The organism is Amycolatopsis sp. M39 (genome assembly GCF_001651785.1).
Lineage (GTDB): Bacteria > Actinomycetota > Actinomycetes > Mycobacteriales > Pseudonocardiaceae > Amycolatopsis > Amycolatopsis rubida.
On sequence record NZ_LWSF01000006.1, the window covers coordinates 413,777 to 471,447 of the forward strand.

Annotated in this window: 52 protein-coding genes and 2 pseudogenes (2 of these 54 running past the window's edge); 26 read left to right on the forward strand and 28 right to left on the reverse strand. The window is 70.4% G+C overall.

Going from position 1 to position 57,671, the window contains the following annotated elements; genetic code table 11:
• Positions 1-758 carry the 3' end of a S9 family peptidase gene (locus A4R44_RS19055; RefSeq protein WP_067582084.1) on the forward strand. The gene continues 1,171 nt to the left of window position 1, outside the view, so the window shows 758 of its 1,929 coding nt (coding positions 1,172-1,929); the start codon falls outside the window, past its left edge; it ends in the stop codon at positions 756-758.
• Here the strand turns inward: A4R44_RS19055 and A4R44_RS19060 are convergent.
• The 3 genes from A4R44_RS19060 to A4R44_RS19070 all read right to left on the reverse strand — a co-directional run bounded on the left by A4R44_RS19060 (position 751) and on the right by A4R44_RS19070 (position 3,428).
• Positions 751-1,407: an RES family NAD+ phosphorylase gene (locus tag A4R44_RS19060; protein WP_067582087.1), complete on the reverse strand. Its 657-nt coding sequence runs from the start codon at positions 1,405-1,407 to the stop codon at positions 751-753. The genes A4R44_RS19055 and A4R44_RS19060 overlap by 8 nt on opposite strands.
• Positions 1,408-1,496: 89 nt before the next feature.
• A complete protein-coding gene (locus A4R44_RS19065; RefSeq protein ID WP_067582091.1) occupies positions 1,497-2,078 on the reverse strand; it encodes a hypothetical protein in 582 nt (193 codons plus the stop codon).
• A 372-nt stretch (positions 2,079-2,450) separates the two neighbouring features.
• Positions 2,451-3,428 (reverse strand): LacI family DNA-binding transcriptional regulator, encoded by a 978-nt coding sequence (locus A4R44_RS19070; protein ID WP_067582095.1) that lies wholly within the window; start codon positions 3,426-3,428, stop codon positions 2,451-2,453.
• Positions 3,429-3,520: 92 nt separating this feature from the next.
• On the opposite strand from A4R44_RS19070, the gene A4R44_RS19075 reads away from it, so the two are divergent.
• Complete coding sequence (locus tag A4R44_RS19075; protein ID WP_067582099.1) at positions 3,521-4,999, forward strand: FGGY-family carbohydrate kinase; 1,479 nt, start codon at positions 3,521-3,523, stop codon at positions 4,997-4,999.
• Position 5,000: 1 nt separating this feature from the next.
• Here A4R44_RS19075 and A4R44_RS19080 read toward each other — a convergent pair whose 3' ends face one another.
• A complete protein-coding gene (locus A4R44_RS19080; RefSeq protein ID WP_067582103.1) occupies positions 5,001-5,867 on the reverse strand; it encodes a helix-turn-helix domain-containing protein in 867 nt (288 codons plus the stop codon).
• 39 nt (positions 5,868-5,906) lie between these two features.
• Between A4R44_RS19080 and A4R44_RS19085 the strand changes: the two genes are divergently transcribed.
• The 3 genes from A4R44_RS19085 to A4R44_RS19095 all read left to right on the forward strand — a co-directional run bounded on the left by A4R44_RS19085 (position 5,907) and on the right by A4R44_RS19095 (position 7,996).
• Positions 5,907-6,305, forward strand: coding sequence for an NUDIX domain-containing protein (locus A4R44_RS19085; protein WP_067582106.1), 399 nt, complete (start codon positions 5,907-5,909; stop codon positions 6,303-6,305).
• 198 nt (positions 6,306-6,503) lie between these two features.
• The gene (locus A4R44_RS19090; RefSeq protein ID WP_067582109.1) at positions 6,504-6,983 is read left to right on the forward strand and encodes an MmpS family transport accessory protein; all 480 of its coding nucleotides are present in this window, start codon (positions 6,504-6,506) and stop codon (positions 6,981-6,983) included.
• 242 nt (positions 6,984-7,225) lie between these two features.
• Positions 7,226-7,996 (forward strand): ABC transporter permease, encoded by a 771-nt coding sequence (locus A4R44_RS19095; protein ID WP_067582112.1) that lies wholly within the window; start codon positions 7,226-7,228, stop codon positions 7,994-7,996.
• On the opposite strand, the gene A4R44_RS19100 is transcribed toward A4R44_RS19095, so the two are convergent.
• Together A4R44_RS19100 and A4R44_RS19105 are read right to left on the reverse strand one after the other, a co-directional pair.
• On the reverse strand, positions 7,972-8,658 hold the full coding sequence (locus tag A4R44_RS19100; RefSeq protein WP_067582115.1) for a histidine phosphatase family protein: 687 nt from the start codon (positions 8,656-8,658) through the stop codon (positions 7,972-7,974). The genes A4R44_RS19095 and A4R44_RS19100 overlap by 25 nt on opposite strands.
• A gap of 22 nt (positions 8,659-8,680) precedes the next feature.
• Entirely contained in the window at positions 8,681-10,558 is a 1,878-nt protein-coding gene (locus A4R44_RS19105; protein WP_161269424.1) for a Na+/H+ antiporter, read from the reverse strand.
• 60 nt (positions 10,559-10,618) lie between these two features.
• Between A4R44_RS19105 and A4R44_RS19110 the strand changes: the two genes are divergently transcribed.
• Positions 10,619-12,031 carry a carboxylesterase/lipase family protein gene (locus A4R44_RS19110; RefSeq protein ID WP_067582118.1) on the forward strand — a complete coding sequence of 471 codons (1,413 nt, stop codon included), beginning with the start codon at positions 10,619-10,621 and terminating at the stop codon, positions 12,029-12,031.
• A gap of 43 nt (positions 12,032-12,074) precedes the next feature.
• On the opposite strand, the pseudogene A4R44_RS19115 reads toward A4R44_RS19110, so the two are convergent.
• From A4R44_RS19115 to rnhA, 4 genes and pseudogenes are all read right to left on the reverse strand, one after another.
• A pseudogene (locus tag A4R44_RS19115) lies at positions 12,075-14,724 on the reverse strand (exo-beta-D-glucosaminidase).
• A gap of 160 nt (positions 14,725-14,884) precedes the next feature.
• The gene (locus A4R44_RS19120) at positions 14,885-15,259 is read right to left on the reverse strand and encodes a YchJ family protein (RefSeq protein WP_067582121.1); all 375 of its coding nucleotides are present in this window, start codon (positions 15,257-15,259) and stop codon (positions 14,885-14,887) included.
• The gene (locus A4R44_RS19125; protein WP_067582124.1) at positions 15,256-15,606 is read right to left on the reverse strand and encodes a DUF1801 domain-containing protein; all 351 of its coding nucleotides are present in this window, start codon (positions 15,604-15,606) and stop codon (positions 15,256-15,258) included. Before A4R44_RS19125 ends, A4R44_RS19120 begins: the two co-directional genes overlap by 4 nt.
• A 273-nt stretch (positions 15,607-15,879) precedes the next feature.
• Complete coding sequence (gene rnhA, locus A4R44_RS19130; RefSeq protein WP_037818141.1) at positions 15,880-16,359, reverse strand: ribonuclease HI; 480 nt, start codon at positions 16,357-16,359, stop codon at positions 15,880-15,882.
• 92 nt (positions 16,360-16,451) lie between these two features.
• On the opposite strand from rnhA, the gene A4R44_RS19135 reads away from it, so the two are divergent.
• Positions 16,452-17,237, forward strand: coding sequence for a DUF1684 domain-containing protein (locus A4R44_RS19135; protein ID WP_067582127.1), 786 nt, complete (start codon positions 16,452-16,454; stop codon positions 17,235-17,237).
• A 360-nt stretch (positions 17,238-17,597) separates the two neighbouring features.
• Here A4R44_RS19135 and A4R44_RS19140 read toward each other — a convergent pair whose 3' ends face one another.
• On the reverse strand, positions 17,598-18,602 hold the full coding sequence (locus A4R44_RS19140) for an amidohydrolase family protein (protein WP_067582130.1): 1,005 nt from the start codon (positions 18,600-18,602) through the stop codon (positions 17,598-17,600).
• A 472-nt stretch (positions 18,603-19,074) separates the two neighbouring features.
• Positions 19,075-19,752, reverse strand: coding sequence for an MBL fold metallo-hydrolase (locus tag A4R44_RS19145; RefSeq protein WP_067582133.1), 678 nt, complete (start codon positions 19,750-19,752; stop codon positions 19,075-19,077).
• 78 nt (positions 19,753-19,830) lie between these two features.
• Here A4R44_RS19145 and A4R44_RS19150 point away from each other — a divergent pair, with 78 nt between their 5' ends.
• Positions 19,831-20,661: a YwqG family protein gene (locus A4R44_RS19150; protein WP_067582136.1), complete on the forward strand. Its 831-nt coding sequence runs from the start codon at positions 19,831-19,833 to the stop codon at positions 20,659-20,661.
• A gap of 4 nt (positions 20,662-20,665) precedes the next feature.
• Here the strand turns inward: A4R44_RS19150 and A4R44_RS19155 are convergent, their stop codons facing one another.
• On the reverse strand, positions 20,666-21,361 hold the full coding sequence (locus A4R44_RS19155) for an RNase H family protein (RefSeq protein ID WP_067582142.1): 696 nt from the start codon (positions 21,359-21,361) through the stop codon (positions 20,666-20,668).
• Between the two features lie 340 nt (positions 21,362-21,701).
• Between A4R44_RS19155 and uvrA the strand changes: the two genes are divergently transcribed.
• Positions 21,702-24,563, forward strand: a complete 2,862-nt coding sequence (gene uvrA, locus A4R44_RS19160) for an excinuclease ABC subunit UvrA (RefSeq protein WP_067582145.1) — start codon at positions 21,702-21,704, stop codon at positions 24,561-24,563.
• 77 nt (positions 24,564-24,640) lie between these two features.
• Here the strand turns inward: uvrA and A4R44_RS19165 are convergent, their stop codons facing one another.
• The gene (locus A4R44_RS19165; protein WP_095213440.1) at positions 24,641-25,270 is read right to left on the reverse strand and encodes a fibronectin type III domain-containing protein; all 630 of its coding nucleotides are present in this window, start codon (positions 25,268-25,270) and stop codon (positions 24,641-24,643) included.
• Positions 25,271-25,385: 115 nt separating this feature from the next.
• Here A4R44_RS19165 and A4R44_RS19170 point away from each other — a divergent pair, with 115 nt between their 5' ends.
• Entirely contained in the window at positions 25,386-25,856 is a 471-nt protein-coding gene (locus tag A4R44_RS19170; protein WP_067582147.1) for an SRPBCC family protein, read from the forward strand.
• Between the two features lie 15 nt (positions 25,857-25,871).
• Here A4R44_RS19170 and A4R44_RS19175 read toward each other — a convergent pair whose 3' ends face one another.
• Entirely contained in the window at positions 25,872-27,299 is a 1,428-nt protein-coding gene (locus A4R44_RS19175) for an MFS transporter (protein ID WP_067582403.1), read from the reverse strand.
• Between the two features lie 115 nt (positions 27,300-27,414).
• On the opposite strand from A4R44_RS19175, the gene A4R44_RS19180 reads away from it, so the two are divergent.
• Complete coding sequence (locus A4R44_RS19180) at positions 27,415-27,816, forward strand: helix-turn-helix domain-containing protein (RefSeq protein WP_067582149.1); 402 nt, start codon at positions 27,415-27,417, stop codon at positions 27,814-27,816.
• 100 nt (positions 27,817-27,916) lie between these two features.
• On the opposite strand, the gene A4R44_RS19185 is transcribed toward A4R44_RS19180, so the two are convergent.
• Complete coding sequence (locus A4R44_RS19185) at positions 27,917-29,242, reverse strand: cation:dicarboxylate symporter family transporter (protein WP_067582153.1); 1,326 nt, start codon at positions 29,240-29,242, stop codon at positions 27,917-27,919.
• A gap of 162 nt (positions 29,243-29,404) precedes the next feature.
• Between A4R44_RS19185 and A4R44_RS19190 the strand changes: the two genes are divergently transcribed.
• From A4R44_RS19190 to A4R44_RS19205, 4 genes are all read left to right on the forward strand, one after another.
• Positions 29,405-31,009: a sensor histidine kinase gene (locus A4R44_RS19190; protein ID WP_067582407.1), complete on the forward strand. Its 1,605-nt coding sequence runs from the start codon at positions 29,405-29,407 to the stop codon at positions 31,007-31,009.
• Positions 31,006-31,674: a response regulator gene (locus tag A4R44_RS19195; protein ID WP_067582155.1), complete on the forward strand. Its 669-nt coding sequence runs from the start codon at positions 31,006-31,008 to the stop codon at positions 31,672-31,674. Before A4R44_RS19190 ends, A4R44_RS19195 begins: the two co-directional genes overlap by 4 nt.
• 86 nt (positions 31,675-31,760) lie before the next feature.
• A complete protein-coding gene (locus A4R44_RS19200; protein ID WP_067582158.1) occupies positions 31,761-32,528 on the forward strand; it encodes an SDR family oxidoreductase in 768 nt (255 codons plus the stop codon).
• Positions 32,529-32,571: 43 nt separating this feature from the next.
• Positions 32,572-32,739 carry a hypothetical protein gene (locus A4R44_RS19205; RefSeq protein ID WP_198545346.1) on the forward strand — a complete coding sequence of 56 codons (168 nt, stop codon included), beginning with the start codon at positions 32,572-32,574 and terminating at the stop codon, positions 32,737-32,739.
• 9 nt (positions 32,740-32,748) lie between these two features.
• Here the strand turns inward: A4R44_RS19205 and A4R44_RS19210 are convergent, their stop codons facing one another.
• From A4R44_RS19210 to A4R44_RS19245, 8 genes are all read right to left on the reverse strand, one after another.
• The gene (locus A4R44_RS19210) at positions 32,749-34,146 is read right to left on the reverse strand and encodes a beta-N-acetylhexosaminidase (RefSeq protein WP_095213450.1); all 1,398 of its coding nucleotides are present in this window, start codon (positions 34,144-34,146) and stop codon (positions 32,749-32,751) included.
• Positions 34,147-34,148: 2 nt separating this feature from the next.
• Complete coding sequence (locus tag A4R44_RS19215) at positions 34,149-35,003, reverse strand: carbohydrate ABC transporter permease (RefSeq protein WP_067582162.1); 855 nt, start codon at positions 35,001-35,003, stop codon at positions 34,149-34,151.
• A complete protein-coding gene (locus tag A4R44_RS19220) occupies positions 34,994-35,914 on the reverse strand; it encodes a carbohydrate ABC transporter permease (RefSeq protein ID WP_067582165.1) in 921 nt (306 codons plus the stop codon). Before A4R44_RS19220 ends, A4R44_RS19215 begins: the two co-directional genes overlap by 10 nt.
• Before the next feature lie 3 nt (positions 35,915-35,917).
• Positions 35,918-37,201 (reverse strand): extracellular solute-binding protein, encoded by a 1,284-nt coding sequence (locus A4R44_RS19225; protein WP_067582166.1) that lies wholly within the window; start codon positions 37,199-37,201, stop codon positions 35,918-35,920.
• A 75-nt stretch (positions 37,202-37,276) separates the two neighbouring features.
• Positions 37,277-38,410 (reverse strand): lactonase family protein, encoded by a 1,134-nt coding sequence (locus A4R44_RS19230; RefSeq protein WP_067582169.1) that lies wholly within the window; start codon positions 38,408-38,410, stop codon positions 37,277-37,279.
• Between the two features lie 31 nt (positions 38,411-38,441).
• Entirely contained in the window at positions 38,442-39,839 is a 1,398-nt protein-coding gene (locus A4R44_RS19235) for a GntP family permease (RefSeq protein WP_067582172.1), read from the reverse strand.
• A complete protein-coding gene (locus A4R44_RS19240; RefSeq protein ID WP_067582174.1) occupies positions 39,836-41,431 on the reverse strand; it encodes an amidohydrolase family protein in 1,596 nt (531 codons plus the stop codon). Before A4R44_RS19240 ends, A4R44_RS19235 begins: the two co-directional genes overlap by 4 nt.
• On the reverse strand, positions 41,431-42,738 hold the full coding sequence (locus A4R44_RS19245) for an amino acid deaminase (RefSeq protein WP_067582177.1): 1,308 nt from the start codon (positions 42,736-42,738) through the stop codon (positions 41,431-41,433). The genes A4R44_RS19240 and A4R44_RS19245 overlap by 1 nt, the downstream gene beginning before the upstream one ends.
• A 162-nt stretch (positions 42,739-42,900) precedes the next feature.
• Here A4R44_RS19245 and A4R44_RS19250 point away from each other — a divergent pair, with 162 nt between their 5' ends.
• Genes A4R44_RS19250 through A4R44_RS19260 form a run of 3 tightly spaced genes read left to right on the forward strand, consistent with a single transcriptional unit; the run spans position 42,901 to position 44,980 of the window.
• Positions 42,901-43,842, forward strand: a complete 942-nt coding sequence (locus A4R44_RS19250) for a sugar kinase (protein ID WP_232791670.1) — start codon at positions 42,901-42,903, stop codon at positions 43,840-43,842.
• Positions 43,839-44,597 carry an IclR family transcriptional regulator gene (locus tag A4R44_RS19255; RefSeq protein ID WP_067582180.1) on the forward strand — a complete coding sequence of 253 codons (759 nt, stop codon included), beginning with the start codon at positions 43,839-43,841 and terminating at the stop codon, positions 44,595-44,597. The genes A4R44_RS19250 and A4R44_RS19255 overlap by 4 nt, the downstream gene beginning before the upstream one ends.
• Positions 44,597-44,980, forward strand: a complete 384-nt coding sequence (locus A4R44_RS19260) for a RidA family protein (protein ID WP_067582183.1) — start codon at positions 44,597-44,599, stop codon at positions 44,978-44,980. The genes A4R44_RS19255 and A4R44_RS19260 overlap by 1 nt, the downstream gene beginning before the upstream one ends.
• A 56-nt stretch (positions 44,981-45,036) precedes the next feature.
• Here A4R44_RS19260 and A4R44_RS19265 read toward each other — a convergent pair whose 3' ends face one another.
• The 3 genes and pseudogenes from A4R44_RS19265 to A4R44_RS19275 all read right to left on the reverse strand — a co-directional run bounded on the left by A4R44_RS19265 (position 45,037) and on the right by A4R44_RS19275 (position 47,498).
• Complete coding sequence (locus tag A4R44_RS19265; RefSeq protein ID WP_067582186.1) at positions 45,037-46,035, reverse strand: 1-aminocyclopropane-1-carboxylate deaminase; 999 nt, start codon at positions 46,033-46,035, stop codon at positions 45,037-45,039.
• A pseudogene (locus A4R44_RS19270) lies at positions 46,032-46,690 on the reverse strand (GntR family transcriptional regulator). Before A4R44_RS19270 ends, A4R44_RS19265 begins: the two are co-directional and overlap by 4 nt.
• 448 nt (positions 46,691-47,138) lie before the next feature.
• Entirely contained in the window at positions 47,139-47,498 is a 360-nt protein-coding gene (locus A4R44_RS19275) for a DUF1844 domain-containing protein (protein WP_067582189.1), read from the reverse strand.
• Between the two features lie 284 nt (positions 47,499-47,782).
• On the opposite strand from A4R44_RS19275, the gene infC reads away from it, so the two are divergent.
• The 6 genes from infC to pheT all read left to right on the forward strand — a co-directional run bounded on the left by infC (position 47,783) and on the right by pheT (position 54,708).
• The gene (gene infC, locus A4R44_RS19280) at positions 47,783-48,337 is read left to right on the forward strand and encodes a translation initiation factor IF-3 (RefSeq protein ID WP_067582419.1); all 555 of its coding nucleotides are present in this window, start codon (positions 47,783-47,785) and stop codon (positions 48,335-48,337) included.
• 79 nt (positions 48,338-48,416) lie between these two features.
• A complete protein-coding gene (gene rpmI, locus A4R44_RS19285; RefSeq protein WP_067582192.1) occupies positions 48,417-48,611 on the forward strand; it encodes a 50S ribosomal protein L35 in 195 nt (64 codons plus the stop codon).
• A 64-nt stretch (positions 48,612-48,675) separates the two neighbouring features.
• Positions 48,676-49,053 carry a 50S ribosomal protein L20 gene (gene rplT / locus A4R44_RS19290; protein WP_009079612.1) on the forward strand — a complete coding sequence of 126 codons (378 nt, stop codon included), beginning with the start codon at positions 48,676-48,678 and terminating at the stop codon, positions 49,051-49,053.
• A gap of 8 nt (positions 49,054-49,061) precedes the next feature.
• Positions 49,062-49,850, forward strand: coding sequence for a TrmH family RNA methyltransferase (locus tag A4R44_RS19295; protein ID WP_369805910.1), 789 nt, complete (start codon positions 49,062-49,064; stop codon positions 49,848-49,850).
• 1,232 nt (positions 49,851-51,082) lie between these two features.
• A complete protein-coding gene (gene pheS / locus A4R44_RS19305; RefSeq protein WP_067582199.1) occupies positions 51,083-52,138 on the forward strand; it encodes a phenylalanine--tRNA ligase subunit alpha in 1,056 nt (351 codons plus the stop codon).
• Complete coding sequence (gene pheT, locus A4R44_RS19310; protein WP_067582202.1) at positions 52,138-54,708, forward strand: phenylalanine--tRNA ligase subunit beta; 2,571 nt, start codon at positions 52,138-52,140, stop codon at positions 54,706-54,708. Before pheS ends, pheT begins: the two co-directional genes overlap by 1 nt.
• A gap of 106 nt (positions 54,709-54,814) precedes the next feature.
• On the opposite strand, the gene A4R44_RS19315 is transcribed toward pheT, so the two are convergent.
• Positions 54,815-55,504: a DNA alkylation repair protein gene (locus A4R44_RS19315; protein WP_067582205.1), complete on the reverse strand. Its 690-nt coding sequence runs from the start codon at positions 55,502-55,504 to the stop codon at positions 54,815-54,817.
• A 130-nt stretch (positions 55,505-55,634) separates the two neighbouring features.
• Between A4R44_RS19315 and A4R44_RS19320 the strand changes: the two genes are divergently transcribed.
• Both A4R44_RS19320 and A4R44_RS19325 read left to right on the forward strand, forming a co-directional pair.
• Complete coding sequence (locus A4R44_RS19320; protein WP_067582208.1) at positions 55,635-57,236, forward strand: alpha/beta hydrolase; 1,602 nt, start codon at positions 55,635-55,637, stop codon at positions 57,234-57,236.
• Positions 57,237-57,430: 194 nt separating this feature from the next.
• On the forward strand, positions 57,431-57,671 hold the 5' portion of the coding sequence (locus A4R44_RS19325; protein ID WP_067582211.1) for a hypothetical protein. 236 nt of this gene lie beyond the right edge of the window; only the first 241 of its 477 coding nucleotides appear in the window; the start codon lies at positions 57,431-57,433; its stop codon lies beyond the right edge, outside the window.

The following is a 57,671-nucleotide window of genomic DNA, read 5'->3' on the forward strand; positions in this document are numbered from 1 at the left end:
AGGTCGTGGAACTCGAAACGACCGCGCCGGACGGCTACCCGGTGCACGGCTGGCTCGTCCTTCCCGACGGCGAGGGTCCGCACCCGGTGCTGCGCGTGGTGCACGGCGGGCCGTTCGCCCAGCAGGAATGGACGGTGTTCGACGAGGCGCAGGTGTACGCGTCGGCCGGGTTCGCGGTCGTGCTAGGCAACCCGCGCGGATCGGCCGGATACGGGCAGTCGCACGGTACTTCGGTCGTGCACAACATGGGCACCGTCGACGTCGACGACGTGCTCGCCCTGCTCGACAAGGCGCTGGAGCGGCCGGACCTCGACGCGTCGCGGACCGGGATCATGGGCGGTTCCTACGGCGGGTTCATGACCAGTTGGGTCGCCGCGAAGCACCCGGACCGGTTCCGCGCGGCGTGGAGCGAGCGCGCGGTGAACGCGTGGGACTCCTTCGCGGGCAGCTCCGACATCGGCTACTACTTCACCGAGGGCTACGTCGGCGCGGACCCCGACGAGCAGCGGCGCCGCAGCCCGCTCAGCTACGCCGCCGACGTGCGGATCCCGTTCGCCGTCGTGCATTCCGAGCAGGACTGGCGGTGCCCGCTGGAGCAGGCGCAGCGGCAGTTCGTGGCGCTGCGCCAGGCCGGTGTCGAGACGGAGTTCCTGCTGTTCCCCGGCGAGGGGCACGAGCTGACGCGCTCGGGCAAGCCGCGGCACCGGGTGCAGCGGTTCGAGGCGGTGCTGGACTGGTGGTCCCGGCAGCTCAGCTGAGCAGCGTGTAGTTCAGCTCCTCGCACACCCGCCCGAGCGGCACGTCGAGCCCCGGATGGTCCAGCGGAAGCAGGACGTCCGGGGCGATCGGCAGCGCCGCGCCCGCGGGCGGGTCCCACAGGCACAGCGAGGGCTTGCCCGCGTCCATCGACGAGCGGTACCAGAGCCCGTCGAGGTCCGGCATCGCGCCGCGGATCGCCCGCGCCCACGCCTGGGTGATCTTTTTCGGGCCGCTGGAGATCTCCTGCGACGCGCCGACCCGGGTGGGCCACAGCCCGGTGAGGTCGAGCAGCCGCAGCACGCGCGTCGGGCGCACCACGACCAGCCGCGGGCCGCGCGTCGTGCGGTCGACCGTCGAGGTCGTCTGGAACACCTCGGCGACGCTCGTGCGCACGGTCAGGCCGAAATACAGCACGCCGTTGCCCGGGTCGGTGACCGGACGGCCGCCGCGGCCGGGCGGCTGCTGGTCGAACCGGCCGTGCGGGAGCGGGCCGGTGTAGCGGAAAGTGTTCCACTGCTGCGGATGGTTGCCGTGCGCGGTGAAGATGCGGACCAGCCGGGTCTCGGGCTGCACCGAAACCACGTCGTGGCTGCGGTCCAGCCCCTTGACCAGAGCCGACCGCGCCGGAGGCGAGGGGAGCCGGGCCATGCGGGGGTGGTTGTCCGTCCTGTGTCGGGGCAGGGGGCGGGCCTGCGCCGCGGGTGGGCGGGCGGTGCGCAGGCGGGAAGGTCAGCGGGTCAGAACGGCGAGCCGAGCGTGGCGACGAGCTGGGCCACCTGCTCGGGGTCGCCGCCGGCGAGCAGCCACTGCCGCGGCGTGGCCGGCCGGTCGCTGATCACCAGGTCGGACTGCGGGGTGTTCATGAACGCGGCGACGACCAGCGCGGGCTGGTCCCCGGGGACGGCGCGCAGCACGGTTTCGAGACCGGGCAGCACGCCCGCGCCGTTGAACTGCCACGCGGGCAGCCGCCAGCCCTGGTCCTTCCAGCCGGTGAGCCTGCCTTCCTTGAGGCGGTGCCGGATCCGGCTGTCGTCGACGTTCAGCATCTCGGCGGCCTGGCCGACCGAGAGGGCGGAGTCGGCGAGCACGGCGTGCGCGGCGACGGTGCGCGCGCGGAAGTCCGGTTCGCCCTCGTCGCGCGGGCTCAGGTCGAGCCCCGCGTCGGTCAGCGCGGCCCGCTGGTCGGGGGAGAAGTAGTGCGAGGGGTCGGGGTTGGGCGGCGACAGCCTGCGGGCCGCGTCCTCCACGAGCGTGAGGAACTCGTTCGCGTCGGCCTTGAGGCCCGCTCTGGCGAGCACGTTCTCCAGCGCTATCGACATACGCTCAGCCTAGCGCGTGTGTGCGGGTTCGTGCGGTTTCTCGCCTTTTTGTGGGTGAATTCACCAAAGATCGACACTCATCGCACAGAAGTCAACACGATGCGTAGGCGAGTTCGGGACAGTCTGCCCCGCACCGGGTGGCTTGTCCAGGCTTTCGAGTGCTTGACACTCCCGGACCGCCGATTTACGTTGCGAACGAGTAATCGGTTTCCCGCCCTCGGGTGCGGCCCGCGCTCCGCCGTCCGCGGCGGAAGCTGGGGGGACAGGGGGTGGGGCGTGCCTGGCGGCTCGGCGGATCTCCGCCGGGCCGCCAGGCACGTCGTTTCCCTCCGGGCCCGGCTGGTTCTCCGGGAATGCCCGCGGTTCTCCCGCTCAGCGGTGCGAGCTTTGCCGGTCGATCAGCTGCGCGTCCAGGGTCGTGGTGACCGGCTCGCGGGTGCTGTCGGCGATGCGCGCCAGCAACAGTTGCGCGGCGACCCGGCCGATCTCGTACGCGGGCTGCGCCACGACCGTCAGCGGCGGGTCGATGAGCGTGGTCCACGGGGCGTCGTCGAACGAGACGATGCCGATGTCGCGTCCGGCGCGGAGGTTCCGCTCCGCGAGCGCCTCCAGGACCCCGATCGCCATCGTGCTGTTGGCGACCAGCAGCGCGTCCGGCGGCTCCGGCTGCTCCAGCAGGTCCCCGGCGGCGTGCCGCGCGCCTTCCGCGCGGTATTCGGCGCGGCGGAAGACCGCGTTCTCCTCGCCGACCGCGTCGAAGTAGCCCGACAGCCGGTCGTCGGCGGTGCGCACGCCGGACGGCCCGGTCAGGCACGCCACCCGCCGGTAGCCGTTCGCGACGAGATGCCGGGCCGCCTGCCGGGAGGCGCGGCGGGTGTCGACGAGCACCTGGTCGCCGTCGGTGCCGGGCAGCGGCCGGTCGACCGCGACCACCGGCGTGCCGAGCCGGCGCAGCCGGGTGACGCTCGTCGCGGGTCCGGTGGGGGAGAGCAGCACGCCCGCGACGCGTTCCTGCAGCGCGACGTCGAGGTACCGGCGTTCCTTGTCCTCGTTCTCGTCGGAGTTGCAGAGCACGACCGAATACCCCGACACCTGCGCGAGATCCTCGACCCCGCGCGCGATCGAGGTGAAGAACGGGTTCTCGACGTCGGAGATGATCAGCGCGAGCACCGCGGTTTCCTGGCGGCGCAGGTTTCTCGCCAGTCCGTTCGGGTGATAGCCGAGTTCCTCGGCGGCCTGGAGCACCCGGGCGGCCAGCTCCGGGTCCACTGTGGACTTGCCGTTCAGGGTCCGCGACACCGTGGCGGTCGAGACGCCTGCCCTGGCGGCGACGTCGCTGATCGTGGCCACCGAGCCTCCTCGTCCTGGCTTCCTTGACACCCCGGTGACGGCAGAATACCGTCCCGGTAATCGTTTACCGTCCGATTGCCGGGGGTGCTGCGATGCAACCGGGCCCGTTGCTCGGCATCGACATCGGCACGTCCAGTTCGAAAGGCGTCCTCGTGGGTGCGGACGGCACTGTACTGGCGCGCGCCGCCCGCCCGCACAGCACCTCCCGTCCACGCCCCGGCTGGTTCGAGCACGACGCCGAAACGGTGTGGTGGGCCGCGTTCGCCGACCTGGTGCGCGAATTGCTGGCCGAGGGCCGGAAACCCGCCGGGCTCGCGGTGAGCGGCATCGGCCCGGTGCTGCTGCCCGCCGGCGCCGGCGGCCGTCCGCTGCGCCCGGCGATTCTCTACGGCGTCGACACCCGGGCCGGCGCGGAAATCGCCGAGCTGACCGCCGAACTCGGCGAAGAGTCCATTGTGGAACGCTGCGGGAGCGCGCTGTCGAGCCAGGCGGTCGGCCCGAAGTGGCGGTGGCTGTACCGGCACGAACCGGACGTCGCCGCGCGGGCCCGGCAGTTCCTGATGGCGAGTTCGTACCTCGTCCAGCGGCTGACCGGCGAATACGTGCTCGACCACCATTCGGCGAGCCAATGCGACCCGATGTACGACCTGCGCGCGGGCGGCTGGGCGCAGGACTGGGCCGCGCTCGTCGCGCCCGGAATCGACCTGCCGCGGCTCGCCTGGCCGACCGAGGTCGCCGGCACGGTCACCGCCGAGGCGGCCGCCGAGACCGGGTTGCCTGCCGGATTGCCGGTCACCTGCGGCACGATCGACGCCTGGGCCGAAGCGACCAGCGCGGGCGTGCGCGACCCCGGCGACACGATGGTCATGTACGGCACCACGATGTTCCTCGTCCAGGCTGTCGCCGAGGCCCGTCCGGTGTCCGGATTGTGGGCGACGCGCGGCGTTTTCCCGGGCAGCTTTTCGCTGGCCGCGGGAATGGCGACGTCCGGTGCGATCACCGACTGGCTGCGGGAACTGTTCGACGGCGATTTCGCCGAACTGGTCGCTTCGGCCGGTCAGGTTCCGGCCGGAAGCCGCGGATTGCTGATGCTGCCGTACTTCGCGGGCGAACGGACTCCGGTGCCGGATCCGCTGGCGCGCGGGATGATCGCCGGGCTGACCACGTCGCACGGCCGGGCGGAGCTGTACCGCGCGGCCTTGGAGGGGACGGCTTACGGGGTGCGGCACAACCTTTCCGCGATGGGTGCCCCCGCGCGCCGCTTGGTCGCGGTCGGCGGCGGCACGCAGGGGCGAGTGTGGACGGGGATCGTCAGCGACGTGACCCGGACGCCGCAGCATCTTCCGGCGGAAACTGTCGGGGCGTGCTTCGGGGACGCGTACCTGGCGGCGGTGGCGATCGGGTTGGAGCCGGATATCGAGGCGTGGAACCCGGTCGCCGAGGTGATCGAGCCGGATCCGGTCCGGGCGGACCGGTACGACGAGTTTTACGCGCATTACCGGGCGTTGTATCCGGCTACCGTGGAGACCGCGCATTTCCTCGCGCGGCAACAGGATTTGGCGGCGGAGTGAGTTACCCGGCGAAGTAGGCGCCCGGGGTGAGGCCGGTGAGCGCTCGGCATTCGCGGATGAGGTGCGGCTGATCGGCGTACCCGGCGGCGACGGCCAGGTCGGCGAGGGTCGCGGCGGCCGGGGCCAGTGCGATGGCTCGGTGGAGGCGCAGGATCCGCCGGTAGGTGGCCGGTCCGTAGCCGACTGCGAGGGTGAAGCGCCGGCGCGCCTGCCGTTCGCTTCGGCATGCGTTAGCCGGAGGCTGTGCGGCCTGGTCGCCGGTCGGATGCCGAGCGGGTTGCCTGCCCGGAGCTGCCGAACGCCACGCGGACGGTTCGGCGGCATTCGAGGAAAGCCGCGCGCCCGGGTGCGTCGGCGGCCCGGCGGGCCGACCGTCCGCGAGCCATCGCGCGGAGGGGGCTTCTCCCTCGCCTCGGCCCAGCTCTCCGGCGTTCCCCGCGAACTCAGCGGCGAGGTGCGCCAGCATCCGCTCCACCACCGGATCCGCGGCGGCCGTCCGCTCTGCCGCGACGTCGGCCATCGCGTCGGCGAGGTCGCGGCCGCTGAGGATTTCGTCGGCGAGGGTCGCGCCGCGGCGGTTCCACAGGTCCGGCAGCGGGACCCGGCTGTCGCGCAGTTCGTCCGCGCCCACGCCGAGCATCGCGGCCGCCGCTCCCGGCCGGAAGCGCAGGCCGCGCAGTCGCGTGCCGGGCGGGAACGCCGACGTCCACGCCGTCGTGTCCGGTCCGGCCACGAACACCTGGCCGGCGCCGGCGACGAGGTCCACGCAGCCGTCCGGGACGATTCGCTTCGGGCCGGGCTCGGCCGACTCCCAGCGGCACCGCACGAGGCGGCGCAGCGAGTCCGGCGGCGGGCTTTCCGAGTACACCCCGCGATCATCCCTCGCGGGTACGACAGAATGGCGCCCATGACCCCGATCGATGCTCTGGCCTGGGTTCACGTGCGGGACCGGCGGCTGCTGTCCGTCCGCACGACCGGCAAGGAGAAGTTCTATCTCCCCGGCGGCAAGCGCGAACCCGGCGAGGGCGACGTCGAGGGGCTGTGCCGGGAGATCCGCGAGGAACTGGGCGTCGCGCTCGACCCGCTCAGCTTCCGCTTCTTCGCGCTGCTCGACGAGCAGGCCGACGGATTCGCCGACGGCCGCCGCGTCCGGATGACCTGCTACACCGCCGACCACGCAGGCGAGCCGGAGCCGTCGGCGGAGATCGCCGAGTCCGCCTGGCTGCGCGCCGCGGACGCCGCCGCCTGCCCGCCCGCCGGACAGCGCGTGCTGCGGATGCTGGCCGAGGCCGGGCTGGTCGACTGATCACCCTGTGTCAACCAGGGGCTGCGCCAGCGTCATCGGCATCGTGCGTGGTGACCGTGCTCGTGAGCGAACGATCCCTACCCCCATCAGGGTGAAATGGGGGCTATTTTCGCGGTTTGGCTAACGCCGTGTAACGGTCTGGCGAAGAACCAGACGTCGCACTCGCGGGAAGTGCGCTCGAGAAGAGAAGACCTCTCCATGGGTGTTCCTGGCGCGACCCGGCCCGCGGCGGCCCGGGGGGAATCGGGCAGGCTGCGGCCGCTCGGAAGCGTGGTGGTCGTGGTCGGCGTCATCGCCGTCGCGGTCACTGTCGCGTGGTATGTCATGCCGAAAGCGACCCCGGACCGGCCCGCTCCGGCCGCGTCGGTGCCGTCGGTGACCGTCGAACCGGCGATCGTGCGCGAGGTGACCCGCACGGTCGTCTACGAGCTGACCGGCGGGGACGTCGCGCACAACCTCACCTACGTCGCGACCGGCGGCGACCTCGAACAACAGGCCGAGGTGCGGCTGCCCTGGTCGGTGACGGTGCGGCGGAAGGCTCCGTCCGAGCAGCCGGTGTTCAGCAGCCTGGTCGCGCAGAGCGCCGGGGCGCTGCTGTGCCGGATCCGGGTGGACGGGCACGTGGTCGCCGAGAAATCGGTGGCGGGGGAGGGCCGGCAGCTCAGCTGCAGCGCCTGACCGGAGCGGCTCGAAGCTCTCTGTCCCCGCGCAGGCATCGGCAGAGCGCGCGCCGAGCGCAGCGCGCAAGCGGAGCCCGCGTACCTCGCGTACCCCGCGTACCTCGCGTACCCCGCGTACCCCGCGCACCCCGCGCACCCCGCGCACCCCGCGGTGCTGAGAAACCCCGCGGGGGCAGTGCTGGTCAGGGAGAAGCACCCCGGCTCCTCGTCCCGGACCGCGGGCTGGGGCAGGATCACCCCGTGAACGGTGCGATCGGATTCGGGCCCGCGCTGATCGCCGTGCTCGCGGTGCTGACGCTCGCGGGTGCGGCCGTCGTCCGGTTCGGGCAGCTCGGGCAAGGGCGGGCGGTGCTCGTCGCGGCCGTCCGCGCCGTCGCGCAGCTCGCGCTCGTGTCCCTGGTCATCACGGTCATCCTGCGTTCGGGCTGGCTGACCGGCCTGTTCGTCCTCGCGATGTTCGCCATCGCCGCCGCGACGTCGGCCAGCCGGATCGGGGTGCCGAAGCGGATCGGGTGGGTCGCGCTCTCGCTGGCGTCCGGCGTGCTTCCGGTGCTGGGGCTCGTCCTCGGGTCCGGCGTCGTCCCGGCGAAGCCGATCTCCGTGGTACCGGTCGCGGGGATCGTGATCGGCGGCTCGATGACCGCGACGTCGCAGGCGGCCCGCCGTGCGCTCGACGAACTCAAGCAACGCCACGGCGAGTACGAAGCCGCGCTCGCGCTGGGGTTCCTGCCGAGGCATGCCGCGCTGGAGATCTGCCGTCCGTCGGCGGGACACGCGTTGATCCCGGCGCTCGATCAGACCCGGACGGTTGGCCTGGTGACCTTGCCGGGCGCGTACGTCGGTGTCCTGCTGGGCGGGGCGAGCCCGCTCCAAGCCGGTACGACCCAGGTGCTGGTGCTGATCGGGCTGCTGGCCGCGGAGGCGGTCGCCGTGCTGGTGACGGTGCAGCTCGTCGCGGCGGGGTTCGTCCGCCGCGACGCGCCGGCTCAGCCGGGCGGGGCCGCCAGATGAGACCGGTCGTTGAAGCCGCGGATCAGCCAGTTGTCGCCGTGCACCACGAGGTGCGAGATCGATCCGTTGTCCGCGCCCAGGAACGCGAACCGCTCCAGCGCACGGCTGGCCTGGGCGAACACCTCGCCGATCACGCCGCCGTGGGTGAACACCGCGACCCGCTGATCCGGATGCGCCGCGGCGACGCGGGTGAGCGCGGCCCGGATCCGCAGGCCGAACGCTTCGTCGGATTCCGCGCCGGGCAGGACGTCCCACCGCTGTTCTTCCCACAGCTTCCGCGCCAGCGGATGCCCCTCGGCGGTGTGCTTGCGGAACAGCCCGTTTTCCCATTCGCCGAGGTAGACCTCGCGCAGATCCGGCTCGACGGCCGGGGTGAGGCCGAGCTTTTCCGCCAGCGGCGCCGCGGTCTGCGCGGTGCGCCGCAACGTGGTCACGTACAGCGCTTCGATGCGTTCCGGCGCCAGCCGCTCGCCGACGCGGGCGGCGTGGTCGCGGCCTTCCGGCGCGAGGTCCGGGTCGGCCTGGCCGTCGACGAGATCGAACGGCTCGCTGAGCCGTTGCGGCATCGATTCCCCGTGGCGCACCAGGAAAATCTCAGTGGCGCCCGAGGGCGGGCTGAAGCGGTGCTGGCGGTACTCGACTTCCTGTCCGGGCGTGCTCATGCCCCGACCCTAACCGGTCGGCTCAACCGAGTTGCTTGTCCACGAAGCACCATCGCCACGTCTCGCCCGGCTCGAAGCTGCGCATCACCGGGTGCAGGGTTTCGTGGAAGTGCTGCGAGGCGTGCTTGCCCGGCGACGAGTCGCAGCAGGCGACGTGCCCGCACTTCAGGCACATGCGCAGGTGCACCCAGGTCATCCCGGCCTCGACGCATTCGGCGCAGGAATCCCGGGAACTGGGCTCCTGGTCCGGCCATTCGTGGCTGAGGTGCTTGCAGGACCCGGCCGTGGCGGCGGGGGTGCTGAGTTCGCGTTCGGCCACCGGGGGTTCCTCCTCGTCGCGGTCGAGCATGGATTCTTCGATGTCGAGCCGGGCCAGCACGCGGCGCAGCACCGCGTCGTCGGCACTGCCTCGGTCGCGTGCCTTGAGGAACACGTCGCGTTCGGCTTCGAGCAGCTGGACGCGCAGCCGGCGGTAGGCGTCGCTCGGGGTTTCGGCGAGCGCGCTCTGCCGGCCGAGCTGTTCCCACGCGGCGTCGGACCGGCCCTGCAACCGGTCGCGCAGCCGCGCGATCACCTCGGGCGGGTCTTCCGGACGGCGCAACTCCTCCAGCTTCGTGAGCGCGGCGCGGGTCATGTCGTGCAGCACGGCGGCTTCCTGGAGCGCGTCCTCCGCCGGGTCCGGCCGAGGCAGCCGCAACCGGCGGATCAGCGGCGGCAGCGTCATGCCCTGCACCACGAGCGTCCCGGCCACCACGACGAACGCGGCCAGCACGAGCACCGCGCGCTGCGGGGTGTCGGCGGGCAGCACGAACGCCGCGGCGAGCGTGACCACGCCGCGCATCCCGGCCCACGCGATCACCGCCGAATAGCGCCACGGCCACACCTTGCCGCGTTCCACGCCCAGGGTGTTCAGGAGGCGTTTCACCACGCCGATGCCGGCCATCCAGAGCATTCGCGTCAGGATCGTCGCGGCGAGCACCGCGGCGCAGATCCCGGCGAGCTGCCCCAGCGACAGCCCGCTCTTGCCGACCTCGTGCAGGATGCGCCGCACTTGCAGGCCGATCAGCAGGAAGACCATGTTCTCCAGCAGGAACTGGACCGTCTCCCAATTCAGCCTGCTCGCCAGCCGTGACGGCCCGGACTGGATCCGCGGCGTCTGGTGCCCCTGGATCAGCCCGGTGACGACCACGGCCAGCACGCCGGATCCGTGCACCGCTTCGGCGAGCAAGTACGCCGCGAAGGGGACCGCGAACGACAGCGCGGTGTCGGTGAGCGTGTCTTCCAGCTTCGCGCGCACGTACGTGACAATCAGCCCGACGAGGAAGCCGGCGACGATCCCGCCGACCGCGGCGAGGAGGAAGTCGAGACCGACCTGCCAGAGGCTGACCGCGCCGGCGATCGCCGCGATCGCGGTCCGCAGCGCGACGAGCGCGGCGGCGTCGTTGAAGAGACTCTCGCCCTCCAGCAGCCGGACGAGCTTGCGCGGCATCCCGACCCGCCGGGCGACCACGCTCGCCGCCACCGCGTCCGGCGGCGCGACGACCGCGCCCAGCGCGATCCCGGCGGCCAGCGGCAACCCGGGTACGACCAGCCAGGCGGCCAATCCGACGCCGAACGCGGTGAACACCACCAGCCCGACCGACAGCAGCGCGATCGGCCCGCGCAGCTTGCGGAACGCGATCAGCGACGTCTGGATCGAGGCCGAGTACAGCAACGGCGGCAGCAGCCCGATGAGGACGATCTCCGGGTCCAGTTCGTACTGCGGCACCCCCGGGATGAACGACACCCCGACGCCGACCGCGACCAGGCACAGCGGGGCCGGCCAGTCCATCCGGCGCGCGACGACGGTCACCAGGAGAACCGTCAGGACGAGCGCCACCAATTCCGCTGCGATTTCCACGGGACAATCATCACCCGCGGCCCCGGCGCACGCGCGGGGGCCGGCGTTAGGCTGCGGTCCGTGACGACGGTGGAGACGCGGGCCGGTGCCGTCCGCGGCGAGGTGCGGAACGGAGCCGGGTTCTTCCTGGGGGTGCCGTTCGCGCAGCCGCCAGTGGGGGAGCTGCGGTTCCGGCCGCCGGTGCCGGCGGCGTCCTGGACCGGGGTGCGCGACGCGACGGAGTTCGCGGCCAAAGCTCCACAGCCCGACGTGACCGGGAAGCGCTTCGTCGGCGGCGAGGACTGCTTGTACGTCAACGTCTACGCGCCCGAGGCGCCAGGTTCGTATCCGGTGCTCGTGTGGATCCACGGCGGTGGCGGAGTGCTGGGCGCGCCGCACCAGTTCGACGCCTCCGCGTACGCCCGCCGCGGCGTGGTCGTGGTGACCGTCGCGTATCGGCTCGGGGGGCTCGGCATGCTCCGGCTGCCTGGCGTTTCCGACGGGAATCTCTCGCTGCGCGACCAAGTGCTGGCGCTGGAGTGGGTCCGCGGCAACGTGGCCGCGTTCGGCGGCGACCCGCGGCGCGTCACGCTCGCCGGGCAGTCCAACGGCGGCCGCACTGTGGGGACGTTGCTGGCGGTTCCGGCCGCGCGAGGGCTGTTCAGCCAGGCGATCGTGCAGAGCGGCACCGGTGTCGGTTCTGTCGTGCACACCCCGGCGGAGGCGGAAGCTGTCGGCGAGGCGGTGCTGGCCGAGCTGGGCAAGGGAGATCTGCGCACGCTGCCGGTCACGGAGATTTTGACCGCGCAGCAACGGGTCACGGCTCAGCTCGGCACCCTGGTGCCGTATCGGGTGGTGGTCGACGGAGATCTCCTGCCACAGCGGCCCGGCGAAGCTGTCGCGGACCGGGCGGCTCGGGAAGTCCGGATCCTCACCGGCACCACGGCCGACGAGCAGGACCTGTTCTCCTGGCTGCAAACCGGCGGCGCGAAACTGCTCGGCACCGGCTCGACGATGCTCGAACCGGACGTCATCGCGCGGATGACCGAGGCGTACCGGGAACTGCTGCCGGACTGGCCGGAAGACCAGCTGGTGAACCGCGTCCGCACGGCGGGGGACTGGTGGCTGCCGTCGATCCGGCTCGCCGAAACCCAGCACGCGGCGGGCGGCACGGCCTGGATGTACCGGCTGGACTGGCGGATCGCGCCGCGCGGGAAGGGCCTCGGCGCGGCGCACGGGGTGGACCTGCCGTTCGTCTTCGACGACGTCCGCAACCCGAATTGGCGGTTCCTGTTCGCCATCGCCCGCCCCGATCCGGAACGGCTGCAGGCGATGGCGAAGGAGATGTTCGAGACGTGGGTCCGGTTCGTGACGACCGGCGACCCGGGGTGGGCGGCCTATACGCCGGAGGACCGGGTGACGCGGGTGTTCGACGACGTCAGCACGACCGTGTCCGATCCGGATGCGGAGCAGCGGCGGCTGTGGGGTTCGTGAGGGGCAATCCCGGTTCTCGCCGGGATTGCCCCGCACGAGGCGCCTAGCCGCGGACGGTCCGCGTGCCGGTGTTCCAGCCCGCGACCCGCACCGACGGCGCCGAACCGTGCAGGTCGGCGGTGCGGTAGGTGGCGGTGAGCGTCACCGATTCGCCCGGCCACAGGCTGACCTGGTTGTCCGACCAGCTCACCGGCAGGACCGGCGCGCCCGCGCTGTCCACCAGGTGCGTGTCCACCATGAACGCCGGGGTCTTGCCCGGCGAGGTGTTGGTGAGCTTCACCGTGGTGACGGTGGTGCCGTCCGGACCCGGGGCGGAGGTCGCCGTGGTGCCCACCTTCGCCGCGCCCAGCTTCGACAGCCCGGACAGATCCGCGTAGGAGGACGTCGGCGTGTAGTACCAGTCCGACTTGCTCCAGTTCAGCTTGTCGTCCTTGGTGGACAGCCAGTACACGTTCCGGCTGACCTCCTTGCCCGCCGAATCGGTGAGCACCAGCTTCGCCAGGTAGGTGGACGAAAGCCCGCTGACCTTACCGATGTCGAGCGCCTTCGCGTGCGCGCCGCCGCCGTTGACCGACAGGTTCTTCTTGGTCTTCGAGAACTTCTTCGTGCCGTCGGTGTTGTAGAGCTCGACGCTGGCGGTCAGGCCGGACGCCTTCTTCGCGGTGGAGTTGACCACCTCAGCCGACTTCGTGTCGTACGAGTACTGGATGTGCAGCGGCTCGTTCGCCTTCTTGGCCCCGAAGTACGAGCCGTTCTGGTCGAGGTAGGCGTCGAACAGCTGCCAGTGCAGCGACGTCCAGCCGCTGTTGAGCATCCAGTAGATGAGCCCGGTCGACGGGTCCTTGGAGTCGGTGAAGTTGCGGGAGTGCGCTTCGAACTCCGCGCGGACGTTCTCGTACTGCGCCAGCTGCGCCTTGCGGACGAAATCGTCCAGGCTGGTCGGCTTGCCGTAGCGGCCGCCCAGCGCGTCGCCGAAGATCTTCAGGTTGGCGAAGGTCTCCGACTCGGAGCGGTGGTACTGCGGCGCGGCCGGGTTCTTCCAGAGCGTTTCCAGCTCGGCGGGCGTCATCATCCGCTTGAGCGTGTCCATCGTCGGGATGTCCGGCCCGGCGCTGGTCTCGGAGTTGAAGTTCCACGCGCCGCCCGCGTCCTTGTGCGCCTTGTCGTACCAGTAGTTCGGCGGGACGTAGTCGTACGGGCCGTTCATCTTCATCCCGGACGGGTCGAGCTTCGGCGACGCCTTGGCCGAAGCCGCGGAGATCACCGCCGCGGGCCAGTCCGCCGCCGACAGCGCGTCGAGGTAGCCCTTTTCGATCCGCGCGTCGGGCGCGAAGTCGCTGCCGATGTGGAAGGACAGCACGCTCGGGTGGTCGCGCAGCCGCTNGCAGCCGCTCGGCTTCGGCGGTCATCGACGCCTTGGCGATCGGGTAGTCCGCCTCGGTCCACGGCTCGCCCTTCTCGTCGCCGTTGACCTGGCCTTCCCACTTGTCACAGCATTCCCAGCCGGGCATGGTCAGCACGCCCATCCGGTCCGCGAGGTCGAAGAACGCGTCGGGTTCGATGTGGCCTTCCAGCCGCACGGTGTTGAGGCCGAGGTTCTTGACGTAGGCGAGCTTGTCCGCCGCCCGGCCCGCGTCCCAGCGCAGCAGCAGGTCGGGGGACCAGCCGCCGCCCTTGATCATCAGCGGCTTGCCGTTGACGACGTACTGCCGTCCGCCGCTGGAGTTCAGCGGAGCCTTGACGTCGCGGATGCCGAAGCTGGAGCGGCTCGCGTCGGAGGCGGTCCCGCTGACGCTGGCGGTCAGGTCCAGCTCCTGCATCGGCTGCCCGCCCAGGCCGGCGGGCCACCACACCTGCGGCTTGTCGACGCCGATCACCGGGAAGGTGACGGTCTTCTTTTCGTGCGCGGCAAGGGAAACGTCCTGGCTCACCGGCTTGCCCGCGACGGTGCCGGACACCGTGGTGCGGACCGGCGCGTCGGAGTCGTTGCGGACGTCGGCCTTCGCGGTGAGGTCGGCGTGGTCGAGCGCGGGCACGTTCAGCTTCGTGACGACGTGCGCGCCGCGGAGCGCGACCGGCCCGCTGTGCCGGACGACGATCTCTCGCGCGAGCCCCATGTTCTGGTCCGGCGGGGTCTGCGCCCAGTCGATCCAGCCCATCGACAGGTCGTTGTTCGGGTCGTTGGGGTAGACCTTGAACGCGACGCTGTTGACGCCCTCGCGCACCTGCTTGGTCACGTCGAGGTCGTGCCGGGTGTAGGGCCCGTTGACCTCGTCCTTGGTCGCGACGCGGGTGCCGTTGACCCAGACATCGGCCTTGGACAGCACGCCGCTGACGTCGAGGTAGGTGCGCTGGGACGGGTCGGCGACCTTGATGTCGGCGCGGTACCACCACGGAACCTTGAAGTCCGCGGCGGGCACGTTCTTCATGTTCGTGGAGTAGAACGGGTCGGAGTAGCGGCCGTTGGCGAGCAGCCCGGCGTACACCGTCGACTGCGAGCCGACCGGGTACCAGCCGTTGGCGTCGAAGCCGGGCTTCGACACCGAGGCGTCGTCGGACACCTTGGCCGAGGACTGGATCAGATAGCCGGGGATCGCGGCCCGGCCGGGCTCCGGCCCGGCCGAAGCGGCCCCGGCGACTCCGGGGATCAGCGCTGCGGTCAGGGCGGCGACTGCTAACAGCCGTCCGGGCATTCTTGGCCGGCGTGGGGTCACGAGCGGTCCTCCTCGGGCTCCTGGCGGCGGCGATTGTTAGTAAAGTTCCTTAACGATTGCCGGTGATAGTAGCCGCCCGGAGCATCCGGGGACAGACCTCGACGGGGTCTTTTCGCCCGATTTTCCCCGGCGGTTCCGCTTAGCGCGCGTCGACGTAGTACCAGCGCCCGCCCTCGCGGACGAACCGGCTGTTCTCGTGCTGCGAATCGTCGCGGCCCTGGTGGCGGTAGTGCGCGCGGAACTCGACCGTGCCCTCGTTCTGCAGCAGCGAGCCGCCGGTCCGGCCGAGGATCTCCAACCGGGTCCACTCCTGTGCGGGATCGAGCCGCAGCCGTTTCGGGCGGGTGTCCGGATGCCAGGTGTCGAGCAGGTAATCGGGCTCCCCGACGGCGAACGCGCAGTAGCGGGACCGCATCAGCCGTTCGGCCGTCGGGGCGTTCTGGTCGCCGCGGTGGAATCGGCCGCAGCAGTCGGCGTAGGGCTCGGGCAGCCCGCAGGGGCAGGGGTTCGTCACGCCGCTGATTCTGTCTCCAGTGCCAGGGCCTGCTGCACCCAGGCGGCGATCTGCTTGGCGTCGACGTCCTTCGCGCTGCGCAGTTTGACGTGCGCCATTTCGCGGGCGCTCGGTTCGAGGCCGCCGTCGATCAGCTGGCCGCGCCAGAAGGCGAGCGTCACGTATGAGCTGTACGCCTTCGCGAGGCAGACCGGGTTCCTGCCTGCCTTCCAGGTGGGCGCGCCGTGGTAGAGCGCGGCCGGGTGCGGCATCGCGTCGTCGAGCACGGGCAAGAGCGCGGCATAGACCTCGCGGAGCGCTTCAGGCTGCGCGGCGACGTACTCGGCGACGGTCGTGAACTTCGGCATGGCTTGTCCTCTCGGCTTTCTGATGCTGCCGAGCTTGCCAACCGATGCTTATTTTTGTCAAGACTAATTATTTTGTCGGTGGGCCGGGCTGCGACGACCAGATCCCGCATCGACGCCAGCTTTGCCAAGCGGCGGCCGCCTTCGCACGCCGGCGATGTCCGCGAGGTGGCGGAACCAGGGATGCGCCGCCGTCTCGTGAAACCGCGCGGCGATCTCGGTCCGCGGAACCCTGTCGAAGCGGTTAGGCCAAGCTCGCGAGGTGACCCGCACGGCTCAGCCGCGGGCCCGGCGCACCCCGGCCGCGGCGGCTTCCTGCGATCCCTTGACCGCGAGCTTGTCCGCGCGCTCGTTCTCCGGGAGCCCGGCGTGGCCCTTGACCCACAGCCACTCGACCTCGTGCTGCTGGCAGGCGGTGTCGAGGCGCTGCCAGAGGTCGGCGTTCTTGACCGGCTGCTTCGCCTGCGTCTGCCAGCCGTTCTTCTTCCAGCGCGGCATCCACTGGAGGATGCCGTTGCGGACGTACGTGCTGTCGGTGTAGATCCGCACCACGGACGCGCGGGTGAGGCTTTCCAGCGCGCGGATCGGAGCCATCAGCTCCATGCGGTTGTTGGTGGTGACGGTGTCCTCGGCTCCGTACAGCTCGCGCTCGTGCTTGCCGTAGCGCAGCAGCGCGCCCCAGCCGCCCGGTCCGGGATTGCCGCTGCACGCGCCGTCGGTGTAGATCTCCACGGCTTGTTCCGTCTGCTCCGCCACCCGGGCGACCCTACCGTTCCCACGTGCTGGGAGACGGAATGCCATGCCGGGGACGGTGTTGTGCGATGGACACTCACTGAAGGGATCCCGATATGACCGTGGAGTTCGCGCAGGCGTGGCAGGACTGGAAAGCGGAGCGGGAAAAGACGCTGGCCGATCCGTACGGCTGGCTGGCGCTGGTGTCGCTCGACTGGCTGGAGGATTCGCCGCGGACCTACCCCGGCCTGCCCGGCCGATGGTGGCAGGACGCCGAAGCCGCCTATGTCGATCCGGCTGGCGGACAGTTGCGGCACGAAGGCGCTTTGCTGACTGACGTCCACCGCTTCGAGCTGGTGAACAGCGGCGCGGGCACCCGGGTGACGGCTGGCTCGGTGGAAATCGAAATCGCGCGCCGGTCGGGTCACTTGATCCGCGTCCACGACCCGAAAGCGCCTGTGCTGCACGCCTTCCACGGCGTCCCCGCCTACGAACCCGACCCGGCGTGGGTCCTGACTGGCCGGTTCGAGCCGTTCGACGAGCCCCGGCCGACGACTGTGGGTGCGGTCGTGGAGGGACTGTCGCACGTCTACACGGCGCCGGGGCGGGTCGTCTTCGAACGTGACGGGGTCGAGTACACGCTTACTGCGTTCAACGGGAAGACTGGCGGGTACAGCATTCTTTTCACTGACGCGACCAGCGGGGTGACTACTTATGCCGCCAACCGTTCCTTGCCGGTCGCCGAGGCTGCCGAGGACGGGACGGTGATTTTGGACTTCAACCGGGCGGTGAATCTGCCTTGTGCGTTCACGGATTTCGCAACGTGCCCGTTGCCGCCGGAGGGCAATCACCTGCCGTTCGCGGTGGAGGCGGGGGAGAAGCTGCCTTACGAGCGGCAGTGAGGTCCGGCTGATCGCGCACGCGCGCCTCGGCGGGCGGCGAGGCGCCAGCATGCCGCTCGCCGAGTCAGTCGCCTACCGCGTGGACGTAAGCACGCGATCGTCGAAGCACCGCTGCCATTGTCGAGGTCATCAGCCTGACCGGTCGATCGGACACGAGGCACTGCCTTCGTGATCGACGACTCCGGCAGCTAAGGGGTGTACCTGGCGCGCCTCGCCAGCGTTCATGTCGTTCGACCTCACCGACGACCCGGACCTGGGGACGGGTGCGAAGATCGCCTGACCGTACCAGCGCCGATTCCGGCGGCGTGACCGGCATTGCCGAGCTGGTCTCGAATCTGGGCGAGTGCATCGGCGCCGCGATCACCGGAGGCTGAAAACGCGCTCCGCGTTGAGGCAGCCGACTTTGGCTCGCTGCGCGTCGGACAACGGGGCGGACCGGAGAAAGGCCATGGCTTCAGCGGTGTCTTCGTAAGGCGCGTCAATGGCGAACATGATGTTGTCCTCCCCGATCGCGTCCAAGGCGAGTGCGAGGACGGCCGGGTCGTCGATGCCGCTGGTGGTGATGACGAAGTTGCGGCGGAAATACTCGCTCGGCGTGAGCCGGAGCTTCGGCATGGTCCCCGCGGCTCCGGGGACGCGAGCGGCGAAGGCATGGCGGTTGTCGATGCGCTTGAGCCAGTACGGGATGCCTTCGCCCAGGTGGCCGAGCACGACCGTGAGGCCTGGGTGGCGGTCGAACACGCCGCTCAGGATGAGCCGCATCGCGTGCAGGCCGGCTTCGGCCTGATAGCCCCAGACCGCGGCCTGCATTCCGTACGCGTCGTACGGAGCAAGCATGCTCGGGAACCTCGGGTGCAAGTAGACGGGCGCCTTCGCCGCTTCGGCCGCTTCGAGCAGCGGGGCGAACTGCGGCTCGTCGAGGTACCGGCCTTCGGTGTGGGAGTTGACCATGATTCCGTGCAGTCCGAGCGACCCCATGACCCGTTCGATCTCGTCCGCGGCGGCGGCCGGATCCTGCGGGGCCACGGTCCCGAGAGCGCCGAACCGGCCGGGGCGTTGCCGCACCAGGTCGGCGAGGGCGTCGTTCACCACCCGGGCCAGCGGAACGGCGGCGGCCGCGGGGTAGGGCTGGACGCCGGGCGGGTTGATGCTGAGCACCGCCATCGCTTGTCCCGCAGCGTCCATGGCGGCGATTCGCCGCTCCAGGCCGGTGAGCGCCGACCGAAACGGTTCCCGGGCTTCGACCACGCGCATGAGGTCGACTTCGGCCCGGTCGCCGTGGAGGACGTCGAGACTGTGTGCGGTGCTGAGGAACTGCTCGGTGGCGACATGTTCCTCGACGGCGATGACCCGCGGCAGATTCATGTCTCCATTGCAATGCTGGCTGCCGATCATGTCCAAGTCGCGTTCGGCATCGCACGATGCGGCCGAGGAATGAGTCTGTCCGGACAGTGCCCCGTTTTCCCTGTGCCGCAAGGAAAACAGGGCTTCCTGTCCGGCGCCGGAGCGACTGGTCACGAAGCGGACGCAGAAGACCTCGGAGCAGTTCGCTGCCGTGAGATCCGCCGTTCGTATGCGCGGCGTGAGGCGCTGGCGCGGATCTGTTCAGGACTCACGTACCGGCAGCGACACGACAGCCGCGGAACCACGCACCGCTGCCCTTGCCGGATTCCTCGAAGCGGATCACCGCTTTCGCCGACCCAGCGGGAGCTCCCGCTCCCCGGCCCCGTGCCGTCGGCGGAAAAGCTTCCGGAGCGGTCGAAGCTGCGGCCTTCAGCAGGCCGATCGGAATGCCTCCGCCTTAGCCGCTCGACCGGCGTGGGCAAGACAACTCCGATCACCAGCCGCGTTCGCGCCACTCCGCCAGGTGCGGCCGCTGCTCGCCCAGCGTCGAGTCGTCCCCGTGCCCGGGGTAGAACCACGTGTCGTCCGGCAGTTCGTCGAAAATCCGCGACGACACGTCGTCCAGCAGCGAGGCGAAGTCCTCCGGCGACGAAGTCTTCCCGACCCCGCCCGGGAACAGCGAATCCCCGGTGAACAAGTGCGGGTGGCCGGACGGATCCCGGTACAGCAGCGCGATCGACCCCGGTGTGTGGCCGCGCAGGTGGATCACCTCCAGCGTCACCGCGCCGACCTTCAGGGTGTCTCCGTGCTCGACCAGGAAGTCCGGGGGGACCGGCAGCGGTTCCGCGTCCAGCGGGTGCGCCGCGGTGTTCGCGCCGTTCGCTCCGGCGACCGCGCCCAGCGCCTGCCAGTGGTCGGGGTGCTGGTGGGTCGTCACGACGGTGCGCAGCGCGGGGCGGTCGGGGCCGTGGCCGATCAGGTCGGAGATGCGCTCCGGGTCGTTGGCCGCGTCGATCAGCAGCGCTTCGTTCTCCTCGCGGCACACGAGCAGGTACGCGTTGTTGTCCATCGGGCCAACGGAGAGCTTGGTGATGGCGAGCCCGTCCAGCGTCCGGCGGGCGGCGTCGCCGCCCGGTTCGACGTGTCCGGTGTAGGTGTCGGCGATGTTCACGAGTCCCCACCGTAGCGGGATCACCCCTGCGGTGGCCACACGGCCGTTTTTGTCGGTGCCTGCTGTCAAGATCTCCCCATGACCTCTTGGATCGACCCGCTCGCCAAGCTGGCGCGCGAGAACCTTCCGCCGGACGTGGCGCAGGCGTGGGAAACGGTGTTCCGGCCCGCGGTGCGGCTGAACACCCGCGGGAACGGCGTGCGCGTCGGCAGCCTCGGCGGCAACCCCGCGCTGCCCGCGGACGTGGAATGGCCAGTCTGGCGCGGCGAGCTGCCGATGAACTTCGTCGCGTCGGTGGACTGCGCGGCGCTGCCCCGAGTGCCCGGCGGGATCGAGCTGCCCGCTTCGGGTTCGTTGCTGTTCTTCTACTGCGACGACTGGTTCCAGGCCGAGGGGCCGGTCGACCTGACTTCTCTCGGCGGGGTCGCGGTCGTCCCGGCCGGCGCCGAGACCGCGGAACGGGCCGCGCCGGAGGGCGTCGAGGGCTATCCGCGGCTGGAGCTGTCCGGGGAAATCGCCGGCACCTTCCCGAACTCCCAGCAGGAGGTGCTGCGCCGCACGCTCGCCGGCGACGGGCTTCCGCTCTCCGATCCGGACAACTGGTCCGAGGAGTTCTTCGACCTGCTCCGGCAGTCCTCAGCCGCGCCCTACCACCAGATCGGCGGCTGTACCTGGCCGGTGCAGGGGCCGCCGGAGGACGAGGTCGCCGCGGCGGTCCTGCCGGAGGACGCGTCGGAGTCCGCTCTCGCCGGCGAAGCGCTGCGCTGGGCCCTGCTCGCCCAGATCGACAGCGACGGCGACGCGGGCCTCACGTGGGGCGACGCCGGCGTTCTGTACTGGCTGATCCGCGAGGACGACCTCGCCGAGGGCCGGTTCGACCGGGTCCGGTGCGTCATGCAGTCCGGTTGAGTCCTCAGCCGCGCCGATTCCGTCGCAGCCATTCCGTCGTGCAGCAGTGCTCGCACGGTTCGAGTTCGCCAGGGAGCACCGACGCCCGGGCGATCCGGACGATCTCGTGGGTGTGGCGGCCCATCCGCTCCTGCCGCTGCTGGCCCCTGCGCAGCCAGTAGCAGCCGTCGTCGTTGTGGTAGGCGCTGCCGCCCGCCGTGCGGTAGCCGGTCGGCAGCACGCCGGCGTCGAGCTGGCGGCAGTCGGCGCAGTAGGCCTTCGTCATGCCGTGCCGGCATTCGCCGTCCTCCGGCTGCGCGGGCGGGCGTCCGGTGGGGCGGGCTGCCGTCGCGAGGCCGGCCAGTTCGGCGAGCTGGGTGCGGGCGGCCGGGTCCCCGGCTGCCCGCCAGGTGATCTTGTGCCGGGCAGCGCAGGCGCGGAGCCGGGGGACGAGGTCGTCGGGCCCCTGGCTGTCCAGCGCGGCGCGGAGATGCTCGCTGTCGCCGTAGAGGTGCACGCGGACCGGTCTTTTCAGGCTTTCGAGTGCTTCTACCGCGGCCGTCAGCGCCATCCGGGCGGCAGTCGTGTCCGCCGCCCCGCCGGTGAGGGTTTTCCGATGGTCGCCGTAGGCCAGCAGCGCGGACCAGCCGCCCGGTCCCGGGTGGTCGCCGCCTTTCCCCGCCGCGTAGATCCGCACGGCTCCGGCTTCGTCGCTCGCCACGCCCGGAACGTATCGGCAGGGGGCGGCACTTTTCGCGAAACCCGCCGGAAGGCGCTGCCCCGCGCCCGGTCCCGGGGGCCGTGCACCCGGGCCGGGCGGCCTGCGCCGACCTGTATCGTGGAACCGGGCCAGCCCGCGCATCCGCTCTGCCGCGCGGGGCCTCCGACAGCGTCCGGCGACCCCGCCGCGGGCCGCTTCCCCCGGCCCCCGGAGAGCGGAAAAGCCCAGGCAGAACACGTGCGGTCCGGTTTTTGTCGGTGGTCGTCCCTACCCTGGGCACGTCCGTCGGCACCGGATCTCCCGGCGGGCCACCGAGCAGAACGATGGAAGGGACGAAGGCGTGGCTGATCGCCTCGTTGTTCGCGGAGCGCGCGAGCACAACCTCCGCGGCGTGGATCTCGATCTGCCCCGCGACAGCATGATCGTGTTCACCGGCCTGTCCGGGTCGGGCAAGTCGAGCCTTGCCTTCGACACGATCTTCGCCGAGGGGCAGCGGCGGTACGTGGAGTCGCTGTCGGCGTACGCGCGGCAGTTCCTCGGCCAGATGGACAAGCCGGACGTCGACTTCATCGAGGGCCTCTCGCCCGCGGTGTCGATCGACCAGAAGTCGACCTCGCGCAACCCGCGGTCGACCGTCGGCACCATCACCGAGGTCTACGACTACCTGCGGCTGCTCTACGCCCGCGCCGGCAAGGCGCACTGCCCGAAGTGCGGCGAGGCGATCAGCAAGCAGACGCCGCAGCAGATCGTCGACCAGGTGCTGGAGATGGCCGAGGGCACCCGGTTCCAGGTGCTCGCGCCGGTGGTGCGCGGGCGCAAGGGCGAGTACCTCGACCTGTTCCAGAACCTGCAGCAGCAGGGCTACGCGCGCGTGGTGGTCGACGGCACGGTGCATCCGCTCACCGACCCGCCGAAGCTGAAGAAGCAGGAAAAGCACCAGATCGGCGTGGTGATCGACCGGCTCGCGGTCAAGACCAGCGCGCGGCAGCGGCTCACCGACTCGGTGGAGACGGCGCTGCGGCTGGCCGACGGCCTGGTCGAACTGGAGTTCGTCGACCTCGGCGAGAACGACCCGCACCGCGTGCGCGGCTTCTCCGAGAACCTGGCCTGCCCCAACGGCCACCCGCTGGCGATCGAGGACCTCGAACCGCGGTCGTTCTCGTTCAACTCGCCCTACGGCGCGTGCCCCGAGTGCACCGGCATCGGCATCCGCAAGGAGGTCGACCCGGAACTGGTGGTTCCCGACGACGAGCTGTCCCTCGCCGAAGGCGCCATCGCGCCGTGGGCGGGCGGGCAGAGCGCCGACTACTTCCTGCGGCTGCTGGAATCGCTGTCGGAGGCGGTCGGGTTCCGCATGGACACGCCGTGGCGGCGGCTGCCCGCCCGGGTGCAGAAGGCGGTGCTGCACGGCGTCGACGAGCAGGTGCACGTCCGCTACCGCAACCGGTACGGCAGGCAGCGCTCGTACTACGCGGCCTTCGAGGGAGTCATCCCGTTCCTGGAGCGGCGCCTCGAGCAGACCGACTCGGAGTACATGCGCGAGCGGTACGAGGGCTACATGCGCGAGGTGCCGTGCCCGGCCTGCCAGGGCACGCGGCTCAAGCCGGAGATCCTCGCGGTCACGCTGGAGCACGCGACGCAGGGCGACCGGTCGATCGCGGAGGTCTGCGCGCTGTCCATCGCGGAGGCGTCGGAGTTCCTCGACGAACTGGTGCTCGGCCCGCGCGAGGCGATGATCGCGGGCGCGGTGCTGAAGGAAATCCAGGCGCGGCTGCGCTTCCTGCTCGACGTCGGGCTCACCTACCTGTCGCTCGACCGCGCCTCCGGCACGCTCTCCGGCGGCGAGGCGCAGCGCATCCGGCTGGCGACGCAGATCGGCTCCGGACTGGTGGGCGTGCTGTACGTGCTGGACGAGCCGTCGATCGGGCTGCACCAGCGCGACAACCACCGGCTCATCGAGACGCTGACCCGGCTGCGCAACCTCGGCAACACCCTGATCGTGGTCGAGCACGACGAGGACACCATCCGGTCCAGCGACTGGGTGGTCGACATCGGCCCGGGCGCGGGCGAGCACGGCGGGCACATCGTGCACAGCGGCCCGTACAAGAAGATCCTGAAGAACAAGGAATCGATCACCGGCGCGTACCTGTCCGGGCGGCGCCAGATCGAGGTGCCGGCGATCCGGCGGCCGGTCGACAAGAAGCGGCAGCTCACCGTGGTCGGCGCGCGCGAGCACAACCTGCGCGGCATCGACGTGTCGTTCCCGCTCGGCTGCCTGGTGTCGATCACCGGCGTGTCCGGGTCCGGCAAATCGACGCTGGTCAACGACATCCTCGCGCAGGTGCTGGCGAACAAGCTCAACGGCGCGCGCCAGGTCCCGGGCCGCCACACCCGGGTCAACGGCCTCGGCAACGTCGACAAGCTGGTGCGCGTCGACCAGTCGCCGATCGGCCGCACGCCGCGCTCCAACCCGGCCACCTACACCGGCGTGTGGGACCACGTGCGCAAGCTGTTCGCGGCCACCACCGAGGCGAAGGTCCGCGGGTACCAGCAGGGCCGCTTCTCGTTCAACGTCAAGGGCGGCCGCTGCGAGGCGTGCGCGGGTGACGGCACGATCAAGATCGAGATGAACTTCCTGCCGGACGTCTACGTCCCGTGCGAGGTGTGCAAGGGCGCCCGGTACAACCGGGAGACGCTTGAGGTGCACTACAAGGGCAAGACCGTGTCCGACGTGCTGGACATGCCGATCGAGGAGGCGGCCGAGTTCTTCGAGCCGATCAAGGCGATCCACCGGCACCTGCAGACCCTCGTCGACGTCGGTCTCGGCTACGTCCGCCTCGGCCAGCCCGCGCCGACCCTGTCCGGCGGCGAGGCGCAGCGCGTCAAGCTGGCCAGCGAACTGCAGAAGCGCTCCACCGGCAAGACCGTCTACATCCTCGACGAGCCGACCACCGGCCTGCACTTCGAGGACATCAGCAAGCTGATCGGCGTGATCAACGGGCTGGTGGACAAGGGCAACACGGTGATCGTGATCGAGCACAACCTCGATGTGATCAAGACGTCCGACTGGATCGTCGACATGGGTCCGGAAGGCGGCTCCGGCGGCGGAACCGTGATCGCCGAGGGCACGCCGGAACAGGTCGCGGCCACGGAGGGGAGCTACACCGGCGAGTTCCTCGCGCAGGTGCTGAACCCGGCCTGATCCGCGGCGGAAATCTGTCGCAGCGAAGAGCCGCCCGGTCCCCGTGCCGGGCGGCTCTTCGCTGCGCGGCCGAAGGGTCAGTCCTTCCCGGTCGTGCGCTCGACGACGGGGGAGAGCGGTCCGTAGGACAGGGCGCGGAGGCGGAAGGCCGAGCCTTGTTCGCCGGGCAAGAGCGAGAGCGCGCAGTGCGTAGCGTTGGGATCGGTGACCTCGACCGGGACGAAGTCCGGCGTGCCTGGGCGGCGGATCTCCAGCAGGAAACCGGCTTCGTCGGGCGAGCGGTCGGTCCAGCTGAAGTGCAGGTTCTGGCCGGGGGCCGGGGTCGCGGCGAGGTCGGCCGGGGCGGACTGCTGGGCGGCGGTGCCGGACCGGGAAGCGCGGCCCGCCGTGACGGTCGGCGACACCGGACCGGCGAAGGACCGGATCCGGTAGTAGAACGGCGTTTCCGGGATCAGGTCCGGGTGGGTATAAGAAGTCCGGCCGGGCGGGAGGTACTGCAGCGCGGTCCACGGTCCGTCGGCGGCGTTGGCGTATTCGAGGAGGTAGCCCGCCGCGGCCGGGTCGGCAGGCCAGTGCAGGACGACGTTCGTGGGCGAGGTGAGGGTCGCGGTGAAGGCGGGAGCGGCCGGTGGCGGCGAAGGGGTGGCGCAGCCGACTAGCGTCGCGGTCAGCAGTGCGGCGAGGGCGGTTCGGGCGGCTGTCGGCACGGCAGGCCTCCTCGATGGTTCAGGCGGCGGCGTACCCCAGGGATGGTCAGCCTAGGAAACGGCGGTCAAGATCGACAAGCACGCGTTCCGCTGATCGGGAGAAAGGGGGCGGACTGTGGTCTTCGAGAAGAAGAGCGACGCCGAGTACTCCTTCCGGAGCGAATGGTGGCTGCCGACTCCGCCGGAGCGGGTGTTCGACGCGATCGTCGACCTGGAGTCCTACCCGCGGTGGTGGCCGGACGTCCAGTCGGTGCGCCAGCTCGACGACGACACCGCCCAGATCGTCTGCCGGTCCTGGTTGCCGTACCGGATCGTCATCGCGATGCGCCGGGAGCAGCAGGACGCGGCGGGCCTGCGGGTGCGCGTCCGGTTGAGCGGGGACCTCGACGGGATGCTCGCCGGGGCGATCCGTGCCGAGGACGGAGGTTCCCGGCTGGAGATCAGGCAGCACGTTCAGGTGCGGAAACCATTGCTGCGCAGGCTGGACGTCGTCGCCCGGCCGTTCTTTCGCGCCAATCACGCGTGGATGATGCGGCGCGGGCGCCACGGGCTGGCCGGTTATCTCGTGAGCGGCGATGCCGGTTAGGACCGGCATCGCCGCTCACGACGCGACCGGTTCGGCGGCGGCAGCGGCGGCTCGGCGGCCCAGGAGCACCGCGGCGAGGATCGCGGCGAGAGCGGTCAACCCGGCGCTGAAGCCGTAAGCCATCCGGAATCCCGACGCCAGCGCCTCCTTCTCCGAAGCACCTGCGCCCAGCGACCCGGCGGTCCGGGTCGCGGCGGCGGAGGCCAGCACGGCGGTTCCCAGCGCGCCGCCGACCTGCTGGGTCGTGGTGATCAACCCCGAAGTCACGCCGGAGTCGTCGGGGGTCGCGGCGGACATCGCCAAGCTCATCAGCGCCGGGATCGCCACCCCCGCCCCGGCGCCCATCAGGATCAGCGACGGCAGCACGTGCGATGCGTAGCCGCCGGAGGTCTGGGCTTGGGTCAGGTACAGGAAGGCGGCCGACGTCGTCAGCAGACCGGCGACCAGGACCGCGCGCGGGGAGAAACGGCTGTTCAGCCAGCCGGCCAGGCCGAGCGAGAACGCGGCGATCATGACCGGCGCCGGGACGAAGGCGAAACCCGTGGTGAGAGCGTCGAAGCCGAGGACCTGCCGCAGGTACAGGGCGGTGACGAACTGGAATCCCAAGAATCCAGCGACCATCACGACCATGGTCAGGTTGGCCCCGCTGATCGCGCGCACCCGGAGCAAGCGCAGTGGCAGCAACGGGGTTCGCGTCCGGGCCTGGCGCAGCAGGAACAGCAGGAGCAGGACGACCGCCGCCGCAAGAGTCGCGATGGTCAGGAAGCTCCGCCCGGCGTCGCCTGCCTGCACGATGCCCAGCACCAGCAGCATGACTCCGGCGGTGACCAGGAGCGCGCCCAGGACGTCGATGCCGGTGCGCAGGCCGAGACCCTGGTCGGAGACGACGACCAGCGGAGTCAGGACGAGCGTGGCGATGCCGATCGGCAGGTTGATGTAGAAGGTCCAGTGCCAGTCGAGGCCTTGCGTGAGCGCGCCGCCCGCGACCATGCCGATTGACGCACCCGCGGCCTGGGTGAAGCTGTAAACGCCGATCGCGCGGACGCGGGCGCGCGGTTCGGGATAGAGCGTCACGATCATGCCCAGGACGACCGCTGACGTCAGGGCCCCGCCGGCGCCTTGAACAAACCGCGTGACCACCAGCGTGGTGGCGTTGGGCGAAAGGCCGGCAGCCAGCGAAGCGGCGGTGAAAACCACGATGCCGGCGAGGAACACCCGCCGCCGGCCGACCAGATCGCCGAGGCGCCCGGAGAACAGGAGCAGGCCGCCGAACGCGACGAGGTAGGCGTTGACCACCCAGGCCAGCCCGGGTGCGCTGAAGCCGAGGTCGGTCTGGATCACCGGCAGGGCGACCGCGACGATCGAGCTGTCGAGCACCACCATCAGCGAGGCGGCGGACAGCACGGCGAGCGCCGCGCCGCGATGCCGCGCGGTTTCGGGCATGACAAGGTCCTCCATCACCGGCGCAGGGAGAGTTTCCGCTGGTCGTAGCCAGGGCATCTCTTGTTACAGTGCCCATCATGTGTGACCATGGAGCACCGCGGAAGGAGGCACTTTCATGTCCCAGGGGAACATCGCTGTGACCGGCGAGGCCACGGACTTCGACCCGGCCAAGTTCGCGGTGTGCACGGTGATGGAGGTCGTGAACCGGATCAGCGGGAAATGGGTGATCGGCATCCTGCTGGAGGCCACGCGCGGCCCGGTGCGGTTCACCGAACTCGAACGCTCGGTGCGGGGGATCAGCCGCCGCATGCTCACGCTTACCCTGCGGAACCTGGAACGCGACGGGCTGCTGACCCGGACGGTCTACCCGACGGTGCCGCCGAGGGTCGAGTACGAGGCGACCGAGATGGCGCGCGAACTGTACGACTCGCTGTCCGGGCTGGTCGATTGGGCGGAGCGGCATCGCGAGGCGATCGCGGTTTCGCGGCAGGGGTACGACGGCCGCACTGCTTGCTGAACGGGAAAGGCGCCGCGGCCGTGCGCACGGGGGACGCGCACGGCCGCGGCGCCGAAACAGTCCGCGCCCGGAGGGAAGGGGTCCGGGAGCGGACTGGGTCTCAGGCGTTCGCCGGGACGGGCTGAGCGGGCTCGGCCGGTTTTTCGTCGAGCAGGGTCGCTTCGTCGAACGGAACCCGGCCGGTGAACACTTCCCGCGAGCGGTCGCGGTCGAATTCCTTCATCCACGATCCGATGAGGACAGTCGCGACCGCGTTGCCCGCGAAGTTCGTCAGCGCTCGCGCCTCGGACATGAACCGGTCGATGCCGAGGACGAAGCCGACGCCGTCGACGAGTTCCGGGCGGTGCGACTGCAGGCCGCTGGCCAGCGTCGCGATGCCGGCGCCGCTGACGCCCGCCGCGCCCTTCGAAGCGATGATCATGAACAGCAGCAACGTGATCTGCTCGCCGAGCGCGAGCGGCTGGTCCTGCGCGGTGGCGATGAACAGCGTCGCCATCGTCAGGTAGATCGCGGTGCCGTCGAGGTTGAACGAGTACCCAGTGGGCACCGTGATGCCGACGACCGGCTTGCTGACGCCGAGGTGCTCCATCTTCGCGATCAGCCGCGGCAGTGCGGATTCCGAAGAGGACGTCGACAGGATCAGCAGGAATTCGCGGCCGAGATACCGCAGCAGGCTGAAGATGTTGACCCGCGCGCCGAGCCACAGCACCGCGCCGAGCACGCCGAACACGAACACCAGGCACGTCAGGTAGAAGCCGAGCATGATCACCAGCAGGCTGCGCAGCGCGCCCCAGCCGGTCGCGCCGACCACCGCGGCGATCGCGCCGAACGCGCCCACCGGGGCGGCCCACATGATCATCGCGAGGACGCGGAACACGAGCCGCTGGATGTGCTCGATGCCGCGCAGGATCGGCTCGCCGCGCTTGCCGAGCTTCTGCAGCGCGAACCCGGCCAGCAGCGCCACCAGCAGCGTCTGCAGCACCTCGCCCTCGGTGAACGCGGACACGAAGGTCTTCGGGATGATCCCGAGCAGGAAGTCGGTGGTGCCCTCGCCGCCGTCGGCCTGCTGGTGCACCTTCGACACGTCCGCCGGGTTGAGGTGCAGGCCGCTGCCCGGGTGCAGCAGGTTGCCGACGACGAGCCCGATCGCGAGCGCGAACGTCGACATCACGATGAAGTAGACGAGTGCGGTGATGCCGACCTTGCCGACCTTCGCCGCCTTCGCGACCGAGCCGATGNTGATCGGCGAGATCATCATCTTGATCAGGTTGACGAAGCCGGTGCCCAGCGGGGCGAGGCTCTTGCCGACGGACGGCCAGAGCAGCCCGACCGCGACGCCGAGCACTACGGCGGCGATCACGGCGAGGTACAGGTAACGCGTGCGGTCGCGCTTGGGCGCGGCTGCTTCGGGGGTCGGTGTCGGCACCGTTGCCTCCAGCTCGGTGGGGGGACGCGGGTCACTATGCGGGGCGATATGACCGGCGTCACCGTTGTGTTCATTGAGTTCGCGGCGGGAGAAGTCCGGTGTGGACTTCCCGGCAGCGGCGCCGGAGCGCTGCCGGACCCGCGCGTGTGCTGGTATGAGCGGGTGCCCCCGACACCTCGGATCCGGACGAGCCGCTGGAGCCTGGCCCGTCAGCTGCTGGTGCTGCAGCTGGCGATCCTGCTCGTGCTCGTCTCCGGCGGGATCACTATCGCCTATCTCGACGCCCGCCGCACGACGACCGACCGGGCCGGGGAGCAGTCGCTCGCGGTGGCCCGTTCCATCGCCGACGCACCGGACGTGGCGCGGGCAGCGGCCACCGCCGACCCGGCCGCAGAGCTGCAGCCGTACGCGCAGCGGGTGCTCGTGGACACGCGCGTGGACTTCGTGACGATCATGTCGTCGCAAGGAATCCGTTACACGCACCCGAATCCGGCGTTGATCGGGCAGCGGTTCCTCGGGCACATCGAGGCGGCGCAGCAGGGCGGTGTCGTATCCGAGACCTACACCGGTTCGCTCGGCCCGTCGGTGCGCGTGGTGGTGCCGGTGTTCGACGCGAACCGCCGGGTGGTCGCGCTCGTCGCGGTGGGCATCACGATCGCGGCGATCTCGGCCGAAGTGCAGGAACGCGTCTGGCCGCTGCTCGGCGTCGCGGCGGCGGTATTGCTGGTGGGCGCCTGCGGGGGCTGGCTGGTGAGCGCGCGGCTGAAGCGGCAGACGCGCGGCATCGCGCCCGCGGAGCTGAGCAATCTGTTCGAATACCACGAAGCGGTGCTGCATTCGGTCCGCGAGGGCGTGCTGCTGGTGGACCGCGACGGCCGGGTCGGGCTGTGCAACGACGGCGCCCGCACCCTGCTCGGGCTGACCGGCGCCCCGGTCGGGCGGCCGCTCGCTGACCTGGGGTTGTCGCCCGAGCTGGCGGCGGCGTTCACCGCGCCGGAGAACCGCACCGAAGAACTGCACCTGACCGACTCGCGGGTGCTGGTCGTGAGCACGACGCTCGTCAGCTCCGGCGGCCGCGCGCAGGGCACCGTCGTGATCCTGCGCGACCACACCGAACTTCAGGCTCTCACCGGCGAGTTGACCACCGCGCGCAGCCTCGCCGAAGCGCTGCGGTCGCAGGCGCACGAAGCCGCGAACCGGCTGCACACGGTCGTGTCGCTGGTGGAACTCGGCCGTCCCGGGGACGCCGTGGAGTTCGCGACCGCCGAACTCGCGCTGGCGCAGGAACTCACCGACCGGGTGATGACCGCGGTCGCCGAACCGGTGCTGGCCGCGTTGCTGCTCGGCAAGGCCGCGGAGGCGAGCGAGCGCGGCGTGGAGTTCACCATCACGCCGGACACGATGATCGACGACCTCGGCCCCGGTGTCGCCGGGCGGGACCTGGTGACGATCCTCGGCAACCTGATCGACAACGGAATCGACGCTGTGGTGCGGGAATCCGGCACGCGGCCGTCGGTGGTGGTCACCGCACGGTCCGAAGAGGACGGTCTGCTGCTGCGCGTCGCGGACAACGGTCCGGGCGTGCCGGAGGAAGCGGTGGGGGAGATGTTCCGCCGGGGCTGGTCAACGAAGGCGGGGGACGAGCACGGTCTCGGGTTGGCGTTGGTGGTGCAGGCGGTCCGGCGCTACGGCGGCACTATCGACGTCGGACGCGACGGCGGCGCGGTGTTCACCGTACGGTTGCCGAGGCAGGAGGTGCCGGCGTGATCCGGGTGCTGGTGGTGGAAGACGAGCCGGTCGCGGCCGAGGCGCACCGGCTGTACGTCGAGCGGCTGCCGGGGTTCGTCGTCGCCGGAGTGGTGCATTCCGGCGGCGAGGCGCTGCGGTTCTGCGAACGCGAACCCGTCGACCTGGTCCTGCTGGACTTCTACCTGCCCGACACGCACGGCCTCGCTGTCTGCCGTTCGCTGCGCGCGGCCGGGCTGCCGATCGACGTCATCGCGGTGACGTCCGCGCGCGACCTCGCTCTGGTCAAGGCGGCGGTCTCGGTCGGGGTCGTGCAGTACCTGCTGAAGCCGTTCACCTTCGCCTCGCTGCGGGACAAGCTGGAGCGCTACGCGTCGTTCCGCGAGGCGTCCGGCGAGGTCACCGGGCAGGCGGAGATCGACCGCGCGCTCGGCACGCTGCGCACCACCGAGTCCGCGCCGCTGCCGAAAGGCATGAGCGCGGAGACGCTGGACGCGATCACCGACGCGCTGGCCGGGGCAGGCGAAGGTCTGTCCGCGGGCGGTGCGGCCAGCGCGATCGGGGCGTCCCGGGTCACCGCGCGGCGGTACCTGGAGTACTTGGCGGACAACGGATTGGCCCAGCGCGAACCGCGATACGGGCAGGTCGGACGGCCGGAGGTCTGGTACCGGCTGAAGCCTGGCTGAGCCCGTCAGCGCTTCGTGCGCGGACGGTAAGCGCGCCCCTCGAAGGTGTGGACATCGAAGTTCACACCACTGACAGGGGAACGAAAATGACGCAGAAGAGCGCACTGGTCACCGGCGGCAGCAAGGGCATCGGCCGGGCCGTCGCGACTCGGCTGGCGCACGACGGTGCGCTGGTCGCCGTGCACTACGGCAGTGACGAGGCCGCGGCCAAGGACACTGTCGCGACGATCGAGGAAAACGGCGGTCAGGCGTTCGCGGTCCAGGCGACGCTGGGTGTCGACGGAGACGCGGCGACGCTGTTCGACCGTCTCTCGGCGGAACTGCGCGAACGCACCGGCGAGGTCGCGCTCGACATCCTCGTCAACAACGCGGCGACCGGTGCCGGTTCGATCACCTCCGCGACGCCGGAGGAGTTCGACCGGGTGTTCGCGGTGAACGTCAAGGCGCCGTTTTTCTTGGTGCAGCGCCTGGTGCCGGTGCTGCGGGACGGCGGCCGGATCGTCAACATCTCGTCCGCGGACACGCGCATCGCGCTGCCGTTCGAACTGGCGTACAGCATGACGAAGGGCGCGCTCGACGTGTTCACCCGCAGCCTGGCGCAGGAACTCGGCCAGCGGGGGATCACGGTGAACGGCGTCGCCCCCGGCCCGACGCCGACCGACAGCACCGCGCACATATTCGCCGACGAGCGGATGCGCGCGGGGACGGCGGACGCGTCCGCGCTCCGGCGCATCGCCGAACCCGCCGACATCGCGGACGTGGTCGCGTTCCTGGCCTCGGCGGACTCGCGCTGGGTCACCGGGCAGGTCGTCGACGCGACCGGCGGGACGTTCCTCGGCCCAGCTGGCGTATAACGACCTATATGGCCCGGCGGCGCGTGCTGCCTGGGCCTGCCAGGTGCAGACGGACAAGCTCAAGGTGAACGGCTTCGATTACGGCAAGACCGAAGAGGACCTCACCGAGCTGGGCGAGGACGGCTGGGAGGCGATCAGCACGCTGGCTCCCAGCTTCGGCTCGGGCCAGGCGATCGAGGTTTCGGTAATCCTGAAGCACCCGACCGCCTGACCCGCGGGATCAGCGGGGCCGTCCCGGCGCGTCCGGCCGGGTCTGCCACGGGTGCGGCCCGTCGAGCGGCCGGTACTCCACGCCGAGCGCGTCCAGCCGCGGCAGGTGGTGCTCCCGCAGCCGGGGCAGAAACTCCGCGTAGTCGCGCGGCCCGCTGCTCCACGCGACCTCGGCGAACGCCGACAGCCGCGGAAACGCCGCGTAGTCCGTCCGCCGCACGGTGTCCAGGTGTTCGGACCACAGCTGCGCCTGGACCCCGCGCACGCGCGGCCCGGACTCGGGCTCGAAACCGTAGAAATGTTCGAGATCCTGCAGGTATCCGACCGGGATCGGTTCGTCCGGGTGGTCGCTTTGCCGGTGGTCNCGGTGGTCGAGGTACACGCCGTCCTCGGGGCAGAACACCACTTCGTGCCCGCCCTTCCACGCCAGCGAGGCGCGTTCGCGGTCCTGCCACACGCCGATCACCATCGCCGGCAGGTCGCCGCCGTCGAGGACCTCGTCCCAGCCCATCGGGGTGCGGCCGCGCGCGACGAGATGGCCGGCGATCGCCCGGACGAACCGGTGGTGCGCCGCGGTGACGCCGGGCACCTCGTCCCCGCCGAGCGCGATCACCGGAGACGGGAAGATGTCCAGCACGTGGTCGAAGACCTTGCGGAAGAAGTCCAGAGTGGACTCCGACGGGTCCAGCAGCGAGGTGCTGATGCCCCAGGAAGTCCAGACCTCCCAGGGCACGTCGCTGGCCGGGCCGAGGTCCGGGTACGCGGTGATGGCGGCTCGGGCGTGTCCGGGAATGTCCACTTCGGGCACCACGGTGACCGCTCGCGAGGCGGCGTAGGCGACGATCTCGCGCAGATCGTCCACAGTGTAGTAACCGCCGTGCGGGCGGCCGTCGCGTTCCGGTCCGTCGTGCCTGCCGGCCATCGACGATTTCCGCCAGCCGCCGACGGAGGCGAGCCGGGGGAACTCCGGCGTCTCGATCCGCCAGCCCTGGTCGTCGGTGAGGTGCAGGTTCAGCACGTTCATCTTGTGCGCGGCGAGCAGATCGACGAACCGCAGCACCTCGGCTTTCGTCCGGAAGTGCCGGGACACGTCGTAGAGGCAGCCGCGCCAGGCGAAGCGCGGATGGTCGGTGACCGTCCCGCACGGCAGCTCGGATGGTCCATTGTGGATCGAGGCGGCACGGAACGCGTCCGGACCGGCCAGCTGACGCAGGGTTTGGCGGCCGTAGAACTCGCCCGCGGCACCGGCTGCTTCGAGAGTGACGCCGTCCGGCGTGATGTGCAGCCGGTAGCCCTCGGCGGGGAGATCCGGGGCCGTGCGGACCTGCACCGGAGCGGGCCACGGGCAGGTGCCGGGCACCGCCTCCGCGGACACCGGGCGGGGCAGGAGAGCGGCGAAACCGGACATGGTCATCCCTTCACGGCCCCGGCGGTCCCGCCGATGAGTTTCCGTTGCACCAGCACGAAGAACACCAGCACGGGAATCGTCATCAGGGTGGACGAGGCCATCACGGCTCCCCAGTCGGTGTCCTCCGGTTTGAAGAACACCAGGATCGCCTGCGGCAGAGTCTGGTTTTCGGTCTTGGAGATGATGAACGTCTTGGCGAACAGGAAGTCGTTCCACGCGTGGATGAACGCGAGCACGCTCACCGCCACGAGCCCGGGCGCGACGAGCGGGAACAGGATCTGCCAGGTGAACCGCAGCCGCGACGCACCGTCCAAAGTGGCCGCTTCCTCCAGTTCGGCGGGCACCGCGGCGACGAACCCGCGCAGCATCCAGATCGCGAACGGCAGGCTGAACGCCAGGTGCACCAGCACGAGCGAGCCCAGTTGGTTGAGCCCGAACGCGGGCACCGCGGCGCCGACCGAGCGCATCAGGAAGAACAGCGGGATGGTCAGCGCTTCCACCGGCACCATTTGCGCCACCAGCAGCATCACCAGCAGCACTCCGCGGCCGCGGAACCGGAACCGGGTGAGCGCCACCGCGGACAGGAACGAGAACACCAGGGACAGCAGCACCACGACAACCGCGACCACGAGGCTGTTCAGGAAAAACCGGCCGAATCCGGACACCGTGAGCACACGCTGGAAACTGTCCAGCGACGGCGCGAACGTCCACGGTCTGGGATGCGCCGACTGGATCTCACCGGCCGGTTTGAACGCCGAGAGCACCATCCAGTACAGCGGGAACGCGACGATCCCGGCGATCACCACGGTCACGATTTCGGCGACGAGCCGCGCGGGGCGGCGCACTTTCAGAGCCATGCGGCACTCCGGCGCTGGGACCGGACGTAGAGCCCGGTGATCGACAACAGCAGCAAGGTCATCACGACCCCGATCGCCGAGCCGAGCCCGTACTCCTGCCCGGCGAACGCCTGCTGGTAGGCGTAGACGTTCAGGATCAGGTTGCGCCCGGCGATGCCGCCTCCGTTGGTCATCACGTAGATCTGGGTGAACACCTTGAAGTCCCAGATGATCGACTGCACGGTCGCGATGGTCAGCAGCGGCCGCACCGCGGGCAGGACCACCGACCACGAGGTGCGCCAGACCGACGCGCCGTCGAGCGCGGCGGCCTCCAGCGTCTCCTTCGGCACCCCGCTGATCCCGGCGTACATGGTCACCATCACGAACGGGAACGAGCACCAGATCACCTCGGCGGCGACCAGCCCGAACGTGCCGAAGGTGCCGAAGGTCCAGGAATGGTGCTCCATCCCGCTGAACCCGATGCCCGAGAGCACCTCGTTGACCAGGCCGAAATCGGTGTCGAAGAGGAACAGCCAGACGTACGAGCCGGCGATCGCCGGGGTCGCCCACGCGCCGAGCGCCGCCAGGAACAGCAGCGTGCGCGGCAGCGCGCGGACCCGGCTCGCCAGCACGGCCAGTGCCGTGCCGAGGACCAGGCTGCCGAGCACGCAGGCCGCGGCGAACCCGACAGTCTTGCCGAGCACCGTCCAGAACTGGACGTCGGCGAGCAGGTTCGCGTAGTTGCCGAGGCCGAGGAACACCAGCGGGGCCGCGCCCGCCGCCTGCGGCTGGCCGTAGTCGTAGAGCGAGATCACGACCAGCTGGTAAATCGGGTAGACCAGCAGCGCGGCGAGCAGGATGCCCGCCGGCAGCAGGTAACGAAGGGCCGCGCGGCCGTCGCGGCGGACGGTCGCGGAACGGACTGCGGCCACGGGTCAGCCGAAGTTCTTGTTCATCGCCGCGGCGGCGTCGGCCAGTGCGGCGTTCGCGTCCTTGCCGCCGGTGGCGATCTGCTGCACGGCGGTGGGCAGGACGTTCTGGCTGTCGATCTTCGACCACGCCGGGGTGCTCGGCACGAACTTCGTGCCCGCGGTCAGGGTGTCCACGAAGGCCTTCAGCGTCGGGTCGCTGGCGGCGAGCTTCTTCTGCACCGACGCGAGAGTGGGCAGGTTGCCCATCGCCGCGTACATCTTCTCCTGGTACTTGACGCCGGCCAGCAGTTCGGCGAACTGCACCGCGAGCCCGTGCCGCTGGCTCGCGCCGAACACGCCGAGCAGGTTGCCGCCGGCGAACGCGGGCGCGACCGAGTCCGGGGTGGCGCCGGGCAGCGGCATGATCGCGTACTTGCCCTTCACCGCGCCCTTTTCGACGGCCTTGCGGTTGAAGTCGCCGCCGATCACCATGCCCGCCTTGCCGCCGGCGAACGCGGTGACGCTCTGCGTGCCGGTGAGGTTGGCGCAGGCGGCGGGCGGGCAGATGTCGTCCTTGATCAGGTTCGCGTACGCGGTGACGCCGGCCTTGGCCTGCGGAGAATCCACAGTGGACGTCCACTTGCCATTGTCCTGTTTGGCCAGTTCGCCGCCGTTGGCCCAGATGAACGGCAGCATCGCGTAGGTGTACTTGCCGCCGGTGGCGATGCCGTACAGATCCGGCTTCTTCTCGCGGATCTTGCGCGCGTCCTCGGTCAGCTCGGTCAGCGTCGCCGGCGGCTTGAGGCCGAGTTCGGCGAACACGTCGGTGCGGTAGTACAACGCGCGGATGCCGGTGTACCAGGGAATGCCGTAGATCTTCCCGTTCGCCTTGGCGGTGTCCACCACGGAGGGAAGCAGGTCCTTGCCGTCGGACCAGTTCGAGATGTCCTTGGCGAGGTCGGACAACGCGCCGGTCTGCGCGTAGCTGGAGACGTCGGTGTTGCCGAATTCGGCGACGTCGGGGGCGTTGGACGGGTCGTTGAACGCGCCGGAGAACTTGTCCGCGCGGCCCTCGACCGGGACCCACTGCACGTCGACCTTCACCCCGGAGTGGCTGGCTTCGAATTCGGTGATCGCTTCCTTGACCGCGGCCTCCTTCGGCGCGCGGTTCGCTTCGTCGAACAGCCAGACTCTGAGCGTGCCGTCGGTTTGGTTTCCGCCGGCGGCGGCCGGGCCGGATTGGGTGGGCGCGCACGCGGCGAGCAACGCCAGCGTGGCGACAGCGGGCAGGACAGAACGCAGCTTCATCGGTGACTCCTGTCGCGGGGACCGGTCGGAGACCGGAAAAGACAGGGCTGTGCGGCGTGACAGCCCCGGTTTTTCTCAGACGAAGAAGACGGAATTGACGTTGGGGACGGCGAGCGAGCCCGCGGACTTGCCGGGCAGTCCGGTGGCCGGGTCGCGCGGCAGCCAGGTGACGGTGCCGGAGCGCTGGTTGGAGACGTAGAACCACTTCTCGTCCGGGTCCAGCGCGAGGTGCCGCGGCCAGTTTCCGCCGGACGGCGCCGAGGAGACCAGGGTGAGCCCGGCCCCGCCGTCGCCGACGGTGAAGGCGGCGACGGTGTTGGGTCCGCGCACGGTGGCGTAGGCGAACTTCCCGTCGCGCGACACGGTGATCTCGCCGGGGTACAGTTCGCCGGTGCTGCCTGGCGGAACGGCGGGAACCACGGCGATCGGCTTGACCGTGCCGGTCGCGGAATCCCAGCTGGCGACGGTGATCTCCGGCCGCAGTTCCTGGGCTACGTAGGCGAATTTGCTGTTCGGGTGGAACGCGAGGTGCCGCGGCCCGGCTCCGGCGGGGAGAGTGATCTGCTTGTGCAGCTTCAGCTTCCCCTTGCCGATGTCGAACGAGTAGACGTACACCGAGTCGGTGCCGAGGTCGACCGCGAGCACCCACTTGCCGGACGGATCGGTGACCACCTGGTGCGCGTGCGGCTCTTTGCCCTCGTGCTGCTGCAGGTCAGTGGCCGCGCCGAGCTTGCCGCCGGACTCGATCGGCAGCACGACGACGCTGCCGGAGCCGTAATTGGCGGCCAGCACGTACTTCTGGCTCGGGTGCACCGAAAGGTGCGTGGGCGAGCCGCCCTTCGAGGACGTCGACCCGAGCAGCTTCGGCCGGCTCGGGTCGGAGATGTCCAATGCGGACACCGTGCCGGTCTCCGCGCCCTCGTTTTCGTTGGTGACGTACAGGATCCGGCCGTCGCGAGTCCGGTCGAACCAGGAGACGTCGGTCAGCTTTCCGACCGTGCGCACCGGCGTGAGCGCGGGGCTTCCCGCCGCTCGCTGGGTGACGTCGAGCCCGTGGCCTGCCGGTGAACTGGTGGTGTAGCTGCCGACGTACACCGTCGTGGCCGCGCGCGGCCGGGACGCTGCCGTGGCGAGCTGTGCGCCCGCCACGGCGGCGGCTCCGGCCGCGCCGACTGCTCCGACGAACGTGCGGCGGGAAATCTCGGTCATCGAATACCCCCGGAACCTGTGCCGATGTGGTTCAGACCAATGCCATCACCAATGCTGCCACACCGAAACCGCTCAGGGAAAGGACTGTTTCCAAAGCCGTCCAGGTTTTCAGGGTCTGGGTCACGGTGAGCCCGAAATACCGGGACACGATCCAGAATCCGCCGTCGTTCACGTGCGAGGCGATGATCGACCCGGCCGAGATCGCGACCACCACGAGCGCCAGTTGTGCTTGCGAATAATGCAGCTCCATGACCGTCGGCGCGACGATGCCGCTCGTGGTCACGATCGCGACCGTCGCGGAACCCTGGGCGATGCGCATGCCGCAGCTGATGATGTACGCCGCCAGCAGCACCGGAAGCCCGGCGTCGCCGAGGGAACCGGCCACCGCCTTGCCGATGCCGGTGGCCGACAGCACCGCTCCGAAGAACGAACCCGCGCCGACCACCAGGAGAATCATCGCGACCGGCCGCAGCGCGTTCGCCGAAAGCTGGGCCAGATCCGCGCCGCTCATCCCGCGGCGGCGGCCGAGCAGCCAGGAGGCGAGAATGGTCGCGATGGTCAGCGCGATGGCCGGGGTGCCGAGGAACGCCGCGATGCCCGCGCCGGTGGACCCCGTGGGCAGCAGGATGCTGCCGAACGTGCCCACCAGGATCAGCACCAGTGGCACCGCGATGATCCCGCCGACCAGCTTGAGCGACGGCGCGGGGCCCTCTCGCTCGCCTTCTTCGCCCGCGAGCTTCGCGAAGTCCTCGGCCAGCGGCACGTTCACGCGCTTGCCGATCCACGTCGAGTACAGGATGCCGCCGACGAACCAGGCCGGGATGCCGCAGACCGCGCCCATNCCCATCAGGATCAGCCAGCCGAGATCCACGTGCAGCAGTCCGGCCGCGGCGACCGGGCCCGGGTGCGGCGGGATGAAGGCGTGTGTGATGGAAAGCCCGGCCAGCAACGGCATCGCGTACAGCACGATCGACCGGCCGCCCTGCTTCGCCGCCGCGTAAACCAGCGGCGCGAGCACGAAAATACCGATGTCGAAGAACACCGGGATGCCGAAGATGAGCCCGGACAGACCCATCGCGAGCGGAGCGCGTTTCTCGCCGAAGGTCCGCAGCAGCGCCGAGGTGAGCACGCGCGCCCCGCCGGATTTCTCCAGGATCGAGCCGAGCAGCGTGCCCAGCCCGATGATCGCCGCGATGTGCCCCAGAATGCTGCCGAAACCCTTCTCCAGCAGCGAATCGGACGTCTTCTGCGCGGTGCCGACCAGGGTGCCGACCGGCACGCCCGCGGCCAGCGCGGTGAGCAGGCCCACCACGATCAGGGCGATGAACGGTTCGAGCTTCACCTTGATGATGAGGACAAGCAGCACCGCGATGGACACCGCGGCCAGCGTGAGCAGACCGGCCGTGCTGGTCTGCAGCCAGTGGATCATCGTCGACTCCCGGGATGGCGGAGGGAATGCCCGGCGAGCGCGCCGGTGGGGGATCCGTCTTCGAGGGCGGCGACGCCGTTGACGAAGACATGGTGCAGGCCCGCGGCGGGCTGCCGCGGATTGTCGAATGTCGCGGTGTCGGCGACCCTGTCCGGGTCGAACAGCACCAGGTCGGCCGAGTAACCGGGGCGGACGAGGCCCCGGTGGGTCAGCCCCAGCCGCCGTGCCGCGCGGCCCGTGAGGTGCGCGACGCAGTCGGCCAGTTCGAGAACGCCCAACTCGCGGACGTAGCGGGCGAGGTACCGCGGGAAGGTGCCCCACGCGCGGGGATGCGGCCGCGCGCCGACCAGCAGGCCGTCCGAGCCGCCGGTGTGCGTGCGGTGCCGCATGATGGCCTGCACGTTCTCCTCGTGCCCCACGTGCATGAGGCAGGACGTGCCGAGCTTTTCCTCGATCAGCGTGTCGAAGTACAGCTCTGCCGGGGTCTTCCCCGCGGCGCGCGCGGAGGCGAGGACGCTGTGTCCCACCAATGCGGCATTTTCCGCGCGGCGCACCCCGTTGATTTCGATGGCGTCCCAGTCGATCGGCACGCCGTGCGCACCGTCCGAACCGGACTCTTCGATCTCGGCGCGGATGCGTTCGCGAGTGTCCGGATCGGACAGCCGGGCGAGCGTCGGCTCCAGCCCGCCTTCGGTGGACCAGCTCGGCAGCAGGGCGGACAGGTAGGTCGCGCCGGGAAGGTAGGGGTAGGTGTCGAGGGTGATGTCGCAGCCGTCGTCGAGTGCGTTGTCCAGCAGCCGCAACAGATCCGGTGCTTTGCCCTGGTTGACGGAGAAGTTCATTGTCGCGTGCGCGAGGTGCAGCGGGCAGCCGGAGCGGCGGGAGACGTCGACCATCTCCGCGAACGCCTCCAGCGCGCCCGCGCCGTAGCTGCGGTGGTGCGGGCTGTAGTAGCCGCCGCGCTCGCCGGCCACGCGGCACAGCTCGACCAATTCTTCGGTGGTCGCGTACATCCCGGGCGTGTAGGTCAAGCCGGACGACAGGCCGAATGCGCCTTCTTCCAGCCCGGTCGCGACGAGTTCTTTCATCCGGGCCAGCTCCGCTTCGGTGGCGGGCCGGTCTTCCCAGCCCACCGCCAGCATCCGCACCGTGCCCTGCGGGACCAGGTACGCGGCGTTCGTCGCGATGCCCTGGTCGAGCCGGTCGAGGTACTCGCCGACCGAACGCCAGTTCCAGTCGAAGCCCGCCGGGTCGTCGTTCCATCCGGCCAGCTGCTGGCGCAGGCTCGCGAGAACCTCGTCGTTGACCGGGGCGTAGGAGAGACCGTCCTGGCCCAGCACCTCGGTGGTCACGCCCTGGGTGATTTTCGCCAGGTGCTCCGGGTTGGCGAGCAGTTGCAGGTCGGAATGCGAGTGCATGTCGATGAAGCCGGGGGAGAGGACCTGGCCGGTCGCGTCGAGCACGCGCGGCGCGGTCAGCTCTCCCGGCGCGGCGACGTCGCCGATGCGGTCGCCGGTGATCCCGACATCGCGGATCTCCAGCGGGGCGCCGGTTCCGTCGGCGACACGCGCGCCGCGGATGACCAGATCCATCAGAACCACGTCCGCACGAAATCGACCACCGTCTCGCCGTCGGCGTCCACGACCGGCAGCAGAGACCACTTGTCGAACGTCGTGCAGGGATGCGACAACCCGAGCCGCACCCAGTCGCCGACCTCGACCGGCGACCCTTCCGGCAGTTCGAGGAATGCGTGCTGGTCGTTGAGCTTCGGGACGGTGTGCCCGGTCAGTCCGGTGACCACGCCGTCCTTGCGCAGCAACTGCGGCTCCGGCATGCCTTCGTCGTACGGGAGGTCGCGCTTGCCCGCGGTGAGCAGTGCCAGCTCCGGGGTCGGCTTCGACGTGACCTGCGCCCATGCGTGCAATGCCGGACGGAAGCTGTCGACGCCAGCGATGCGCGGGTGCTGGCCGAGCGGGGAGATCTCGCGGTAGAAGCCGTCGTCGTGCGTCAGGTACGCGCCGCTGCGCAGGATCGGGACCACTTCGAGCCCGTCCGGCCACGGCTTGGTCAGCTCGTCCACGACGCGGTCGAAGTACGCGCTGCCGCCCGCGGTGACGTACGCCGGTCCGTCAGCGAGCAAACCCTTCTCCGCGAAGGTAATCGTCGCGTTGCGAAGACTGTCCACATAGGAACTGATCTTCGCCAGAGCCGCATCGTCGGTGTGGTGCGACAGCGCGCCTTCGTACCCGCCAGTGCCGCGCAGGCGCAGCACCGGGCTCTTCGCCGCCGCTTCAGCGACAGCCAGTGCAGTCGCGGCGTCGCGGACACCGGTGCGGCCGCCTTCGCCGCCCAGTTCGACCAGCACGTCGACGGGCCGCTCGGCGCCGGCGAGCGCTTCGGTCATCAGCTCGACACTGCGCACCGAGTCGACCCAGCAGACGAACTCGAAGTCCGGATCCGCCGCCAGTTCGCCGGCCAGCCAGCGCAGCGCGGACGGGTCCACGAGCTGGTTCGCCAGCAGGATCCGCGGCACGCCGANCACGCCGAACGCGCGGTAGATCCGCACGTGCCCGGCGTTCGCCGCGGTGATGCCCCACGAGCCGTGCTCCAGCTGCCGGGCGAACAGCTCCGGAGCCATCGTCGTCTTGCCGTGCGGCGCGAGCGCGACGGCGCGTTCGGCGCACCAGCGGGCCATGGTGGCGAGGTTGTGCTCCATCGCGGCCGCGTCGATGACCACGAACGGACCGAAGAAGCCGTCGTCGAAGAGCTTCGCGCGGCGGGCCGCGGCTTCGTCGAGAGTGAGCCCGGACAGCGCCGGGGGGAGAGCGCGGAAGCGCCAGTCGATCCGTTCGCCGCGCCCGGCTCGGACGGCGGCGGTGAGAGCGGCGTTGCTGTTCATCTGGGACCTCGGTTGCGTATATTGCAACGGACGTTGCGCAAAATGCGTTGCATAGGTGTAGCATCCGGGTCGCCACAGGTCAACGGGGAAGGGACGTCAGTGACCAGCAGTCCGACAGCGTCGCCCGGAGTGCCGCCCGAAGTGCTCTGCATCGGCGAGTCGATGGCGTTGTTCGTGCCCGCCGAACCCGGCCCGCCGGACGAGGTGCGCACCTGGCTGCGCACCATCGGCGGCGCGGAGTCGAACGTCGCGTGCCACCTGCCCGCGCTCGGCGTGCCGAGCGGATGGGTCAGCGCGGTCGGCGACGACCCGTTCGGCCGCGCGCTCGTCCGCGAGATCGCGTCGGCGGGCGTGGACGTCCGAGGCGTCGTATTCGACCCGGCCCGTCCGACCGGGCTGTACGTGAAGGAAAGCAGCGCGGGCGGCAGCCCCGTCCGCTACTACCGCTCGGGTTCCGCCGCGTCCGGGATGGGCCCGGAACTGGTGTCCCAGCTGGACTTCTCCGGCGTTCGCGTGCTGCACCTCTCCGGGATCACGCCCGCGCTCTCGGACAGCTGCCTCGCACTCGTCCGCGCGCTGCTCGACCGGCCGCGCGGCGACCTGCTCGTGTCGTTCGACGTCAATCACCGCCCCGCGCTGTGGACCGGACGAGACCAGTCCGTGCTCGCCGAACTGGCCGGGAAGGCCGATCTGGTGCTGACCGGCGACGACGAGGCCGAACGCGTGTGGGGCACCGGCGATCCGGTGCGGCTGCGCGCCCTTCTGCCTGGTCCGCGCACACTGGTCGTCAAGCACGGCGAACGCGGCGCGACGCTCGTCGAGGGCTCGGCCGAACCGCTGTTCTCACCCGCGCTTCGGGTCGATGTCGTCGAGCCCGTCGGTGCCGGAGACGCCTTCGCCGCCGGATTCCTGGCCGCGACTCTGCGCGGCGCCGATCCGCTGACGAGGCTCCGGCGCGGTCACCTGCAAGCTGCCGCGACACTGTTGACTCAAGCCGACGTCGGCGTGCCGCTGGCCGAGGCCGTCGTGACGAAACTGGTGCAGGCGGACGCCGACGGCTGGAGTTCGGTCCGGCTCACCGGAGAGGGAGTGGTGGCCACGTGAGCCAAAGTCTCGACCGCGCGCTGACACTGCTGGGCGGTCTCGCTCGCGGCGGCAAGACGCTCGACGAGCTGGCCGAAGAGATCGGCGTGCACAAGACGACCGTGCTGCGGCTGCTGCGCACCCTCGAATCGCACCATTTCGTGCGGCGCGAAGGGGCCCGGCACTACCGGCTCGGCAGCGCGCTTTTCGACCTCGCCAACCAGGCGCTGGAGGATCGCGACGTCCGGCGCAGTTCGCACGAGGCGCTCGCCGCGCTGAATCAGCGCACCGGGCACACCGTGCACCTGGCGTCCTATGAGGACGGTGAGGTGGTGTACATCGACAAGTTCGAAGGCCACCACGCGGTCCGGATGTACTCGCGGGTCGGCAAACGCGCGCCGCTGCACTGCACCGCGGTCGGCAAGGTGCTGGTGGCGGCGATGCCGCGGGCGAAACGCGAAGAAGTCGCCCGCGCGATCGACTACGTCGTGCTCACCGCCAACACCATCACCACGCCCGAGGCGTATCTGGCCGAACTGGACCAGGTCGCTGAGCGCGGGTACGCGGTGGACAATGCCGAGCACGAGGACTTCATCCACTGCGTTTCCGCGCCGGTGCGCGGCGCGGGCGGCGAAGTGCTCGCCGCGGCGTCGATGTCGGTGCCGAAGGTGCTGCTGGACCACGACGGGCTGCTGGCGCTCGTGCCCGAGCTGCTGGCCGCCGCGGAAGAAGCTTCCGTCCACAGTGGATGGACGGGGAACGGAAAGGGGCAATGATGGGCAAGACGGCGATCACCAGCGAGAACGCGCCGAAGCCGCCGGCGAACTTCTCGCAGGCCGTCCGCAAGGGGAACATCCTCCAGGTCGCCGGCGCGGTCGCGTTCGACCCGGCCACGAACGAGATCGTCGGCGACGACGTCGTGAGCCAGACCCGGCAGGTGTTCAAGAACCTGACCGCGCTGCTCGAAGAGGCGGGCTCGGGCTTCGCCGACGCGGTGATGGTGCGTGTGTACCTCACCGACACCAGCCACTTCGCCGCGTTCAACGAGGTCTACAACGAGCTGATCGGCGAAGCCCCGCACGCGGCCCGCACCACGGTGTACGTCGGGCTGCCCGCCGGGCTCCTGGTCGAGATCGACGTGCTAGCCGTCCTCGACTGACCTCGGTCGTGAGTGGCGATCACGGTTCTGACCGCGATCGCCACTCACGAGCGCCCTCACCCCAGCACGCTCGTATACGCGTTGATCGCAGGCTGTCCGCCAAGATGCGCGTACAGCACGTTCGACCCCTTCGCGATCTCACCGCTGCGCACGAGCTCGATCAGCCCGGCCATCGACTTCCCCTCGTACACCGGGTCGGTGATCATGCCTTCCAGCCGCGCGGCAGTCCGGATCGCCTCAAGCGTCCGCTCGTCCGGAATGCCGTAGCCGCCCGCGTGAAAACGCTCGTCGAGTTCTGCGTCTTCGACCGGCCCGGCCTCGATCAGCCCCGCGGTGCTCTTCGCGATCCGGCCGATCTGCTCGCGCGTCTCCTCGGGCTTCGCCGACGCGTCGATTCCCAGGATCCGCCGCGGCTTCCCGCTCGCCGCCGCTCCGGCCAGCATCCCCGCCTGCGTGCTGCCGGTGACCGAGCAAACCACGACAGTGTCGAAGAAGACGCCGAGTTCGCGTTCCTGTTCCCCGAGTTCCAGGACCCAGTTCGCGAAGCCGAGCCCGCCGAGCCGGTGGTCCGACGCGCCGGCCGGGATCGCGTACGGCGTGCCGCCGTTCGCCTCGACCTCCGCCAGCGCCTGCTCCCAGCTCTCCTTGAAGCCGATGCCGAACCCGGCGTCGACGAGCCGGACGTCCGCGCCGAGGATCCGCGACAGCTGGATGTTGCCGACCTTGTCGTGCAGCGGATCGGCCCAGTCGACCCAGCTTTCCTGCACCAGCACGGCTTTCATTCCGGCCCGCGCCGCCGCGGCCGCGACCTGGCGCGTGTGGTTCGACTGCACGCCGCCGATCGAGACGAGCGTGTCCGCTCCCTCGGCGAGCGCGTCGGCGACGAGGTACTCCAGTTTGCGCGTCTTGTTGCCGCCGTAGGCGAGGCCGGAGTTGAGGTCCTCGCGCTTGGCCCAGACGGCCGCGCCGCCGAGGTGTTCGCTGAGCCGGTCCAGCCGGTGCACCGGCGAAGGCCCGACGAGCAACGGGAAACGGGGGAATTCAGCCAGGCTCACGCGTCCTCCAGGAGGGCTTCGAGGTCGGTCCAAATCGTTGAAGTGAGCTGCGCGGCGGTTTTCTCGTCGCCGCTTTCCAGCGCGGCGATGAGTTCTTCGTGCCGCGCGACCGAGCGATGCGCGGGCAGCGAGCTGAACCGCGCGTATTCGAGACGGCGCAGCAACGGCGTGTACCGGTCGAGCGTCGCCGCGACCGCCCGGTTTCCGCACGCGCGCACCGGAATGTCGTGCACTTCGTCGTCGGCTTCGATCGCCTTGNCGCCTTGCCGACGTCTCCCTCGGCGACGGCCGAGCGGAACCGGTCGTTGGCTTCGCGCATTTCCGCGATCTGCTCCGTGCCGAGCCGGGCTTCGCGCACGACCAGCTCGTGCAGCGCCCGCACGAGCCGGACCGCATCGCGGACGTCGCCCGCGTCGAACTCGGCGACCCTCGTGTAACTCTGCGGCTTCGACACGACCAGCCGGTCCTCGGCCAGCCGCAGCAGCGCCTGCCGGACCGGGGCGCGGGAAAGCCCGAGCTGTTCGGCGAGGTCGGCGTCGCGCAGGGGAGTGCCCGGCGGGAGGCTGCCGTCGATGATGGCGTGCCGGATGCGCTCGTACGCCTCGTCGCGCAGCAGCGACCGGGAGACTTTGGGAAGTGCACTCACATCTAACATGTTAGATGTCGGTGACTGCTGAGGGCAACGGTCCGGACGACGGGATACGACTGACGCGGGCTTGGTGCGCGCGTAGGGCAGCGTGAGTGTTTGTGCCAGTTAGAACCGCTACAACACTCACGGACCCCTGCCAGCCGGTCCTCGGCACGGTCACCCGACGTGCTGCGGGCACCGGAGCGCGGTCATGGCGAGCTGCCGGACCCTCGCGGATCCCGGGGCGGAACTCCGGCACCGAGCTGCCGGGCGTCGATCAGTGCCACGCGGATGGCGTGCTGCGGCTGTGCCTGCTCCGATCTGGCGCACCCGGGTCCTTAGCCGCGCCCGGGGCTCTATCCAGCGCGCCTTCGGCCGGAAACAATTGCCGCCAGCCTTCGCCCGGAAACGGCGAAGACCCGCCCGGCGATGCCGTGAGGCGGGTCTTCGGATGTCTCCCGGGAGGGCTTCCGGCTCAGTGCACCGGCCCGGTGTACTTCTCGCCCGGCCCCTGGCCCGGCGGGTCCGGCACGACCGACGCCTCGCGGAACGCCTTCTGCAGCGACTGCAGCCCGTCGCGAAGGGGCCCGGCGTGCAGGCCGAGGTACTCCGCGGAGGCGGTCACGAGCCCGGCGAGCGCGGTGATGAGGCGGCGCGCCTCGTCGAGGTCGCGGTGCGGCGAGTTCTCCGGGTCGGCGTCGGCGAGGCCGAGGCGTTCGGCCCCCGCGGACAGCAGCATCACCGCGGCGCGGCTGATCACCTCGACGCTCGGGATCTCCTCGAGCCCGCGGTCGTCGGGGGAATACGGGGGCGGTGGCGAAGGTTGTTCTGACACGTCTGGTACCCTTCCACGTGCGACCAGCTCCCGAGCGATCGGGGGCGGCAAGTGGAGCCCCGCTCCCACCCGCGTCACCGCCTCAGGTGTCCGGGTCCGGTCTCGCCGAAGTGGTGCATTGCCGTTCTGGCAGCGTACTGCGGAGGCGAAGCGTTCGGCCGTCCGGCCGGGCGCGATCGGAGACAGAGCGGGCCCCGTGCACCGGCAGCAGCCGGCGAGCGGGGCCTGAATCGTGTGGGCACCAGGTCGAAACGAGAAAACATCACTCGGACCAAGGAGGCCCCATCAGCTCCGAGACACGCATCAACGACCGCATCCGGGTGCCGGAAGTCCGGCTCGTCGGCCCCAACGGCGAGCAGGTCGGCATTGTCCGGATCGAAGATGCGCTGCGGCTTGCGCAGGAGGCGGACCTCGACCTCGTCGAGGTGGCCCCGCAGGCCCGCCCGCCCGTGGCCAAGCTCATGGACTTCGGCAAGTTCAAGTACGAGAGCGCCCAGAAGGCCCGCGACTCCCGCCGCAACCAGCATCTGACCGTCATCAAGGAACAGAAGCTGCGGCCGAAGATCGACCAGCACGACTACGAGACCAAGAAGGGTCACGTGTCGCGGTTCCTGGCGGCGGGCAACAAGGTCAAGGTCACGATCATGTTCCGCGGTCGCGAGCAGTCCCGGCCGGAGCTCGGTTTCCGGCTCCTGCAGAAGCTCGCCGACGACGTCACCGAGCTCGGCTTCGTGGAATCGTCGCCGAAGCAGGACGGACGCAACATGATCATGGTGCTGGCCCCGCACAAGAACGTGAAGCCGAAGGCCGTCAAGGCCGAACCGGCTCCCGAGGCGTAAGCGCGCCCGGCGCCGACCAGCACAGTCAGCGGCACACCGGTTTTCCGGTGTGCCGCCGCACGGAAGAGGACGAACAACCATGCCGAAGATGAAGACGCACAAGGGCACGTCGAAGCGGGTCCGCATCACCGGTTCGGGCAAGCTGCGTCGCCAGAAGGCCGGCCGCCGCCACCTGATGGAGAAGAAGTCCAACCGCCTCACCCGCCGTCTCGAGGGCACCACCGAGGTCGCCCAGAGCGACGTCGGCCGCGTGAAGCGCCTGCTCGGCCGCTGAGGCCCGCACCCTTTCCCGACCACCCCGGGGTCCTCGCACCCCCCGAATTCGACAGGATGGACCAGTGGCACGCGTCAAGCGGGCGGTCAACGCCCAGAAGAAGCGTCGCGCGACTCTCGAACTGGCCAGCGGTTACCGCGGCCAGCGTTCGCGGCTGTACCGCAAGGCCAAGGAGCAGACGCTCCACTCGCTCAACTACGCCTACCGCGACCGCCGCGCGCGCAAGGGTGACTTCCGCCAGCTGTGGATCACCCGCATCAACGCGGCCGCTCGCGCCAACGGCGTCACCTACAACCGGTTCATCCAGGGCCTGAAGGCCGCCGGTGTCGAGGTGGACCGCAAGATCCTCGCGGACCTCGCGGTCAACGACGCGGCCGCCTTCACCGCGCTCGCCGAGCTCGCCAAGGCGAACGTCACGACCGGCGAAGCGAAGTCGGCCTGACCGGCAGCATTTTCCGGCCCGGGGCGGATCCGTTCACCGAACGGACCCCCCGGGTCGTTGCCGCGCGCAAACTGACCCGGCGCGCGGAACGAGAGAAAACCGGCCGCTTCCTGGCCGAAGGGGCCAACGCGGTCACCTCGGCGCTGTCCTATGGGACGGTCCACGAACTCTTCGTGACCGAACGCGCCGCCGCCGCGCACCCCTCGTTGGTCGCGTCGGCTCCCCGTGTGTCGCCGATCACCGACCGCGCCGCCGCGGGCTTGTCGGAAACCGTGACTCCGCAAGGAATCATCGCGGTCTGCTCACTGGTCGACCGTCCACTGGAGACAGTCCTCGCCTCGGCCCGGCTCGTGGTGGTCCTGGTCGACGTCGCCGAACCCGGCAACGCGGGCACCGTGATCCGCGTGGCCGACGCCGCTGGCGCCGACGCGGTAGTCCTGGCCGGCGACACCGTCGACCCGCACAACGGCAAAAGCGTCCGCGCCGCCGCCGGTTCGACCTTCCACGTCCCGCTGGCCCGCGCCCGCGACATCCCGTCAGTCCTGACTGCCCTGCGCTCGGCTGGCCTCCGCACGCTCGCCGCGCACGGTTACGCCTCGACCTCGCTCGAGACTGTCCGCTTCGGAGACCCGGTGGCGTGGATCTTCGGCAACGAGGCGCACGGCCTGCCCGAGGACGTCCTCTCGTCGGTCGACGAAGCGGTCCGGATCCCGTTGTACGGCAAGGCGGAAAGCCTCAACCTGGCTACCGCCGCCGCCGTCTGCGCCTACACCGCGGCGATGGCCGCACACCGCTGACTCTGCCGGATCTCCGGCACGTCCGCTGGACCGGCGGCACCCCGGCACAGGCGAATCAACGATCGCCCGCCACCTAGCCGCCCCGCCGCCCGCCGCGGCTCCGTACTGGCACGCCCTCCTGGCCATGGACATGGACCAACGCTGGGTCCGTCGCTTCCCGGACGCCCAGCTGGAGCCTTCCACTGGTTCCGCGGCGAGGCTTCCGGGCTGATTGCCGAAGACCTCCTCGCCGTGGCGCGGACCCCTGCGTCGTCGACGGCTTCCGGACCTCGCGCGCCTCCTGCCGGATGTCCCGGACCGGGTCGTCTGGCTGGTCCCGAAACCGGAGTTCCGCCACGCGACGATCGATGGCCGGAGCACACCGGGCGAGAGTTTCGCCTGGCGGACAAGCGATCCGGCGCGGCCTGCCCGGAACCTGGCCGAACGGCGCCGCATGTTCACGAGCCGCCTCTGCGAGGACCCCCCGCGGCTCAGACTGCGGGCGATCGAAGTCGGCATCCCCGATGACGAAAAAGCTCTGATCCGCCAGACGACCAGCTGCTTCCGCCTCTGATCCGGCAGCAGCCCGTTTCGCAGCGCGGGCTGGTACCGGGCGCGCCACCGTGTCAGCTTCTCGTCCGCCGAGCTGTTTCGGCTGTTCTGCCTCCGCTATCCCGAGGTACGTGGCCGGTCGCGAGCAGTTCCTGATTGGCTGACAGCAGTCCGCGTCGCCAGTGTCTCTCGCACTACCTGCGGGGGACCCGCTGTACGGGACGCCTCGCCAGCCACCTGCGGGGGACCCGTTGTGGGGACGCCGCGCCAGCCACCTGCGGGGGACTCGTTGTACGGGACGCCTCGCCAGAGGGTCATGAGTCTTTGCACTGGCCGCGGGCGGCCCGTGGGGGACGCCTTGCTGGGCGTCGTGCTTCCGGCCCGGCAATCCCAGGTCTCGCCTTCGCGGCGCCGATCACTCCCGAAATCTCGCCCGGCCGATCCGCTCCGCGGCCACCCGGGAGGGCGTCCCGGGCAGGCCCGCCGAGGGGCGGTGCTCACCTGATTCGCTGACCTCCGTTCGGGTCCCGCGCGACGGTCAGTCGTGATCACGGGCCGGATCCGGCGCAGCCGCTCCGGAAGCGGAGGGTGAGCGGCCGGCCCCGGCGCCCGATCCCCTAGACTGAGCTGCCCGATGTGCACGTGCGGCGGCATGCCCGCGTGCCGCCGACAACACCAGTCCCAGCGGACGCCGAGGAGTCATGTCCGGAGCCACAGAACAGCCGGTCGACGTGCTCGCACCGGAGACCCTGCGCGCGGCGATCAAGGCGGCCGAGGACGCCTTCGCCGGCGCGGCCGACCTGGACGCGCTCGCCGCCGTCAAACCGGCCCATCTCGGGGACCAGTCGCCGGTGCTGCTCGCGCGCCGGGAAATCGCCGCGCTGCCGAAGCAGGAGAAGGCCGACGCCGGCAAGCGCGTCAACGAGGCCCGCCAGGCGGTGCAGTCCGCGTTCGACGCGCGGCGCGCGGCATTGCAGGCCGAGCGCGACGAGCGCGTGCTTCGCGAGGAGGCCGTCGACGTCACGCTGCCGTGGGACCAGGTCCCGCGCGGAGCCCGGCACCCGATCAGCACGCTGTCCGAGCGCATCGCCGACGTTTTCGTCGCCATGGGCTACGAGGTCGCCGAAGGACCCGAGCTCGAAGCGGAGTGGTTCAACTTCGACGCGCTCAACTTCGGCAAGGACCACCCGGCGCGCCAGCTGCAGGACACGTTCTACGCCGGCGAGGAAGGCTCCGGCCTGGTGCTGCGCACGCACACCTCGCCGGTGCAGGCCCGCAGCCTGCTGCACCGCGACCTGCCGGTGTACGTCGTGTGCCCGGGCCGCACCTACCGCACCGACGAACTCGACTCCACGCACACGCCGGTGTTCACCCAGGTCGAAGGCCTCGCCGTCGACAAGGGCCTCACCATGGCGCACCTCAAGGGCACGCTCGACGCGTTCGCCCGCGCGATGTTCGGCGAGAGCTCCACGACGCGGCTGCGCCCGCACTTCTTCCCGTTCACCGAGCCGTCGGCGGAGGTCGACGTCTGGTTCGAGGAGAAGAAGGGCGGCCCCGGCTGGGTCGAGTGGGGCGGCTGCGGCATGGTCAACCCGAACGTCCTGCGCGCGTGCGGCGTCGACCCGGAGATGTACTCCGGCTTCGCGTTCGGCATGGGCATCGAGCGGACCCTGCAGTTCCGCAACGGCATCCCGGACATGCGCGACATGGTCGAAGGCGACGTCCGGTTCACCCTTCCCTTCGGAACGGAGGCGTAGTGCGAGTCCCGGTGAGCTGGCTGACCGAGCATCTCGAGGTGGATGCCGACGTCACGCCGCAGGACCTGGCCGACGCCTTCGTGCGGATCGGGATCGAGGTCGACGAACTCAGCGAACTCGGCCCGGTGACCGGCCCGCTCGTGGTCGGCCGCGTCGCGGAGATCGAGGAGCTGACCGGCTTCAAGAAGCCGGTGCGGTTCTGCCGCGTCGAGGTCGGCGAGGAACCCGACCCGGAGCCCGACGACGCGGACCTGTCCGAAGAGGACGAAGACGAGGACGACGGCCCGCTGGAGAACGAGGGCCCGCACGGCATCAAGACACGCGGCATCGTCTGCGGCGCGAGCAACTTCGCCGAGGGCGACCTCGTCGTGGTCGCTCTGCCGGGCGTGGTCCTGCCAGGCGATTTCGAGATCGCCGCGCGCAAGACCTACGGCAAGGTCAGCGACGGGATGATCTGCTCGGCGGCCGAACTCGGCCTCGGCGACGACCACAGCGGCATCCTCGTGCTCCCGCCGGGCACGGCGAGCCCCGGCGACGACGCGAAGGAACTGCTCGGCCTCGACGACACGGTCATCGAGGTCACGCCGACCCCGGACCGCGGCTACGCGCTGTCGATCCGCGGCCTGGCGCGCGAACTGTCGAACGCGCTCGACGTGCCGTTCGGCGACCCGGCGATGCTCGACAACTTCCCGGAAGCCGAGGGCGAGGCCTGGCCGGTCCGGGTCGAGGACCCCGAGGGCTGCCCGCGGTTCGTGCTCCGCCGCGTCACCGGTCTCGACGCGACCGCGCCGACGCCGTGGCGGATCCGCCGCCGCCTGATGCTGGCCGGCATCCGGTCGATCTCCCTCGCGGTCGACGTCACCAACTACGTGATGCTCGAACTCGGCCACCCGCTGCACGCGTTCGCGACCGGCTCCGTCCAGGGCGACCTGGTGGTTCGCCGCGCGAAGGCGGGGGAGAAGCTCACCACCCTCGACGACGTCGAGCGCACCCTCGACGCGGACGACATCGTGATCGCCGACGACAGCGGCGTCATCTCCCTAGCCGGCACGATGGGCGGCGCGAGCACGGAGATCACGCCGGAGAGCACGGACGTGCTTCTCGAGGCGGCGCACTGGAACCCGGCGTCGATCAGCCGCACCGCGCGTCGGCACAAGCTGTTCTCCGAGGCGGCGAAGCGCTTCGAGCGCTACACCGACCCGGCGCTGTGCGCGGCCGCGGTGGAACTCGCCGCGCGGCTGCTGCGCCAGTACGGCGACGGCGCGATCCGCCCGGGCCGCACCGACGTCGGCGGCGTCGCCCCGCACGCCCCGGTGACCATGCCGATCAACCTGCCCGACCAGATCGCCGGCGTGCGCTACGAACGCGGCGTCACGGTGCGGCGGCTCGGCCAGATCGGCTGCAAGGTCCAGCTCAGCACGAGCGACCAGGGCGTCGGCCTGGTCACCGCGACCCCGCCGAGCTGGCGCGGCGACCTCGTGCAGCCCGCCGACCTCGTCGAGGAGGTCCTGCGGCTCGAGGGCTACGACAGCATCCCGTCGGTCCTGCCCGCCGCGCCCGCGGGCCGCGGTCTCACCGACGCCCAGCGCCGCCGCCGCGCGGTGTCCGGCGCACTCGCCGAGGCGGGCTACGTCGAGGTGCGCCCGTTCCCGTTCATCGGCGACGCGGTGTGGGACGCCTTCGGCCTGCCCGAGGACGACATCCGCCGCACGACGGTGCGTGTGCAGAACCCGCTCGAAGCCGACCACGACCGGATGGCGACCACTCTCCTGCCGGGTCTGCTGGAGACGTTGCAGCGCAACGTTTCCCGCGGCCTGAAGGACGTGTCGCTGTTCCACGTCGGCCAGGTCGTGCTGCCGAAGCCGAACCAGCTCAAGGTCCCGGACCTCGGCGTCGAGCGCCGCCCGAGCGACGAGGACCTCGCCGTGCTGGAGGCCGCCGTGCCCGCGCAGCCGGTGCACGTCGCCGTCGTGCTCACCGGCCAGCGCCCGCGCGCCGGCTGGTGGGGCAAGGGCGACCAGGCAGGCTGGGCCGACGCCGTGCAGGCCGCGCGCCTGGTGGCCGAGGCCGCAGGCGTGCAGCTCACGGTGCAGGCCGCCGACCTGCTGCCGTGGCACCCGGGCCGCTGCGCCCAGCTGCGCGTGGGCGACTGGCCGGTCGGCCACGCGGGCGAACTGCACCCGAAGGTCGTCGAGGCCCTCGGCCTGCCACCGCGCACGGTCGCCATGGAACTCGACCTGGACGCGATCCCGCTGCCCGACTCCCGCCCGGCGCCCAGCATCTCGGCCTACCCGCCGGTGCTGCTGGACGTCGCGCTGGTCGCCGGCACGGACGTCCCGTCCGCCGACCTCGCCGACGTGCTCCGCGAAGGTGCGGGCGAACTGCTTGAGGAGATCACCCTCTTCGACGTCTACACCGGCGAGCAGCTCGGCGAAGGCAAGCGTTCCCTGGCGTACAAGCTCCGCTTCCGCGCCGCGGACCGCACCCTGACCGTCGACGAGGCCACCAAGGCCCGCGACGCCGCGGTCGCCGCTGCCGGCGAGCGCTTCGGAGCGACGCTCCGCGCCTGATCCGACGCTGTCCCCGTCCCGCGCTCCGGCCACCGGCCGGTCAGCCGGGGCGGGGGAGCGCTGGTGTCATGGCACCCTCCTTTCCTTTCCCTCGAACGGTTCCGCTTCACCTGAGGTGCTTCATCGCCTCCCGTGCGGACAGCGGGGACAGCCCCGGGTGCGCGAGGACGAACGCGCGGACCCACTCCGGCTCGGCGCGAGCATGATCCCGCAGCGCCCAGCCGATTCCCTTGCGCAGAAAGAAATCCCGATCGTCGAGGTTCGCCTCGATCGCGTCGGCGAGCAGCTCCTGGTCCACCTCGCCCTTCGCGCTGACCTGACAGATCACCGCAGTCCGCCGGCGCCAGCGATCAGCGTCTGTCATCCAGCGGCGCAGAACGGGCGTGACCGCCACGCGGTACTCGCGCAGGATCGGCCCGACGCGGCGGATCGCGACCTCGTCGACGTGGTCCCACCACGCCCCGGTGACGATCAGCTCGTCGTACATCTCCAGCAGTTCCGGGTCCTGCCATTGCCGGTAGGCGCGGTGCCCGGAGAGATCGATCGCCGCGTACCGCTCCTCGCGGTACTCCGCTTCCCGCCACAACGCGAGCACGGTCCCGGCGTATGTCACTCGATCGGGCAGGACATGCTCGGCCAGGACCGTCTTCATGAGCTTGCCGCGCGGCGGTTTCGGTACGCCGCGAAACGGCATGGCGGACTTCATGTACGCCTGCATTTCCGGTGCCTTGACCGGGTCCGCCAGCTCGGCGAGCCCCGTCCGCACCGCGGTGATCAATGCTTCGCCCGCATCCATTGAGGACCACCTCCATCGTCTCGGATCCCGACGATCGGGGGACAGCGCGGCTCGTGTCGGGAAACGAGATTCTGCCGCGCAGCCGGTAGCTTCGACGAGCCTTGGTTGCCGTCGGACGCAAAGGACCACTGTGAGGAAAATCGTCACCGCGCTGGCCGCCGCCGCTGTCGCGGCCGGAATGCTGGCTGTCGCACCCGCCGCCACCGCGGTGCAGCCCGAAGGGCCGGGCTACGCGCCGCCGCCGATCAAGTGGGGATCGTGTTCGGCACCGAGTCTCGCCAAGGCGGGAGCCGAATGCGGATTCCTGACGGCCCCGATGGATTACGCGCAGCCATCGGGCGAGACTGTGCAGATCGCCGTCTCCCGGGTGAAGCACAAGACCGCGAAGTTCCAGGGCGTGCTGCTGGTGAACCCGGGCGGGCCAGGAGGCTCCGGGCTCGGTCTTTCGGTGCTCGGCCGGAACGTTCCGAAGCACGCGGGAGACAGCTACGACTGGATCGGCTTCGATCCTCGCGGCGTCGGCTCCAGCAAACCGGCGCTCACGTGCGACGGGAACTACTTCGCTCCTGTCCGCCCGGCTTACGTGCCGAAGACCCCGCAGCTGGAGACCGCCTGGCGCGCCCGCACGAAGGGCTACGCCGAGGCCTGCGCGAAGAACGGCCCGCTGCTCGGGCACATCAAGACCACTGACGTCGCGCAGGACATGGAAAGCCTCCGCAAGGCGCTGGGCCAGAAGCAGATCAACTACTACGGATTCTCGTACGGCACTTACCTCGGGCAGGTGTACAGCACGCTGTACCCGGACCGCATGCGCCGGATGGTGCTCGACGGGAACGTCGACCCGCGCAAGGTCTGGTACGACGCCAACCTGGACCAGGACGTCGCCTTCGATCGCAACATCAAGATCTACTTCGGCTGGCTCGCGAAGTACGACAACGTCTACCACCTCGGCAAGACCGGTTCGGCCGTCGAACAGCTCTGGTACGCGCAGCAGCGGAAGCTCGACCGTGCCCCGGCGGGCGGCGTGATCGGCGGCGACGAGTGGACCGACGTCTTCCTCCAGGCCGGCTACTACGTGTTCGGCTGGGAAGACATGGCCAAGGCGTTCGACGGATGGGTCCACCGCGGCGACTGGCAGACGCTGAAAGCGTTGTACGACAAGTCGAACGCGCCCGGCGACGACAACGGCTACGCGGTTTACAACGCGGTGCAGTGCACCGACGCGCAATGGCCGCGGGACTGGAACCGCTGGCGCCGCGACGCCTGGGCCACCCATACCCACGCGCCCTTCGAGACCTGGAGCAACACCTGGTACAACGCGACCTGCCTGAACTGGCCCGCGAAGCCGGGCAAGCCGGTGGACATCGACGGGTCGAAGGCGAGCGGTGCGCTGCTGATCAGCGAAGAACTCGACGCGGCGACGCCATACACGGGCAGCCTCGAAGTGCGCAAGCGCTACCCGCGTTCGAGCCTCATCAGCGCGCCTGGCGGGACGACGCACGCCGGATCGCTCTCCGGAGTTTCGTGCGTGGACGACAAGGTCGCTGACTACCTCGCCACCGGAGCCTTGCCGAAGCGGGTGCGAGGCGACCGCTCCGACGTCCAGTGCGCTTCGGTTCCGCAGCCGGTTCCGTCTCCGGTCGCCTCCGGCGCGCAGCAGAAGGCTGATGCCGCAGCCAAGGCCGCGGCGGAGGAGAAGCAGAGCCTGCTCGCCGGGCTGCTGCGTTTCTGAGTCGTCCTTCGCGGTGCCCCGGTCTGGTCTGCCAGGCCGGGGCACTGTTCTTTTCCGCTGGTCCACCGATCCCCCTCGGTCGTTTTTCGGGTCGCCGGAGACGCTACGACGGGGGTCTGACAATTTCGGACCGCAGTCACCCGATCGCGTTAAGTGATCGAAAATTGTCGGGGGTCGCGGATACCTTCGCGGCCATGACGATCATTCAGGAGCACCGGACCGAGGTCCGGTCAGGAGATGTCCAGTACCAGGTCGCCGTCATCACCCGCACCGAGGACGGCGAACCGGAGCGAGTCACCGTCACGGTCGGCGGCGAACGGCCGGACGGCGAACCCGTCGTCGAGGGCAGACTCGAACTCGACGTGACATCCGTGGCGACCGTCGCGGATCTGCTCGACACGAGCCTGCGCACCTTCGCGGGCGGCGGCTCGCGGC

Coding starts and splice junctions, on each gene's coding strand:
- A4R44_RS19140 (WP_067582130.1), bottom strand. CDS start 18,602: ATGAATCTGCCGCGGGTCATCGCCGTCGAGGAACATGTCGCCACCGAG.
- A4R44_RS19260 (WP_067582183.1), top strand. CDS start 44,597: ATGGGCAAGACGGCGATCACCAGCGAGAACGCGCCGAAGCCGCCGGCG.
- A4R44_RS19060 (WP_067582087.1), bottom strand. CDS start 1,407: ATGGCCCGGCTCCCCTCGCCTCCGGCGCGGTCGGCTCTGGTCAAGGGG.
- A4R44_RS19135 (WP_067582127.1), top strand. CDS start 16,452: ATGACCGTGGAGTTCGCGCAGGCGTGGCAGGACTGGAAAGCGGAGCGG.
- rpmI (WP_067582192.1), top strand. CDS start 48,417: ATGCCGAAGATGAAGACGCACAAGGGCACGTCGAAGCGGGTCCGCATC.
- A4R44_RS19085 (WP_067582106.1), top strand. CDS start 5,907: ATGACCCCGATCGATGCTCTGGCCTGGGTTCACGTGCGGGACCGGCGG.
- A4R44_RS19240 (WP_067582174.1), bottom strand. CDS start 41,431: ATGGATCTGGTCATCCGCGGCGCGCGTGTCGCCGACGGAACCGGCGCC.
- A4R44_RS19315 (WP_067582205.1), bottom strand. CDS start 55,504: ATGGATGCGGGCGAAGCATTGATCACCGCGGTGCGGACGGGGCTCGCC.
- A4R44_RS19075 (WP_067582099.1), top strand. CDS start 3,521: ATGCAACCGGGCCCGTTGCTCGGCATCGACATCGGCACGTCCAGTTCG.
- A4R44_RS19215 (WP_067582162.1), bottom strand. CDS start 35,003: ATGGCTCTGAAAGTGCGCCGCCCCGCGCGGCTCGTCGCCGAAATCGTG.
- A4R44_RS19125 (WP_067582124.1), bottom strand. CDS start 15,606: ATGCCGAAGTTCACGACCGTCGCCGAGTACGTCGCCGCGCAGCCTGAA.
- A4R44_RS19250 (WP_232791670.1), top strand. CDS start 42,901: ATGGCGTTGTTCGTGCCCGCCGAACCCGGCCCGCCGGACGAGGTGCGC.
- pheS (WP_067582199.1), top strand. CDS start 51,083: ATGTCCGGAGCCACAGAACAGCCGGTCGACGTGCTCGCACCGGAGACC.
- A4R44_RS19100 (WP_067582115.1), bottom strand. CDS start 8,658: ATGAGCACGCCCGGACAGGAAGTCGAGTACCGCCAGCACCGCTTCAGC.
- A4R44_RS19175 (WP_067582403.1), bottom strand. CDS start 27,299: ATGCCCGAAACCGCGCGGCATCGCGGCGCGGCGCTCGCCGTGCTGTCC.
- A4R44_RS19200 (WP_067582158.1), top strand. CDS start 31,761: ATGACGCAGAAGAGCGCACTGGTCACCGGCGGCAGCAAGGGCATCGGC.
- A4R44_RS19090 (WP_067582109.1), top strand. CDS start 6,504: ATGGGTGTTCCTGGCGCGACCCGGCCCGCGGCGGCCCGGGGGGAATCG.
- A4R44_RS19150 (WP_067582136.1), top strand. CDS start 19,831: ATGACCTCTTGGATCGACCCGCTCGCCAAGCTGGCGCGCGAGAACCTT.
- A4R44_RS19065 (WP_067582091.1), bottom strand. CDS start 2,078: ATGTCGATAGCGCTGGAGAACGTGCTCGCCAGAGCGGGCCTCAAGGCC.
- A4R44_RS19180 (WP_067582149.1), top strand. CDS start 27,415: ATGTCCCAGGGGAACATCGCTGTGACCGGCGAGGCCACGGACTTCGAC.
- A4R44_RS19225 (WP_067582166.1), bottom strand. CDS start 37,201: ATGAAGCTGCGTTCTGTCCTGCCCGCTGTCGCCACGCTGGCGTTGCTC.
- A4R44_RS19230 (WP_067582169.1), bottom strand. CDS start 38,410: ATGACCGAGATTTCCCGCCGCACGTTCGTCGGAGCAGTCGGCGCGGCC.